At 72.7% G+C, this 42,497-nt stretch carries 44 protein-coding genes and 1 pseudogene (1 of these 45 only partly in view); 16 read left to right on the top strand and 29 right to left on the bottom strand.

Annotated features, from left to right (window positions below; all coding sequences use genetic code 11):
• A pseudogene (locus AB0Q96_RS27495) lies at positions 1-248 on the top strand (hypothetical protein); the annotation flags it as partial.
• Positions 249-327: 79 nt separating this feature from the next.
• Positions 328-1,272 carry an alpha/beta hydrolase gene (locus AB0Q96_RS27490; protein WP_365329997.1) on the top strand — a complete coding sequence of 315 codons (945 nt, stop codon included), beginning with the start codon at positions 328-330 and terminating at the stop codon, positions 1,270-1,272.
• Here the strand turns inward: AB0Q96_RS27490 and AB0Q96_RS27485 are convergent.
• Positions 1,190-2,116: an NYN domain-containing protein gene (locus AB0Q96_RS27485; RefSeq protein WP_365329995.1), complete on the bottom strand. Its 927-nt coding sequence runs from the start codon at positions 2,114-2,116 to the stop codon at positions 1,190-1,192. The two genes, AB0Q96_RS27490 and AB0Q96_RS27485, sit on opposite strands and share 83 nt — an antisense overlap.
• A gap of 108 nt (positions 2,117-2,224) precedes the next feature.
• On the opposite strand from AB0Q96_RS27485, the gene AB0Q96_RS27480 reads away from it, so the two are divergent.
• The gene (locus tag AB0Q96_RS27480) at positions 2,225-2,377 is read left to right on the top strand and encodes a hypothetical protein (RefSeq protein WP_086823662.1); all 153 of its coding nucleotides are present in this window, start codon (positions 2,225-2,227) and stop codon (positions 2,375-2,377) included.
• Between the two features lie 102 nt (positions 2,378-2,479).
• On the opposite strand, the gene AB0Q96_RS27475 is transcribed toward AB0Q96_RS27480, so the two are convergent.
• The 4 genes from AB0Q96_RS27475 to AB0Q96_RS27460 form a co-directional block, all read right to left on the bottom strand.
• On the bottom strand, positions 2,480-3,085 hold the full coding sequence (locus AB0Q96_RS27475; RefSeq protein ID WP_365329993.1) for a MarC family protein: 606 nt from the start codon (positions 3,083-3,085) through the stop codon (positions 2,480-2,482).
• A gap of 194 nt (positions 3,086-3,279) precedes the next feature.
• A complete protein-coding gene (locus AB0Q96_RS27470) occupies positions 3,280-4,140 on the bottom strand; it encodes a PHP domain-containing protein (RefSeq protein WP_365329991.1) in 861 nt (286 codons plus the stop codon).
• Positions 4,141-4,239: 99 nt separating this feature from the next.
• Complete coding sequence (locus AB0Q96_RS27465; protein WP_351668850.1) at positions 4,240-4,878, bottom strand: DUF6758 family protein; 639 nt, start codon at positions 4,876-4,878, stop codon at positions 4,240-4,242.
• Between the two features lie 241 nt (positions 4,879-5,119).
• Entirely contained in the window at positions 5,120-5,710 is a 591-nt protein-coding gene (locus tag AB0Q96_RS27460; RefSeq protein ID WP_365329989.1) for a suppressor of fused domain protein, read from the bottom strand.
• Between the two features lie 415 nt (positions 5,711-6,125).
• Here AB0Q96_RS27460 and AB0Q96_RS27455 point away from each other — a divergent pair, with 415 nt between their 5' ends.
• Complete coding sequence (locus AB0Q96_RS27455; protein WP_365329987.1) at positions 6,126-7,259, top strand: magnesium and cobalt transport protein CorA; 1,134 nt, start codon at positions 6,126-6,128, stop codon at positions 7,257-7,259.
• 36 nt (positions 7,260-7,295) lie between these two features.
• Positions 7,296-7,808 (top strand): hypothetical protein, encoded by a 513-nt coding sequence (locus AB0Q96_RS27450; protein ID WP_365329985.1) that lies wholly within the window; start codon positions 7,296-7,298, stop codon positions 7,806-7,808.
• Positions 7,809-7,836: 28 nt separating this feature from the next.
• Here the strand turns inward: AB0Q96_RS27450 and AB0Q96_RS27445 are convergent, their stop codons facing one another.
• Entirely contained in the window at positions 7,837-8,595 is a 759-nt protein-coding gene (locus tag AB0Q96_RS27445; protein WP_365329983.1) for a hypothetical protein, read from the bottom strand.
• A gap of 210 nt (positions 8,596-8,805) precedes the next feature.
• Here AB0Q96_RS27445 and AB0Q96_RS27440 point away from each other — a divergent pair, with 210 nt between their 5' ends.
• The 3 genes from AB0Q96_RS27440 to AB0Q96_RS27430 are packed head-to-tail and all read left to right on the top strand — an operon-like array spanning position 8,806 to position 11,841.
• A complete protein-coding gene (locus AB0Q96_RS27440) occupies positions 8,806-10,086 on the top strand; it encodes a CBS domain-containing protein (RefSeq protein ID WP_365329981.1) in 1,281 nt (426 codons plus the stop codon).
• Entirely contained in the window at positions 10,079-10,663 is a 585-nt protein-coding gene (locus AB0Q96_RS27435) for a DUF1003 domain-containing protein (RefSeq protein WP_365329979.1), read from the top strand. Before AB0Q96_RS27440 ends, AB0Q96_RS27435 begins: the two co-directional genes overlap by 8 nt.
• A 44-nt stretch (positions 10,664-10,707) precedes the next feature.
• Positions 10,708-11,841, top strand: coding sequence for an Mrp/NBP35 family ATP-binding protein (locus tag AB0Q96_RS27430; RefSeq protein WP_365329977.1), 1,134 nt, complete (start codon positions 10,708-10,710; stop codon positions 11,839-11,841).
• 264 nt (positions 11,842-12,105) lie between these two features.
• On the opposite strand, the gene AB0Q96_RS27425 is transcribed toward AB0Q96_RS27430, so the two are convergent.
• The 5 genes from AB0Q96_RS27425 to sigE all read right to left on the bottom strand — a co-directional run bounded on the left by AB0Q96_RS27425 (position 12,106) and on the right by sigE (position 16,827).
• Entirely contained in the window at positions 12,106-12,708 is a 603-nt protein-coding gene (locus AB0Q96_RS27425) for a hypothetical protein (RefSeq protein ID WP_365329975.1), read from the bottom strand.
• 98 nt (positions 12,709-12,806) lie between these two features.
• The gene (locus tag AB0Q96_RS27420) at positions 12,807-13,271 is read right to left on the bottom strand and encodes a sec-independent translocase (protein ID WP_365329973.1); all 465 of its coding nucleotides are present in this window, start codon (positions 13,269-13,271) and stop codon (positions 12,807-12,809) included.
• Positions 13,272-13,362: 91 nt separating this feature from the next.
• Positions 13,363-15,270 carry a trypsin-like peptidase domain-containing protein gene (locus AB0Q96_RS27415; RefSeq protein WP_365329971.1) on the bottom strand — a complete coding sequence of 636 codons (1,908 nt, stop codon included), beginning with the start codon at positions 15,268-15,270 and terminating at the stop codon, positions 13,363-13,365.
• Positions 15,271-15,352: 82 nt separating this feature from the next.
• A complete protein-coding gene (locus tag AB0Q96_RS27410; protein WP_365329969.1) occupies positions 15,353-16,072 on the bottom strand; it encodes a zf-HC2 domain-containing protein in 720 nt (239 codons plus the stop codon).
• Positions 16,069-16,827 (bottom strand): RNA polymerase sigma factor SigE, encoded by a 759-nt coding sequence (gene sigE / locus AB0Q96_RS27405; protein WP_365329967.1) that lies wholly within the window; start codon positions 16,825-16,827, stop codon positions 16,069-16,071. Before sigE ends, AB0Q96_RS27410 begins: the two co-directional genes overlap by 4 nt.
• A gap of 142 nt (positions 16,828-16,969) precedes the next feature.
• Between sigE and AB0Q96_RS27400 the strand changes: the two genes are divergently transcribed.
• Positions 16,970-17,650 carry a class I SAM-dependent methyltransferase gene (locus AB0Q96_RS27400; protein ID WP_365330221.1) on the top strand — a complete coding sequence of 227 codons (681 nt, stop codon included), beginning with the start codon at positions 16,970-16,972 and terminating at the stop codon, positions 17,648-17,650.
• Positions 17,651-17,756: 106 nt separating this feature from the next.
• On the opposite strand, the gene AB0Q96_RS27395 is transcribed toward AB0Q96_RS27400, so the two are convergent.
• Complete coding sequence (locus AB0Q96_RS27395; RefSeq protein ID WP_205628308.1) at positions 17,757-17,924, bottom strand: DUF3117 domain-containing protein; 168 nt, start codon at positions 17,922-17,924, stop codon at positions 17,757-17,759.
• Positions 17,925-18,232: 308 nt separating this feature from the next.
• Here AB0Q96_RS27395 and AB0Q96_RS27390 point away from each other — a divergent pair, with 308 nt between their 5' ends.
• Positions 18,233-19,036, top strand: coding sequence for an enoyl-CoA hydratase-related protein (locus tag AB0Q96_RS27390; RefSeq protein WP_365329965.1), 804 nt, complete (start codon positions 18,233-18,235; stop codon positions 19,034-19,036).
• A 21-nt stretch (positions 19,037-19,057) separates the two neighbouring features.
• On the opposite strand, the gene AB0Q96_RS27385 is transcribed toward AB0Q96_RS27390, so the two are convergent.
• Both AB0Q96_RS27385 and AB0Q96_RS27380 read right to left on the bottom strand, forming a co-directional pair.
• The gene (locus tag AB0Q96_RS27385; protein WP_365329963.1) at positions 19,058-19,648 is read right to left on the bottom strand and encodes a DNA-3-methyladenine glycosylase I; all 591 of its coding nucleotides are present in this window, start codon (positions 19,646-19,648) and stop codon (positions 19,058-19,060) included.
• Positions 19,645-19,992 carry a DivIVA domain-containing protein gene (locus tag AB0Q96_RS27380; RefSeq protein ID WP_365329961.1) on the bottom strand — a complete coding sequence of 116 codons (348 nt, stop codon included), beginning with the start codon at positions 19,990-19,992 and terminating at the stop codon, positions 19,645-19,647. The genes AB0Q96_RS27385 and AB0Q96_RS27380 overlap by 4 nt, the downstream gene beginning before the upstream one ends.
• 114 nt (positions 19,993-20,106) lie before the next feature.
• On the opposite strand from AB0Q96_RS27380, the gene folP reads away from it, so the two are divergent.
• Positions 20,107-20,967: a dihydropteroate synthase gene (folP, locus tag AB0Q96_RS27375; RefSeq protein WP_365329959.1), complete on the top strand. Its 861-nt coding sequence runs from the start codon at positions 20,107-20,109 to the stop codon at positions 20,965-20,967.
• A gap of 69 nt (positions 20,968-21,036) precedes the next feature.
• Here the strand turns inward: folP and AB0Q96_RS27370 are convergent, their stop codons facing one another.
• Together AB0Q96_RS27370 and dapE are read right to left on the bottom strand one after the other, a co-directional pair.
• Positions 21,037-21,786, bottom strand: coding sequence for a TIGR00730 family Rossman fold protein (locus AB0Q96_RS27370; protein ID WP_365329957.1), 750 nt, complete (start codon positions 21,784-21,786; stop codon positions 21,037-21,039).
• Positions 21,787-21,870: 84 nt separating this feature from the next.
• Entirely contained in the window at positions 21,871-22,965 is a 1,095-nt protein-coding gene (dapE, locus tag AB0Q96_RS27365; RefSeq protein WP_365329955.1) for a succinyl-diaminopimelate desuccinylase, read from the bottom strand.
• Between the two features lie 38 nt (positions 22,966-23,003).
• Here dapE and AB0Q96_RS27360 point away from each other — a divergent pair, with 38 nt between their 5' ends.
• Both AB0Q96_RS27360 and AB0Q96_RS27355 read left to right on the top strand, forming a co-directional pair.
• Complete coding sequence (locus AB0Q96_RS27360) at positions 23,004-23,981, top strand: hypothetical protein (protein WP_365329953.1); 978 nt, start codon at positions 23,004-23,006, stop codon at positions 23,979-23,981.
• Between the two features lie 374 nt (positions 23,982-24,355).
• Positions 24,356-24,826 carry an ATP-binding protein gene (locus tag AB0Q96_RS27355; protein WP_365329951.1) on the top strand — a complete coding sequence of 157 codons (471 nt, stop codon included), beginning with the start codon at positions 24,356-24,358 and terminating at the stop codon, positions 24,824-24,826.
• A 69-nt stretch (positions 24,827-24,895) separates the two neighbouring features.
• Here AB0Q96_RS27355 and AB0Q96_RS27350 read toward each other — a convergent pair whose 3' ends face one another.
• The gene (locus tag AB0Q96_RS27350) at positions 24,896-25,990 is read right to left on the bottom strand and encodes a bifunctional succinyldiaminopimelate transaminase/glutamate-prephenate aminotransferase (protein ID WP_365329949.1); all 1,095 of its coding nucleotides are present in this window, start codon (positions 25,988-25,990) and stop codon (positions 24,896-24,898) included.
• Positions 25,991-26,099: 109 nt separating this feature from the next.
• Positions 26,100-26,420: a ferredoxin gene (gene fdxA, locus AB0Q96_RS27345; protein ID WP_046911647.1), complete on the bottom strand. Its 321-nt coding sequence runs from the start codon at positions 26,418-26,420 to the stop codon at positions 26,100-26,102.
• A gap of 112 nt (positions 26,421-26,532) precedes the next feature.
• Between fdxA and AB0Q96_RS27340 the strand changes: the two genes are divergently transcribed.
• Positions 26,533-27,534, top strand: a complete 1,002-nt coding sequence (locus tag AB0Q96_RS27340; RefSeq protein ID WP_365329947.1) for a GNAT family N-acetyltransferase — start codon at positions 26,533-26,535, stop codon at positions 27,532-27,534.
• The gene (locus AB0Q96_RS27335) at positions 27,531-28,349 is read left to right on the top strand and encodes a transglutaminase-like domain-containing protein (protein WP_365329945.1); all 819 of its coding nucleotides are present in this window, start codon (positions 27,531-27,533) and stop codon (positions 28,347-28,349) included. The genes AB0Q96_RS27340 and AB0Q96_RS27335 overlap by 4 nt, the downstream gene beginning before the upstream one ends.
• A 78-nt stretch (positions 28,350-28,427) precedes the next feature.
• Here the strand turns inward: AB0Q96_RS27335 and AB0Q96_RS27330 are convergent, their stop codons facing one another.
• The 4 genes from AB0Q96_RS27330 to AB0Q96_RS27315 all read right to left on the bottom strand — a co-directional run bounded on the left by AB0Q96_RS27330 (position 28,428) and on the right by AB0Q96_RS27315 (position 32,166).
• Positions 28,428-30,374: a hypothetical protein gene (locus AB0Q96_RS27330; RefSeq protein WP_365329943.1), complete on the bottom strand. Its 1,947-nt coding sequence runs from the start codon at positions 30,372-30,374 to the stop codon at positions 28,428-28,430.
• A 324-nt stretch (positions 30,375-30,698) separates the two neighbouring features.
• Positions 30,699-31,043 (bottom strand): DUF6113 family protein, encoded by a 345-nt coding sequence (locus tag AB0Q96_RS27325; RefSeq protein WP_365329941.1) that lies wholly within the window; start codon positions 31,041-31,043, stop codon positions 30,699-30,701.
• Positions 31,040-31,930 carry an N-acetyl-1-D-myo-inositol-2-amino-2-deoxy-alpha-D-glucopyranoside deacetylase gene (gene mshB, locus AB0Q96_RS27320; protein WP_365329939.1) on the bottom strand — a complete coding sequence of 297 codons (891 nt, stop codon included), beginning with the start codon at positions 31,928-31,930 and terminating at the stop codon, positions 31,040-31,042. Before mshB ends, AB0Q96_RS27325 begins: the two co-directional genes overlap by 4 nt.
• Before the next feature lie 41 nt (positions 31,931-31,971).
• A complete protein-coding gene (locus AB0Q96_RS27315; RefSeq protein ID WP_046911704.1) occupies positions 31,972-32,166 on the bottom strand; it encodes a hypothetical protein in 195 nt (64 codons plus the stop codon).
• A 156-nt stretch (positions 32,167-32,322) separates the two neighbouring features.
• Here AB0Q96_RS27315 and AB0Q96_RS27310 point away from each other — a divergent pair, with 156 nt between their 5' ends.
• Positions 32,323-34,503: an alpha/beta fold hydrolase gene (locus AB0Q96_RS27310; protein ID WP_365329936.1), complete on the top strand. Its 2,181-nt coding sequence runs from the start codon at positions 32,323-32,325 to the stop codon at positions 34,501-34,503.
• On the opposite strand, the gene AB0Q96_RS27305 is transcribed toward AB0Q96_RS27310, so the two are convergent.
• The 7 genes from AB0Q96_RS27305 to AB0Q96_RS27275 all read right to left on the bottom strand — a co-directional run.
• The gene (locus AB0Q96_RS27305) at positions 34,504-35,436 is read right to left on the bottom strand and encodes a hypothetical protein (protein ID WP_365329934.1); all 933 of its coding nucleotides are present in this window, start codon (positions 35,434-35,436) and stop codon (positions 34,504-34,506) included.
• A gap of 201 nt (positions 35,437-35,637) precedes the next feature.
• Positions 35,638-36,777: a dipeptide ABC transporter ATP-binding protein gene (locus tag AB0Q96_RS27300; protein ID WP_365329932.1), complete on the bottom strand. Its 1,140-nt coding sequence runs from the start codon at positions 36,775-36,777 to the stop codon at positions 35,638-35,640.
• Positions 36,770-37,753 (bottom strand): ABC transporter ATP-binding protein, encoded by a 984-nt coding sequence (locus tag AB0Q96_RS27295; protein WP_365329930.1) that lies wholly within the window; start codon positions 37,751-37,753, stop codon positions 36,770-36,772. Before AB0Q96_RS27295 ends, AB0Q96_RS27300 begins: the two co-directional genes overlap by 8 nt.
• A gap of 7 nt (positions 37,754-37,760) precedes the next feature.
• Positions 37,761-38,780, bottom strand: a complete 1,020-nt coding sequence (locus AB0Q96_RS27290; RefSeq protein ID WP_365329928.1) for an ABC transporter permease — start codon at positions 38,778-38,780, stop codon at positions 37,761-37,763.
• Positions 38,773-39,696 carry an ABC transporter permease gene (locus AB0Q96_RS27285; RefSeq protein ID WP_365329926.1) on the bottom strand — a complete coding sequence of 308 codons (924 nt, stop codon included), beginning with the start codon at positions 39,694-39,696 and terminating at the stop codon, positions 38,773-38,775. The genes AB0Q96_RS27290 and AB0Q96_RS27285 overlap by 8 nt, the downstream gene beginning before the upstream one ends.
• A gap of 110 nt (positions 39,697-39,806) precedes the next feature.
• A complete protein-coding gene (locus AB0Q96_RS27280; protein WP_365329924.1) occupies positions 39,807-41,432 on the bottom strand; it encodes an ABC transporter substrate-binding protein in 1,626 nt (541 codons plus the stop codon).
• Positions 41,433-41,620: 188 nt separating this feature from the next.
• Positions 41,621-42,497: the 3' portion of a dipeptide ABC transporter ATP-binding protein gene (locus AB0Q96_RS27275; protein WP_365329922.1), read on the bottom strand. Its footprint extends 209 nt past the window's final position; 877 of the gene's 1,086 nt are visible here — the last part of the coding sequence; the start codon falls outside the window, past its right edge; it ends in the stop codon at positions 41,621-41,623.

The raw sequence follows: 42,497 nt of genomic DNA, 5'->3' as shown, positions 1-42,497 counted from the left end.
CCGAGCCGGTGGCCGTCGTCGAGACCCCGGCCGTCGAGACCCCCGCGGTCGAGGCCCCGAAGGCCCCGCGCAAGCGGGCCGCCAAGAAGGCCGTCGCCGCCGTGGCGCCGGACGCCTCGGAGCCGAAGGCGCCCACCCGTCGGCGTACGACGAAGAAGGCGGCCGAGGCTCCGGCCGAGACCGCCGAGGCCCCGAAGGCGCCGCGCAAGCGCGCCGCCAAGAAGGCCGTCGCCGAGCCGGAGGCGTAAGCGCGCAGCCGTCACCGCGGCCCGGTCCCTCGTCGAGGGGCCGGGCCGCGGTGCGTTCGGCTCCGGTTACAGTCCCTGTATGAGCAAGCCCCGGTCCCTGGCGCTGCCGCCCCGCACCCGTGCCTACCGCCTGCTGACCGCGCGCGGCTCCTTCGCCGTCCTCGACACGGCCCCCGAGGGCGCGCCGCGCGGCACCGCGCTGCTGCTGCCGGGCTACACCGGCAGCAAGGAGGACTTCCTGGCCCTGCTCGGCCCGCTGAGCGAGGCCGGTTACCGCGCGGTGGCCGTCGACGGGCGCGGGCAGCACGAGACGCCGGGTCCGCGCGGCCGGGCCGCGTACCGGCGGAAGGCGCTGGCGCTGGACGCGGTGGCGCAGGCGGCGGCGCTGGGCGACGGGCCGGTGCATCTGCTCGGCCACTCGTTCGGCGGCCTGGTGGCCCGCGCGGCCGCGCAGCTCGCCCCGGACGCGTTCCGCTCGCTGACCCTGCTGTCCTCGGGTCCTGGCCGGGTCGCCCGCTCCCAGCGGGTGCGGGTCCGGGCGCTGCGCACGGCGCTCGCGCTGCTGTCGAAGGAGCGGGTGTGGCGGGCGACGCGCTGGCTGGACAGCCGGGGCGAGGAGCCGGGCGCCTCGGATCCGCCGGAGATCGTGGGCTTCCTGCGCCGGCGCTGGATGCGTACCCGGATCGCCCAGCTGGCGGGCGCCGGGCGGCTGCTGCTCGGCGATCCGGACGGTACGGCGGCGCTCGCGGCCCTGCCGTTGCCGCTGCACCTCGCGTACGGCGACGAGGAGACGGTCTGGCCGGTGCCGGAGCTGGCCGCCGCGGCGGCCCGCACGGGCGCGCACCACACGGTGGTGGCGGGCGCGGGCCACTCCCCCAACGTGTCGCACCCGCGGGAGCTCGCGGACCGGCTCACGGCGTTCTGGGACCGGGCCGCGCAGCTCAGTACTGGGTCTGCAGGTGCTGCCAGAAGCCGTCGCGCAGCGCGCGGCGCAGCGCCGCGTGGCCCCGCAGCGAACGGCTGAGCAACCGTTCCGCCTCGACCAGGAGCTCCTGGTCGACGGAGCCCGGCAGGTAGGGGCGCCCGGGGAGCAGTTCGGCGAGCTGGTCGCGGCCGCGTTCGGCGAGCCAGGTGGCGGCGATCTGGGCCCCGATGAAGCGCACCTCGTCGCGCGAGGGCGGCGGCTCGCCCTCGTTCTCGTACAGGGTGACGGGTTTGCGGGTGACGTAGGGGCGGCAGAAGTCGAGCTCGAAGGTGCGCTGGCTGTCGACCTCCCAGAGCAGGGCCTCGGCCTGGTTGCGGCCCTCGGCGGCCTCGATGCCCCACAGGTGGACGCGGGCGCCGTAGCCCTGGGCCGCCTCGACGGCGGAGACCAGGTCCTCGTCGCCGCCGACGAGGGCGGCGTCGCTGATGGCGCGGTGGCGGGCGAGGGACTCCAGGTCGGAGCGGATGAGGGAGTCGACGCCCTTCTGCTGGTTGTTGGCGTTGAGGTTGCCGAGGCGGACCTTGACGTCGGGGAGCTCGGCGATGGACTGCTGCTCGGGGGTGTGGATGCGGCGCCGGGCACCGTCGTACCAGTAGACGCGCAGCAGCCTGCTGTCCGCGAAGATCGTGCGGGCGGTGTCGATGAACGCCTCGATCAGGCCCTCGGCGTCGAGGTCGAAGGAGCGCCGGTCCTCGGTGCCCGCGACCAGCAATCCGGCCGACGCATAGACGTAACCCGCGTCGACGAAGATGGCATGGGTCGAGGGGGTCTTCGCCACCTCGACCAGCATCCGCCGCAGGAGTTCGTTGGTGCGCTCCAGACGGGCTTCGAGCGCGTCCGTCCGGTCCGTCCCGGCCTTCCCCACCGGCACGTAGTTAGTCATCCGAAAAATTTCCTTAGCGTAGGGAATGTTTGCAGGATGCACGTCGTTGTACAGGTACGTAAGACAGTTCTCCTCCAGGAGGAACACCTCAGACGAAGGGAGAAGCCCATGCGCTTCGAAATCCTGCGACTCGACGACATCGACGGTACGCCCGTCGACCGGACCGTCGTGGACGCCGCCTCCGTCAACCGGATCGTGCAGCAGGCCGCCGCAATCGGTCAGCGCATCTGGATCCGCCCGGCCGAGACCTCGGCCTCGTAACCCGTAGAGCGCACCGCGCCCCCGCATGGACTCCGCAGAGCGGAATCCGTACGGGGGCGCAGTGGTGTCCGGGGGCCGTCGGGCGCCCCGCCGGTCCGGGCGTCAGGCGCCCTGGACGACCTGGGTGACGCCGTTGATGATCTGCTGCACGGCGATGGCCGACAGCATCATGCCGGCGAGCCGGGTCACCAGGACCACGCCGCCGTCCTTGATGACCCGGATGATCAGCAGCGAGTAGCGCATGGTCAGCCAGAGCACGACGTGCATCGCGGCGATGGCGGTCCAGACGGAGACCTGGGAGGCCACGCTGTCGGCGTGCTGCACCGCGAGGATCACCGACACGATGGCGCCGGGCCCGGCGAGCAGCGGCATGCCCAGCGGTACGAGGGCGACGTTGACGTCCTTGGTCTGCTTGGGCTCGTCGGTCTTGCCGGTGAGCAGGTCGAGCGCGATCAGCAGCAGGAGCAGTCCGCCCGCGATCATCAGCGCGGGGACGGAGACGTGCAGGTAGGCCAGGATCTGCTGGCCGAGGATGCCGAAGACGGTGATGACGCCGAAGGCGACGGCCACGGCCTGCCAGGCCATGCGGCGCTGGACCTTGGCGGGGCGGCCGGAGGTGAGGGCGAGGAAGATCGGGGTGATCCCGGGGGGATCCATGATCACGAAAAGGGTGAGGAAGAGCGAGCCGAAGACGGCGACGTCGAACACGGTGATGGGCCTTGCGGGAAAGGGGCGTACAGAACATCCGGAACCGGCGGTTCCGGAGAGAGGGCAGGAGGATGCCCCGCGGGGGCCGGGGCCCCGAGGAGGGAGGACCGGACCCTGGGCGGGCCGGGCCGAGGACGGCCGGACCCGGAAGGGTCGGAAGGAGCCGGGCCCGGGGAGTCCGGGGCCGGGAGGTACTAGGCGGGTCCGCCCGCGCCCGGGACCGGGAACGCGCCGGTGGCCCGGCGAGTGATCTCGCCGTAGATCTCGGGGTCCGTCGTGGAGTCCCCGAGGCCGCAGGTCTTGCGGCTGCCGTGGTAGTCGCTGGAACCGGTGGCCAGCAGACCGAGCTCGCCCGCCAGACCGCGCAGCCGGGCCCGGGTGGGCAGGTCGTGGTCCATGTGGTCGACCTCGATGCCGTCGAGACCGGCCTCGGCGAGCCGGGCGATCGCGGACTCGGGCACGCACTCGCCGCGCTTGACCGCGAGCGGGTGGGCGAAGACCGTGACGCCGCCGGCCGCCTTGACCAGGCGGATCGCGTCGACCGGGTCCAGCTCGTGCTTCTCGACGTGGGCCCGGCCGCCGTCGGCCAGCCAGTCGAGCGTGAAGGCGCAGGAGACGTCCGGCACGACCCCGAGCTCGACCAGCGCCTCGGCGACGTGCGGGCGGCCCACGGAGCCGTCGCCGGCGATCCGGGCGACCTGCTCCCAGGTGACCGGGACGCCGAGCTCGCGCAGCTTGCCGACCATCGCCCGGGCGCGCGGCACCCGGTCGTCGCGCACCAGCTCGCGCTCGGCGGCGAAGGCGGGCTCCTCGGGGTCGAAGAGATAGGCCAGCATGTGCAGGCTCACGCCGTCGAGCCGGCAGGACAGCTCGGCTCCGGTGACCAGGGTCAGCCCCTCGGGCAGCGCGGCGATGGCCTCCGCGTAGCCGCGGGTGGTGTCGTGGTCGGTCAGCGCGACCACGTCGAGCCCCGCGGCGGCAGCGTTGCGCACCAGCTCGGCCGGGGTGTCCGTACCGTCCGAAGCCGTGGAGTGGGTGTGCAGATCGATGCGCACGACGCGTGACTCCAGGGGCTCGGGGCGGACTGAGGCAACCGCCCAAGGATAACGGGCGAATCGAACCCTTCCGTACGGAGTCGGAAAAGCGCCCGCCCCTTACGTGAGCAGCCTCGGCGTCAGCGCCCCGCAGGGCAGCAGCTCGACCTCCGAGCCGGCGTCCCGCAGGTCGGTCAGGACCAGCTCGTCGTACATCAGCAGCCCCGACTGCTCGGGCCACACGATGGCCCACAGCCACAGTCCGCGCGCCTCGCCCGCGAAGACCGCGCGGTCCTGCGGGGCGCCGGTGACGTGCCAGAGCGGGGTCGGCCGGCCGGCGGCGAGCACCTTGACCTGAGGCGGCTTGTCGATCGCCATCCCGGGTCCCGGATCGGGTCCGTCGATGCCCGCGTACCGCGCGCCGAGTCCGACCCCCAGCTCCTCGGCGACGAGGAGCAGCTCCCCGATGCCGCCGAGCGGACCGGGGCCGGAGCAGGCGACGGCGGTCGCGCGTCCGCCGCTGCGGTCGTCACCGGCGTACGCGACGCCGGTGAAGAGCCATCCGACGGGCAGGGGCCACGGCATCCAGACCGGCACGTGGGCCCGGTGCACCACGACACCGAGAGCCTCGACGCTGGGCGGGATCACGGGCTGCAGCGGGTGCACCGAGCCGTGCACGTCGCACTGCCAGGAGTCGGCAAAGAGACCGGGCGCCCTGACCCGGCCACCGCACTTCGGGCAACTGGGTTCGCCCCTCATAGGGCTCAACGGTCCTACCACCGGAGCCCCGCGTCAAGGACGATCACCGATGATCACCCGTCCGGCCCGGGACGCTCACCCTCGGTCGGACCCGAGCGCGGACCGAGCAGATCCGGCCACCGCACGTCACGGCGCCGCACCGCGCGCGGAGTCCGCGCCCGGGCGGTCCCGCCGTACCCGGGCGGTCCCGTTCCCGGGCGGTCCCGTACCGCGCCCCGGCCCGGTTCCCCCGCGCCCCGGCTCAGTCCAGCGTCACCGACCTGCGCAGCGGATCGCGCAGGTCCGTGCCGTTCGCCAGCCAGCGCTCCTCCAGGGCCTGCGCCCCGTGCACCCGCTTCCACGCCGCCTCGTTGGAGGTCATCGGCAGCAGCGGCAGGAAGCGCACCGGGTCCAGGGGCTCGTCGAGCTCCAGGTCCTCGACGAGCCCGCCCGACTCGGCGACCAGCACCGAGCCGAACGGGGCGCCCGGCCACAGCGGCTCCCCCACGTCGAGCGAGGCGCCGGGGGCCACGACCACGCCCTCGACCTGCGGGGTGGCGGCCAGCACCGCGAGCGGGCGCAGCACCTTGTCGGTGTCGGCGAGCCCGTTGCGCACCGTGAGGACCAGCTCGGCGCGCGGGCCCTTCACCGGGTCGGCGAGCACGGCCGTCGGGTCGGCCATCGGCTGGGCGGACATGCCGAGGGTGGCGTAGCGCACCAGGCCCGCGTCGGCGTCGACGAAGCGCAGGACCTCGATGCGGTCGGTGCCGAGAAAGGTGACCGCGGCCCGCGCGTCCGGGTCGCCGAGAGCCGTGCGGAGCCGGGCCTCGACCAGCGCAAGAATTTCTCCCATGCGGCGAGCATAAAGCGCGTATGGAACGGGCAAAGTAAGGGATTGACCCTCTGTCGGCTGATAGTCTTGGCCACTGGTCGGGATTCCCGACTGCTCGTCACACGTCATCCCTCACGAGGGACCGGCCGGAGGAGGTGGGACTGCGGTGGATCGAAGTCGATCGGGCAGTACCAAGCGCTCTTCCGCCCCGCACCCCAGCCCGGTGCGTTCCTCCCTCCGGTGACGCGGGCCCCGTCAGGGCCCCTCCTCTCCGGCATCTCGCACGACGGAAGAGCACGTCTCTCTTTGCCTGTCTGTAGCGAACGCCGTCATCGCGATCCTTCGGTGCCGCCCGCTTTGTGGACGACGTAGCATCACGTCCCCATTCCGGGCTGCGCCACGCTCGCCGACGGCCTCTCCGTGAAGGAGCATGCCCATGTCGATGATCCGTGACCTGCGCGCCGCCGTCCGCCCCTCCCTTCGGCACCCGCTGCGCAAGACCGACACCGCCTCCCCGTACGCCAACTACGACGCCACCCGCGACCCCACGGCCGCCACCGCCGTCGTGGACTGCGCCGTCTACCGCGACGGGCGCCGGGTCGACGACCGGGACTGCCTCACGCCGCGCGGCGCGATGCGCCAGGTACGGGACGCCGGCGGCTTCGCCTGGATCGGCCTGCACGAGCCGACCGAGGCCGAATTCGCCGGTATCGCCGCCGAGTTCGGGCTGCACCCGCTCGCCGTCGAGGACGCCGTCCACGCCCACCAGCGACCCAAGCTGGAGCGGTACGACGACACCCTCTTCACCGTCTTCAAGACGATCCACTACGTCGAGCACGCCGAGCTCACCGCGACCAGCGAGGTCGTCGAGACCGGCGAGGTCATGTGCTTCACCGGCCCCGACTTCGTCATCACCGTCCGGCACGGCGGCCAGGGCTCGCTGCGCAACCTCCGGCACCGCCTCCAGGGCGAGCCGGAGCTGCTCGCCAAGGGCCCCTCGGCCGTGCTGCACGCCATCGCGGACCACGTCGTCGACGGCTACATCGCGGTCGCCGACGCCGTCGAACTCGACATCGACCAGATCGAGATCGACGTCTTCTCGCCGCCCGCCAAGGGCTCCACCCGCGGCACCGACACCGGCCGGATCTACCAGCTCAAGCGTGAGGTCCTGGAGTTCAAGCGGGCCGTCAGCCCGCTGCTGCGCCCGATGCAGCTGCTGAGCGAGCGCCCGATGCGCCTGGTCGACCCCGACATCCAGAAGTACTTCCGGGACGTCGCCGACCACCTCGCGCGCGTCCAGGAGCAGGTCGTCGGCTTCGACGAGCTGCTGAACTCGATCCTCCAGGCCAACCTGGCGCAGGCGACCGTCGCGCAGAACGAGGACATGCGCAAGATCACCTCGTGGGCGGCGATCGTCGCCGTACCCACGGCGGTCTGCGGCGTGTACGGCATGAACTTCAAGCACATGCCGGAGCTGGAATGGCGGTACGGCTACCCCATGGTGCTGGCCGGCATCGCCGCCATCTGTTTCACCATCCACCGCACCCTCAAGCGCAACGGCTGGCTGTAGCGCGGGCGGCGCGCACCGCTCGATAGGCTGCGGGGCATGACAGACGCGCTGCTCGGGTCCGCCCTCGTCGAGGAGGCCACCAAGAAGTCCGGCCTCATCTGGGTACGGGGCGAGGCCCCCGCCGCCCGGGCGCTCTGGCACGTCTGGGCCGACGGCGCCGCGCTGCTCGTCGGCGACGGCCCCGGCGAGCAGCCGCTGCCCGGCCTGGTCGACGGCGGCACCGCCGAGGTCACCGTCCGCAGCAAGGACAAGGGCGGCCGGATCGTCTCCTGGACCGCCGCGGTGAGCGAACTCGCCCCGCGCGGCGAGGCATGGGAGGCGGCGGTCGCCGAACTGAAGGGCAAGCGGCTCAACGCGCACGACGGCGAGGCGATGCCGGAGCGCTGGGCGCGCGAGTGCCGGGTGGTGCGCCTGGAACCCCGCTCCTCGACCACCGACCTGCCGGACGGCTCGATGGCCGCCGTACCGCTGCCGTCGCCGGTCCTCACCCGCCGGCCGATCCCGGCGGGCCTGCCGAAGCTGCTCCTCAAGAAGCGCCGGAAGAGCTGACCGCCCGGGCGCGGGAGGGGCGGAGCCCTCAGGCGCGCGGCAGCTGCCTGCCGTAGTCCAGGGTCTGGCTCTTCGAGGGGGCGGCGAGCGGGAAGTCCTTGTTCCACTCGGACAGCATCACCACGCCCGCGCCGCCGCCGCGCGCGAAGCGCAGCGGGAACGGGGTGCCCTCCAGGGCCACGTCGAGCGAGCCGCCCTCGGCGTCCTCGCCGCCCTTGACGTTGACCGTGCGGATGCCGCCGATCTTCTCGCGGTCGCCCTTCACGACGTCCCCGTGCAGCCCGATGAGTCCGTCGAGCAGCAGGTCCATGTCGGTGAAGCCGCGCAGCTGCTTGTACGAGGGGTCGTCCTGCGGCACCTTCACGTACATGTCGTCCAGCTTGTCGGCCGCCTCGGAACCGGCGTCCGACGGCGCCTCGGTGGAGGCGTCCTCGTGCGCCCAGAAGCCCGCGTCGGCCTTCATGTAGAGCGCCTCGCCGACCCGCAGCAGCTCGAAGGTGCTGTTCTTCGTGATCACCGAGCCGCTCGCGCCGTCCTGCTTGAGCCGCATGTTCAGCTTGTACGTGCCGCCCTTGCTGACCAGCGTGCCCGCGAGGCGCACCGCCGTCGCGCCGTCCGCGGCCGACTGCGCCTTCTGCTCGATGGCGGTCGGCGAGAGTCTGCCGACGCCGTTGGTCCCCTCGTCCGGGTCGGCGGCGCAGGCGGTCAGGGAGGCCGCCAGGCCCGCGCAGAGTGCCAGGGGCAGGGTGGCCCTGCGGATACGCGAGGACGGAAGGCGAACGGTCACCAGGGCTGCCTCTCGGGTCGGTGGGGGGACGGGCCTGTGGGAGCCGGATGCCGGCGGGGACGGCAGACCGCAGCGTACCCGGGCCGGGTGACGTATCCGCAGGCAGCCGGACGGGCGCTCTGCCGGAGCGGCGTACGGCGGCACGGGCTAGCCTGAACCAGGCACAGCTGGGAACGACCCGAATCGTGCGGCACCGAGGAGGCGCGTGGCATGGCGGCAGGCGCCCCCCGGATCTTCGTCTCGCACCTCGCCGGCGTCCCCGTCTTCGACCCGGTGGGCGACCAGGTCGGCCGGGTCAGCGACCTGGTGGCCATGCTGCGGGTCGGCCGCCGCCCGCCGCGACTGCTCGGCATGGTCGTGGAGGTGCTCTCCCGCCGCAGGGTGTTCGTGCCCATGACCCGGATCACCGGCGTCGAGTCCGGCCAGGTCATCACCACCGGCGTCGTCAACATGCGCCGCTTCGAACAGCGCCCGACCGAGCGGCTCGTGCTCGGCGAGCTCCTCGACCGGCGGGTCCGGCTGGTCGGGCCGCAGGGCGAGGAGGGCGAGGAGGTCACCGTCCTCGACGTGGCCATCCAGCAGCTGCCGGCCCGCCGCGACTGGGAGATCGACAAGGTCTTCGTGCGACGCGGCAAGGGCGGGGCGCTGCGCCGCAAGGGCGAGACGCTGACCGTGGAGTGGTCCGCCGTCACCGGCTTCTCCCTGGAGGAGCACGGCCAGGGCGCCGAGAACCTGGTGGCCACCTTCGAGAAGCTGCGCCCGGCCGACCTCGCCAACGTGCTGCACCACCTCAGCCCCAAGCGCCGGGCCGAGGTCGCCGCGGCCCTCGACGACGACCGGCTCGCCGACGTCCTGGAGGAGCTGCCGGAGGACGACCAGATCGAGATCCTGGGCAAGCTGAAGGAGGAGCGGGCCGCGGACGTCCTGGAGGCGATGGACCCGGACGACGCGGCCGACCTGCTGTCCGAGCTGCCCGAGGAGGACAAGGAACGGCTGCTGACGCTCATGCAGCCGGACGACGCGGCGGACGTGCGGCGCCTCATGTCGTACGAGGAGCGGACCGCGGGCGGTCTGATGACCACCGAGCCGATCGTGCTGCGTCCGGACGCGACGGTCGCCGACGCGCTGGCCCGGGTGCGCCAGCAGGACCTGTCGCCCGCGCTGGCCGCGCAGGTGTACGTGTGCCGGCCGCCGGACGAGACGCCGACGGGCAAGTACCTGGGCACGGTGCACTTCCAGCGGCTGCTGCGGGACCCGCCGTTCACGCTGGTCAGCTCGCTCGTCGACAGCGACCTGCCGCCGCTCGGCCCGGCCACCCCGCTGCCGGCCGTCACCAGCTACTTCGCCGCGTACAACCTGGTGGCGGCGCCGGTGGTGGACGAGAGCGGTTCGCTGCTCGGGGCGGTGACCGTCGACGACGTGCTCGACCACCTGCTGCCGGACGACTGGCGGGAGACCGAGTTCCACGAGGACGGGGTGCACCGTGGCTGAGCGCACACAGGAGCGGGACCGCGAGCGGGAGCGGCAGCTGCCCCGGATCCGGCTGGACCAGCCGCGCGTGCGGCGGCCCCGGTTCCTGCCCGAGTACGACCCGGAGGCCTTCGGGCGGCTCTCGGAGCGGATCGCGCGCTTCCTGGGGACCGGGCGGTTCATCGTCTGGATGACGGTGATCATCATCGCCTGGGTGGTGTGGAACGTCTCGGTCCCGGAAGCGCTGCGCTTCGACACGTACCCGTTCATCTTCCTGACCCTGATGCTGTCGCTCCAGGCCTCGTACGCGGCGCCGCTGATCCTGCTCGCGCAGAACCGGCAGGACGACCGGGACCGGGTCAACCTCGAACAGGACCGCAAGCAGAACGAGCGCTCGATCGCGGACACCGAGTACCTGACCCGGGAGATCGCCGCGCTGCGGATGGGCCTGGGCGAGGTGGCCACCCGCGACTGGATGCGGTCGGAGCTCCAGGACCTGCTGAAGGAGCTGGAGGAGCGCCATCCCCGCGGCGATGGGGAGCGCCGGGATCTATTCCCGGGGGACGGCTCGCGCGGGAGTGACGTACCCGACCGTTGACAGGGCTTTCATGGGCCGGTGGTCGTCGCCGTACCATCTGTTCTATGGCTACGGAAGACGCGGTGCTTGAGGCACTGGCGACGGTGAACGACCCCGAGATCAACAAACCGATCACCGAGCTGGGCATGGTGAAGTCGGTGGAGATCGGATCCGACGGCAGGGTCGCCGTCACGGTCTATCTCACGGTCTCCGGCTGCCCGATGCGTGACACCATCACCCAGCGCGTGACGGACGCCGTCTCCCGCGTCGAGGGGGTCACGGGCGTCGACGTCACGCTGGACGTGATGAGCGACGAGCAGCGCAAGGAGCTCGCCTCCGCGCTGCGCGGCACCACCGCCGAGCGCGAGGTCCCGTTCGCCAAGCCCGGCTCGCTGACCCGCGTGTACGCGGTGGCCTCCGGCAAGGGCGGCGTCGGCAAGTCCTCGGTGACGGTCAACCTGGCGGCGGCGATGGCGGCCGACGGGCTGAAGGTCGGTGTCGTGGACGCCGACATCTACGGCCACAGCGTGCCGCGCATGCTGGGCGCGGACGGGCGGCCGACCCAGGTCGAGAACATGATCATGCCGCCGTCGGCGAACGGCGTGAAGGTCATCTCCATCGGCATGTTCACCCCGGGCAACGCGCCGGTGGTGTGGCGGGGCCCGATGCTCCACCGCGCGCTCCAGCAGTTCCTCGCCGACGTGTACTGGGGCGACCTGGACGTCCTGCTGCTCGACCTGCCGCCGGGCACCGGCGACATCGCGATCTCCGTGGCCCAGCTGGTGCCGAACGCGGAGATCCTGGTCGTCACCACCCCGCAGCAGGCGGCGGCGGAGGTGGCCGAGCGGGCCGGTTCGATCGCCGTGCAGACCCACCAGAAGATCGTCGGCGTCGTCGAGAACATGGCGGGCCTGCCGTGTCCGCACTGCGACGAGATGGTCGACGTGTTCGGCACGGGCGGTGGCCAGCGGGTCGCCGACGGGCTGACGCAGACCACCGGCGCGACCGTCCCGGTGCTCGGCTCGATCCCGATCGACGTGCGGCTGCGCGAGGGCGGCGACGAGGGCCGGCCGGTCGTCCTGTCCGACCCGGACTCCCCGGCCGGCGCGGCCCTGCGCGCCATCGCCGGCAAGCTGGGCGGCCGTCAGCGCGGCCTGTCGGGCATGAGCCTGGGCATCACGCCGCGCAACAAGTTCTGAGACGGGGAAAGGGCGCCCTTCGGGGCGCCCTTTCGCGTGTCCGAACGCGGCGGCCGGGGCGGCGGGTGCCGCCAGGCGTTTCCGGGGCTGCCCCCGGCGTGTCCGGGGCTGCCGTCGGCGTGTCCGCGGCTGCCGTCAGGCGTAGCCGGGGCTGCCGTCGGCGTGTCCGCGGGTGCCGTCAGGCGTAGCCGGGGCTGCCGTCGGCGTGTCCGCGGGTGCCGTCAGGCGTAGCCGGGGCTGCCGCCGACGCGTCCGCGGGTGCCGTCAGGCGTAGCCGCCCAGGTCCCTGACCGTCGCGAAGCCCAGGCCGTAGGCGCTCATCCCGCGCCCGTACGCCCCGATGTGCACGCCGGTCGCCGAACCGGCCAGCACCCAGCCGAACTCGGACTCGCGGTAGTGGAACGGCACCGGGACCCCGTCCACGGGCAGCGACAGCGTCGACCACTCCGGGCCGTCGAGGTCGTCGGCCAGCTCGAAGGCGGTCTCCGTCTGTTGGTCCAGCCAGTCGTTGCGCCGCGTGTGGTCGAGGTTGGCGGGCCAGGTGTGGGCGAGCAGCCCCGAGCCGGCCAGCCAGGCGGCGGAGGAGACCGTGGTGGCCTCCAGGACGCCCGTGCCGTCGCCGGTGCGGCGCACGGGGTTCGCGGCGACGGTCACGACGACGGTGAAGCGCTCCTTCTCGGCGCCGGCGGCCTCGGACTTTATCGACGGTTCGTCACCGTGGCCCATCGATCCGTACTGGACGGTGCCGTCCGCGGCCGTGCCGACCTGCATCAGCCGGCGCGGGCCGGTGAACGCCTCGTCGAGCCCGTACCAGGCGAAGGGCGCGCGCAGAAACCCCTCGGTCTCCACCCGACTCGTCGTCTTCATCTCGGCCGCCTCCTCGTCACTCCCCCGGGCTTCGTCCCGGGGTGCCCCCGAGAGGGAGGATAGCCACCGAGCCGCACCGGTTCGGTGACAGGCCGTCGTCAGGTGGCGTCGGAGTCGTACGGCGGACGCTCGACGGTGTCCGGCTTGTCCTGCTTCTTCAGGAGGTCCGGCTTGCCGGATCCGTTCACCGCGGCCGGTGCCGTGGGCGCGACGGCCGGTGCCGCGGGCTCGCTCTCGCGGCCGTGGACGGCGTCGGCGACCTCGTTCATCTCCTTCTTCAGGTCGAAGCTGGAGCGGAGCTCGTTGAGCTCCTTGAGGTCCTGGTTCTCCGCGAGCTGCTTGCGGATGAAGTTCTTCGGGTTGAGGTCCTCGAACTCGAAGTCCTTGAACTCCGGGCCGAGCTCGCTGCGGATGTCCGCCTTGGCGCTGTCCGAGAACTCCCGGATCTTGCGGACGAAGCGGGAGACGTCCTGGATCATCTTCGGCAGCTTCTCGGGGCCGAAGATGAGCACGGCGAGCACCACGAGCGTCACCAGCTCGAGTGCGCCTATGTCGCTGAACACCCTGTAGCTCCTTCACGCCGGTCCCGGGCCCGGTCCACGGTACCCGCCGAAGCTGCCCGGCGGGTACCTCGTGGTGTCCTCCACATGGCGTCTAGGCGCCCGAGGAGGAGCCGAGCGTCAAGGTCTTTGTCTGCTCTTTGCCGTCGCGGGTCAGCGTCAGCTTCAGGCGGTCGCCGGGACGGTGGGCGCGGATCTTCACGATCAGCTCCTCGCCGCTGTGCACCCGCTGCCCGTCGACCTTGGTGATGAAGTCGCCCGGCCGGATCCCGGCGCGGGCCGCGGGGCCGTCGGGAGTGACGGACGAGGTGCCGTCCTTGCCCTTCGCGCCGACCTTGGCGCCGTCGCCGGTGTACTGCATGTCGAGGCTCACGCCGATGACCGGGTGGGTGGCCTTGCCGGTGTTGATGAGCTCCTCGGCTACCCGCTTGCCCTGGTTGACCGGGATGGCGAAGCCGAGGCCGATGGAGCCGGACTGGCCGCCGCTCTCGGAGCTGTTGCTCGCGGCGCGGATCGCGCTGTTGATACCGATGACCCGGCCACGGGAGTCGAGCAGCGGGCCGCCGGAGTTGCCGGGGTTTATCGGGGCGTCGGTCTGGAGGGCGTCGACGTAGCTGATGTCGGTGCCGTCGCCCTTCTCGCCGCCGGCGGTGATCGGGCGCTCCTTGGCGCTGATGATGCCGGAGGTGACCGTGTTGGACAGGTCGAAGGGGGCGCCGATCGCGACGACCGGGTCGCCGACGCGGACGGTGTCGGAGTTGCCCAGGGGCAGCGGCTTGAGGCCCGAGACGCCGGAGACCCGGATCACGGCGAGGTCGTAGCCGGTGTCGCGGCCGATCAGCTTGGCGCGGGCCGACTCGCCGTTGCTGAAGGTGACCGAGATCTCGCCGGCGGCCGCCGCCGCGTCCACGACGTGGTTGTTGGTGAGGATGTTGCCTCGGGTGTCGAGCACGAAGCCGGTGCCGGTGCCGGAGGAACCGCTGCCGCTGACATGGATGGTGACGACGCCGGGCAGGGCCCCGGCGGCGATCCCGGCGACGCTGTCGGGCGCGCGGCCCTGGGCCTCGGGGCCGGCCTGGGGCAGTTCGACGCTGGTGATCCCGCCGTTGCGCTCGACGTACGCGCCGACGCCGCCGCCGATGACTCCGGTGACCAGCGCGAAGGCCAGGGCGCCGACGAGCGCGAGGCCGCGCCGCGACTTCCGGGGCTTCACGGTCACCGGCGGGACGACCGGCCCCGCGGCGAGCGGCGCGGAGGCCGCCCACGGGTCGTACGCCGGCGCCACGACCATGGGCCGCTGCACCGGCGGCGCGGGCGCCCACGGCCCCGGCTCGCCGTAGGGCGGGGTGCGGTAGGGGTCGGGGGCGTGCAGGGGCTGCGGTTCCGGCCGCGGCTGCGCCGGTACGGGCAGGGGCACGGGCGGCTGGTCCCCGGTGGGGGCCGCCGGGGCCGCCGGGAACGGCTCGGAGGAGACGGGTGCGGGCGCGGGCGGCAGCGGCTCGGCCGGGAGCTGCCCGGTGGCGGCCGGCTCGGCCTGGCGCGGGTCGGCGGACTCCGGGGCGGGCGGGGCGGGCGTCGGTATCGCGTCCGCCGGTGCCGGGGTCTGCGCCTGCGCGAGAGCTGCGGGCTCGGGCTCGGGAAGGGCGGTCCCGGGCGCCCCGGACTCGGCCGGGGCCGGGGCCGGGTCCGTGACAGGCGCCGGTGCCGGGGCGCGGCCGGGCTCCGTCCCCGGGGCCGGCTCGGGAGCGGGTGCCGGTGCCGGTGCCGTGGTCGGTACTGGCTCCGGAGCGGGTGCCTCGGCCTGGCCCGGGGCAGGGGCCGGAGCCGGGGCCTGGGCCGGAGCCTGGGCCTGGGCCTCGGCCGGCACCGGGGCCGCCAAGGTGAAGTCCGTGTCCGCGTCCTGGGCCCCCGCCGCGTCCGGGGACGGGGCGGGGGGCTGGTCAGGTGGCGGGATGGGTGTGGTCGACGGACGGCTCCACCAGGTCGGCTTCCCGTTCTTCATGCTCTCCCCGCAACAGATGACCTGTCCGCGCCCACCGGTTCGTCGGGCGCGCCCCTGCCCCTGGATTCAACCAGGTCACGGGTCAGCGGTGGGAGGGGCTGGGGGCGGGGGTCGCTGTCGGGGCGGTTCCGGGCGCGTAGGAGAGCCTCAGCGCGGGAGCCGCCGGGCGTATGAACGGGGACAGTTCCAGGCGGGCCGGCACCACGGTGGGGGCCGCCGCCTCGGGGGGCTGCTCGCGGCGGGAGCCCGAGGCGAAGGTCGCCGGGGCCCGCAGCGGGGTCACGTTGTTGCCGGTGCCCTGGCCGCGCGCGCCTTCGAGGGGCAGCGTGCCGCCCAGCGCGATCGCGGCGAAGGAGACCGCGCTGGCCGCCGCGAAGGCGAACCGGCGGCCCCGCCCCGAGGAGCGGTCGCCGACCTCGTGGATGCGGAAGCCGGAGTGCGGGGTGACCGGCGCGGCCGTGGCGAAGCCGTCGGACCGCAGCCCTCCACCGCGCAGGAGGTCGTCGAAAGACCCCCCCTGGTCATTCGGTCCCCCCGGCAGCCCCTGGAGCCGCGCCAACAGCCCCTCCGAGGGCGGAGGGGGCGCACTGGTGGCGAAGACGCTCTTCAGGCTGCGCTGGGCGTCGGCCTCGGCCTTGCACTTGGGGCAGGTGGCGAGGTGGGCGAGGACCCGTTCCCGGGCGTCGTGGCCGAGCTCGCCGTCGACGAGCGCGGCGAGCCGGTCTCCGAGGTGCTGATCCGCGAGGTTCTGCCCGGCGGGGTGCCGCTCTGCCGGGGTCGCTGACGGACGGGTGCCGCTCACGCCGATCCGCCCTCCCAGCCGACTGCGGCGAGCGCCCGCTCCGCGCGCGCCTCGGGCGAGCGGTGCTTGAGCGCCTTGCGCAGGTGGGAGCGGCCGCGGTGGATGCGGCTGCGGACGGTGCCCAGCTTCACGCCGAGGGTCGCGGCGATCTCCTCGTAGGAGAGGCCCTCGATGTCGCAGAGGACGACCGCGGCACGGAACTCGGGCGCGAGGGTGTCCAGGGCCTGCTGCACGTCGGCGTCGAAGTGGGTGTCGTTGAACGCCTGCTGCGGGGACGGCTCACGGCTGGGCAGCCGCTCGGCGGCGTCGTCGGCGAGCGCGTCGAAACGGATGCGCTGCTTGCGACGGACCATGTCCAGGAACAGGTTGGTGGTGATGCGGTGCAGCCAGCCCTCGAAGGTGCCGGGCGTGTAGGACGACAGCGAGCGGAAGACCCGGACGAAGACCTCCTGGGTCAGGTCCTCGGCGTCGTGCTGGTTGCCCGTCAGACGGTACGCGAGTCGGTAGACCCGGCCGCTGTGCGTGCTGACGATCTCCTCCCAGCTGGGCGGAGTCCACGCCTGCGATTCCGCATCCGATGCGAAGGTCGCGGTGGTGGGTGCGGAGTCGGCGGTGCGGGAACGGTCAGCGGTCTCGGTCACGGATTTCGGCTCACCCGCCGATCCGAGAAGGCGCCGAAGCCTCCCTCTCCGATCCACAGGCGCAGCCGCACCTCCCCTGTCGGCTCTGGTGGTGTCCAGTGGAGCCCCTACCATAGCCACCTCGCCCGTTAGCTCCGGATAAGAATCTTTACGCGAATTTGGGGCCGGCTCGTGCCGCCGTCCCGTCGCGCTTCCTGTCTCTAGGAACGCGCGGTCCCATCTGCGGGTTCCCGCGCGCAGCGGATACAGTCGACGCCTGCGTCAACTACGGGGACAGGCACGGGGACAGGAGAGGGCCATTACCGCCAACCGGCAGACGAGCATGGCGTTCGCCGACGCCTTTGTCGCCGAGGACGAAGCGCTGCGCTGGGCCCGTGACCGGGCCCGGGAGGCAGGGCTGCCCTCGGTGTCGCCGGGAACGGGCGCCGCCCTGCGCCTGCTGGCCGCCACGGCGGATGCCAAGGCGGTGGCGGAGATCGGTACCGGCACGGGCGTGTCGGGGATCTATCTGCTGCTCGGTATGCGCCCGGACGGGGTGCTGACCACCGTGGACACGGACCCGGAGCGGCAGGCGCACGCGAAGGCGGCGTTCCGCGCGGCGGGCTTCGCGGGCAACCGGGCGCGGTTCATCCCGGGCCGTGCGCTGGAGGTGCTGCCCCGGCTCGCGGACGGCGGGTACGACCTCGTGTTCTGCGACGGCGACCGCACGGAGTCCCTGGACTATCTCGCTGAATCGTTGCGCCTGCTGCGACCGGGCGGTCTGGTCTGCTTCGAGGGCGTCTTCGCGGACGGCCGCACGGTGGACTCGGCGGCCCAGCCGGCCGAGGTGCTGCGGATACGCGAGCTGCTGCGCACGGTGCGGGAGAGCCCGCGACTGCTGCCGACCCTGCTGCCGGTCGGCGACGGCCTGCTGTGCGCGGTCCGCCGGGGCCTCTAGCCCCCCGCCGGGCCGCTCCCACGGGCGGCCGGAGCCCGGTACACCTCTGCCCCGGCACGGTGGGTACCGTACCGGGGCAGAGGTGGAAATCCGTGGCAGGGGCGCGTCAGCCGACGACGTCCTTCAGTGCGTCGCCGAGCGCCTTCGCCTCGTCCGGGGTCAGCTCGACGACGAGTCGGCCGCCGCCTTCGAGCGGAACGCGCATGACGATGCCCCGCCCCTCCTTGGTCACCTCGAGCGGGCCGTCACCCGTCCGCGGCTTCATGGCCGCCATGCTCGTTCCCCTTCCTGAAACCAGCTCATCCAAAGCATCGAACACGATTGCTTCCCGGTCATTATCCCGCATCAGGGGACCCGATGACCAACATCAGGTGGCATCGCTTCCGCAACGCGCTTTCACAAAACCGCATATTTCGCCGATCCACCTGCGATACTGCGCCGCTGCCGCTCTGTGATCGGGCCCTGATTCTTTGACGCAGGTCACATGCTGCGGGCCGGTGATCTCCGCCATGCTGGGGACTCCGCCCGGCCGAAGTGCCGGGAGGACGTCGATCCATGCAATGAGGCGAAGGGACCCCCACGATGGCCGACACGGTGCTGTACGAGGTGAGCGACGGGCTCGCCACCATCACCATCAACCGCCCCGAGGCCATGAACGCCATGAACGTGGCGGCGAAGGTCGCCCTGCGCGAGGCGGTCGAGACGGCCGCCGCCGACCCGGAGGTGCGGGCGGTCCTGCTGACCGCCGCCGGCGACCGCGCGTTCTGTGTGGGCCAGGACCTGAAGGAGCACGTCGGGCTGCTGCTCCAGGACCAGGAGTCCGGCACCCGGGCCACCATGAACACGGTCCGCGACCACTACAACCCGATCGTGCGGGCGCTCACCGGCATGGCGAAGCCGGTCGTCGCGGCGGTCAACGGCGTCGCCGCCGGAGCCGGTTTCGGCTTCGCGCTGGCGGCCGACTACCGGGTGGTGGCGGACACGGCCGCCTTCAACACCTCGTTCGCCGGGGTCGCCCTCACCGCCGACTCGGGCATGTCCTGGACCCTGCCCCGGCTGATCGGCCACAGCCGGGCCGCCGACCTGCTGCTCTTCCCGCGTTCGATCGGCGCCCAGGAGGCGTACGAGCTGGGCATCGTGAACCGGCTCGTCCCGGCCGCGTCGCTCGCCGAGGAGGCCGCGAAGGTGGCGCGCAAGCTGGCCGGGGGCCCGACCGTCGCCTACGCGGCGCTGAAGGAGTCCCTCGCGTACGGGGCGGACCACTCGCTCGCCGAGGCGCTGGAGAAGGAGGACGAGCTCCAGACGAAGGCCGGCGCGTCCGAGGACCACACGATCGCCGTGCGGGCCTTCATCGCCAAGGAGAAGCCGACGTACCTGGGCCGCTGAGCGGCCCGCGGGGGCGCCGGCTCAGCGGCCGGCGCCGCGCGCCACGCAGCCGGCGACGTGGTCGTCGACCAGCCCGCACGCCTGCATCAGCGCGTACGCCGTCGTCGGGCCGATGAACCGCAGTCCGCGCTTCTTCAGCGCCTTGGACAGGGCCGTCGACTCGTCCGTCACGGCCGGCACCTCGCCCGTGCCGGCCGGGACCGGGCGGTCCGCCGCCTCCGGCGCGTACGACCAGATCAGCTCGTCCAGCTCGCCGGGGGCCCAGTCGACGAGCACCTGCGCGTTGGCGATGGTGGCGTCGATCTTGGCGCGGTTGCGGATGATCCCCTCGTCGCCCAGGAGCCGTTCCCGGTCGGCGTCGGTGAACCTGGCCACCTCGGCGATCCGGAAGCCGGAGAAGGCCGTCCTGAAGCCCTCACGACGGCGCAGGATCGTGATCCACGAGAGCCCGGACTGGAACGCCTCCAGGCACAGGCGCTCGAAGAGGGCGTCGTCGCCGTGGACCGGGCGGCCCCACTCCTCGTCGTGGTACGCCACGTAGTCCTCGGCCGACAGGCCCCACGGGCAGCGCAGCAGTCCGTCGGGCCCCGCGATCGCCCGGCCCTCGCTCACGCGCCGTCCTCCCCGTCCCGGGGAGCGTCGCCCGTGGCGGTGCCCCGGGGGCCGGGGCCCGACAGGGCCGTCTCCAGCTCCGCGATCCGGGCGTCGCGCTCGGCGAGCTCGGCACCGAGCCGGCCGAGGACGTCGTCCACGTCCGCCATCCGGTAGCCCCGGACGGCGACGGGCAGCCGCAGCGCCTCGACGTCGCCCTGGCCGACCGGGCGGGTCGCGGGGAGCGGATCGATCAGTTGCTCGGGCGCCACCTCGGGCAGCACCTCACTGTCACCGCCGCCGACCACCGCCAGGGTGACCGCCGCGACGACCACGACCATCGTGATCAGCAGAAACCAGAACACCAGCGCGCGCCTCTCCCCGTCCGTGGAAAACGTCCGGTGCCGATCGTGCCATGCGGCACCGACAGTTAGGGTCGCAGACGATGCGGCGACCGGTCGCAAGGGAGGACATAACGGATGCTGCGCTTGGGACCTCGTGAATTCGGGCCGCACGAGCCGGTGATCATGGCCATCGTGAACCGGACCCCGGACTCCTTCTACGACCAGGGGGCGACGTTCACGGACGAGCCGGCCCTCGCCCGGGTGGAGCGGGCCGTGGCCGAGGGGGCCGCGATCATCGACATCGGCGGCGTCAAGGCGGGCCCCGGCGAGGAGGTCACGGCCGAGGAGGAGGCGCGGCGCACGGTCGGCTTCGTGGCCGAGGTGCGGCGGCGCCACCCGTCCGTGGTGATCAGCGTGGACACCTGGCGGGCGGATGTCGGCGAGGCGGTGTGCGAGGCGGGCGCGGACGTCCTGAACGACGCGTGGGGCGGGGTGGACCCGCGGCTCGCGGAGGTCGCCGCGAAGTACGGAGCGGGGCTGGTGTGCACCCACGCGGGCGGCGCCGAACCGCGGACCCGGCCGCACCGTACGGAGTACGAGGACGTGATGGCCGACATCCTGCGGGTCACGGTCGGGCTCGCCGAGCGGGCGGTCGCGCTGGGGGTGCGCCGCGACGGGATCATGATCGACCCGGGTCACGACTTCGGGAAGAACACGCGGCACAGCCTGGAAGCGACGCGGCGGCTCGGCGAGATGGCGTCGACCGGGTGGCCGGTGCTGGTCTCGCTGTCCAACAAGGACTTCGTCGGGGAGACCCTGGACCGGCCGGTCAAGGAGCGGGTGCTCGGGACGCTGGCGACGACGGCGGTCTCGGCGTGGCTGGGGGCTCAGGTGTACCGGGTGCACGAGGTCGCCGAGACGCGGCAGGTGCTCGACATGGTGGCGTCCATCGCCGGACACCGGGCGCCCGCGGTCGCCCGGCGCGGGCTGGCCTAGCCGGGCGGGTGCGGGAAGGGGCGGCGCCCTCGGCGGGCTTCTCCCCCGCCCCTTCCCGATACCGGGGTCCTAGCGCCCGACCTCCTTCGTCACCAGCGCGACCGCCTCGTCCACGTCGTCCGTGAGGTGGAAGAGGAGGAGGTCGTGCTCGGATGCCTTGCCGCCGGCCACGACGGAGTCGCGGAGCCAGTCGACGAGGCCCTTCCAGTACGCGGTGCCGAAGAGGACGATCGGGAAGCGGGTGACCTTGCGGGTCTGGACCAGGGTCAGGGCCTCGAAGAGCTCGTCGAGGGTGCCGAGGCCGCCGGGCAGGACGACGAAGCCCTGCGCGTACTTCACGAACATCGTCTTGCGGACGAAGAAGTAGCGGAAGTTCACGCCGATGTCGACGTGCTGGTTGAGGCCCTGCTCGAAGGGGAGCTCGATGCCGAGGCCCACGGAGACGCCCTTGGCCTCCCGGGCGCCCTTGTTGGCCGCCTCCATGGCGCCCGGGCCGCCGCCGGTGATGACCGCGAAGCCCGCCTCGACGAGCGCGTGGCCGATGCGCACACCGGCCTCGTACTCGGGCGAGTCGGGCTTGGTGCGGGCCGAGCCGAAGACGCTGATCGCGCTCGGCAGTTCGGCCAGGGCGCCGAAGCCCTCGACGAACTCGGACTGGATGCGCATGACCCGCCAGGGGTCGGTGTGCACCCACTCCGAGTCGCCCTCGGTGTCGAGCAGACGCTGGTCCGTGGTGCCGGGCTGGACCTGGTCACGGCGCCTGAGCACCGGTCCCAGCCTCTGCTCCTCCGGCTTCTTCGGCTCCTCGGGTACACCCATGGCCTGCTCCTTTCACCGTTCCACTGATCTTCCGGTCCGGTCAGGGTAGGTCCACAGAGGTGACGAAAAGCGAAATTCCGGGAATCAGTCGGTCAGCCAGTCGCGGAGCCTTGCCTCGCAGTGGTGGATCCGCTCGACGTGCACGTGCTCGTCGCGCTTGTGCGCGTAGATCGGGTCGCCGGGCCCGTAGTTGACCGCGGGGACGCCCAGCGCGCTGAAGCGGGCGACGTCGGTCCAGCCGAACTTGGGGCGGGCGCTGCCGCCGACCGCCTTCATGAAGGCCGCGGCGGCGGGGTGCGAGAGGCCGGGCAGCGCGCCGCCGCTCTCGTCGTCGATCTCGAACTCGGCGACGCCGCAGTCCGCGAAGACCTCGCGCACGTGGGCCACGGCCTGCTCCGGGGAGAGGTCGGGGGCGTAGCGGTAGTTGACGGTGACCACGCAGGCGTCGGGGATGACGTTGGTGGCGACGCCGCCCTCGATGCCGACGGCGTTGAGGCCCTCGTGGAACTCCAGGCCGTCGATGACCGGCTTGCGCGGCTCGTAGGCGGCGAGGCGGGCGAGGATGGGGGCGGCGGCGTGGATGGCGTTGGATCCCATCCAGGAGCGCGCGGAGTGGGCCCGCTCGCCGGTGGTGTGCAGCTTGACGCGCAGGGTGCCCTGGCAGCCGCCCTCGACCTCGCCGAAGGAGGGCTCCAGGAGTACGGCGAAGTCGCCCGCGAGCCAGTCCGGGTGGGCGTCGGCGATCTTGCCGAGGCCGTTGAGGTGGGCGGCGACCTCCTCGTTGTCGTAGAAGACGAAGGTGAGGTCGCGGTTGGGCGCGGGGACGGTGGCGGCGATCCGCAGCTGCACGGCGACGCCCGACTTCATGTCGGAGGTGCCGCAGCCCCACAGGATGCCGTCCTCGTCGAGCCGGGAGGGCACGTTGTCGGCGATGGGGACGGTGTCGATGTGTCCGGCGAGGACGACCCGCTCGCCGTGGCCGAGCTGCGTGCGCGCGACGACGTTGTTGCCGTACCGGTCGACGGTGAGGTGCGGCAGTCCGCGCAGGGCCTGCTCGATCGCGTCGGCGAGCGGCTTCTCGGTGCCGCTGACGGACGGGAAGTCGACCAGGGCGGCGGTCAGCGCGGCGCCGTCGAGCGTGAGGTCCAGCGGAGTCTCTCCAGGAGCGGTGTCAGCCATGTGCCGACCCTAACGCGGCCTCCAGTACGGTGGGGCGCGTGTCCGAGCCCACCCGTCCCCCCAGCCCCGCACGTCGCGGGCGTCTCACCCGGTTCACGGCCGCGTTCGCCGTGCTCCTCGGGCTGGTCGCGTATGTCGCCGTGCACTACGTCACGGGGAGCAAGGGCGCGCCGCGGTGCAGTATCGGAAGCGGGACGAACCGGTACGAGTTCACCCCGGAGCAGGCGTCCAACGCGGCGACGATCGCGGCCGTGGGCACCACCCGGGGGATGCCGGAGCGGGCGGTGACGATCGCGCTGGCGACGGCGCTGCAGGAGTCGGCGCTGTACAACATCGAGCACGGCGACCGTGACTCGCTCGGCCTGTTCCAGCAACGCCCCTCGCAGGGCTGGGGGACGCCGGAGCAGATCCTCGACCCGGTGTACGCCTCGGGGAAGTTCTACGAAGGTCTGGAGAAGGTCCCGGGGTATTCGCGGCTGCCGCTGACGGTGGCGGCGCAGAAGGTGCAGCGCAGCGGTTTCCCGCAGGCGTACGCGAAGCACGAGCCGGACGCTGCGCTGCTGTCGGCGGCGCTGACCGGCCGGTCGCCGGCCTCGCTGGCGTGCACGGCGGACCTGGCGGAGGGCCGGCCGGGCGATCCGGCGCGGGTGCGGGACGAGGTGGTCCGCGCCTTCGGCGAGCGGGCGAAGCCCCGTGCGACGCCCCGGGACGCCTCGGGTGCGCCTTCGGGCGCGCCGGGCGCGGGGGCGGCGGCCGTCGAGCTCTCCCTGCCGGTGCGGGCGGCCACGGGCTCGCGGGAGCAGCGCGGCTGGGAGCTGGCGCAGTGGGCGGTGGCGCGGGCGGACGAGCTGCGCGTCGCCGAGGTGGCGTACGCGGACCGGGTCTGGCGCGCGGACGACTCGTCGGGCGAGTGGGAGCCGGTGCGGAAGGCTCGCGGCGCCAAGGGGGCCGCGGGGGCGAACGGCTCCGAGGGCACGGACGGTTCCTGGGTCCGGCTGAGGCTCACCGCCAGATAGCGGCACTCTCCAAACCGGATAGCGCCACTCCCCGAAACGGCGCCGCAAGGCCCCAGGTTCAAGCCCGCGAAGCCCGCGAGGCCGCACGGGCAGTCGTACGGACTGTCCCCCGGACGTGTCATCCGGCGGGTGCGCCGAAGAGCTCTCCGGGCAGCTTTCCCGTCGCATGTCATGTCACGGCAACCCCCTTGCCGCACAAGGGAAGTGACGGTTCGGCAGACGACGGCACCTGGGCGTGTTCGTCCGCTTTCCTCCCCGCCCGACGATATGACGCATTACCCAGTCTTTACCTTCAGCCTCCGCAACCTCCCCCGCCCCACGGCCGGTTGTCACTGCGTCCCACCGCAAACGCCCCCCTCCGCTGAAGGAGCACCATGTCCCTCCCCCTGACCCGTCGGATCGCCCGCGCCGCCCTGCTCGTCGCGGCCGGAGCAGTGCCGGTGGTCGGTGCGGCCGGCGCCGCGAGCGCCGCGGACCAGTCCCTCGCCCCGACCGGCGCCCTGTCGGGTCTGACCCAGCTCGACGGCGCCGCCACCGGCTCCGCGCTCGACACCGCCTCGCAGACCGCGACCGGCGTCGTCGGCGAGACCGGCAGCAAGGCCGTCGGCACCGCCGTTCCGGCGGCCGGCAAGACCCTGGGCACGGCGGGCAAGACCGCCACGCCGGCCGCCCAGCAGGTCGCGGGCGAAGCGGCCGGCAGCGCGGGCGAGGTCGTCGGCCAGACCGCGGGCGCCGCCGCCGAGAGCGCCGAGGGCCCGACCGGCGGCACCCTGGGCGGCCTGCCCACCAAGGGCGTGCCCGCCCCGACCCTGCCGCTCGGTGGCGGTCTGCCGCTCGGCGGCTGACCTCCGCCGCACATGCGTGAGGGCCCGGGGCGCACCGCCCCCCGGGCCCTCACTCGCGTCCGCCGCCGGTCAGCCCAGGCGCTTGACCGCGGCCTCGACCCGCTCGTCGGTCGCCGTGAACGCGACCCGCACGAAGCGCTCGCCGGCCTCGCCGTAGAAGTCGCCGGGCGCCACCAGGACGCCCTTCTCGGCGAGGTAGGCCACCGTGTCCCAGCAGGGCTCGTCCCGGGTCGCCCACAGGTAGAGGCTGGCCTCGCTGTGCTCGATGCGGAAGCCGTGCGCCTCCAGGGCCGCGCGCAGGGCGGCGCGCCGGGCCGCGTACCGCTCGCGCTGCTCGGCCACGTGCGCGTCGTCGCCGAGCGCGGCGACCGTGGCCGCCTGGACCGGGGCCGCGGTCATCATGCCGCCGTGCTTGCGGATCTGGAGCAGCTCGCCCAGGACGGCCGCGTCGCCCGCGACGAACGCGGCGCGGTAGCCGGCCAGGTTGGAGCGCTTGGACAGCGAGTGGACGGCCACGATGCCCTCGTACGAGCCGCCGGAGACGTCCGGGTGCAGCACCGAGACCGGGTCGGCCTCCCAGCCCAGCTCCAGGTAGCACTCGTCGGAGAAGACGAGGACGCCGTGCTCGCGCGCCCAGGCGACGATCCGGGTCAGCTCGTCCTTGCCGAGGACCCTGCCCGTCGGGTTGGACGGGGAGTTGAGCCAGAGCAGCTTCAGGCCGGCCGGGTCGAGCTCGGTCGGGTCGTCGTAGACGACGGCTTCCGCGCCGCACAGCCGCGCGCCCACCTCGTACGTCGGGTAGGCGAGCCGCGGGTAGGCGACCCGGTCGCCGGCGCCGAGGCCCAGCTGGGTCGGCAGCCAGGCCACCAGCTCCTTGGAGCCGACCACCGGCAGCACGTTCTCGTGGGCGAAGCCGGTGGCGCCCAGGCGCCGCTCGCACCAGCCGGTGAGCGCGTCCCGCAGTTCCTTCGTGCCCCACACCGTGGGATAGCCCGGCGAGTCCGCCGCGGCGACCAGGGCGTCCTGGATCAGCGCGGGCACCGGGTCGACCGGGGTGCCCACGGACAGGTCCACGATCCCGTCCGGGTGGGCCGTCGCCGTCTTCTTGTACGGCTCCAGCTTGTCCCAGGGGAAGACGGGCAGGCGCGAAGAGACTGCGCTCACGGGTTGGCTCACTTCCTCGTTCGTACGCGGGAGATGCGTCGGCGTCTGCGTCGGCAAACGCGTCGGCCCCGTACAGCGGACGATGCCGTACGGGACCGAGGGCGGGTGATCAGCCGTTCTGCGGCGGCAGGGCGGCGATGAAGGGGTGGTCCCGCTCGATCAGGCCCAGCTTGGAAGCACCACCGGGCGAGCCGAGCTCGTCGAAGAACTCGACGTTCGCCTTGTAGTAGTCCTTCCACTCGTCCGGGGTGTCGTCCTCGTAGAAGATCGCCTCGACCGGGCAGACCGGCTCACAGGCCCCGCAGTCGACGCATTCGTCCGGGTGGATGTACAAGGACCGCTGGCCCTCGTAGATGCAGTCGACGGGGCACTCCTCGATGCACGCCTTGTCCTTGACGTCGACACAAGGCTGCGCGATGACGTAGGTCACGCTGTCGTTCCTCCTCGATAGGGCTGGTCTGCGCGGGAGCGCGGCGTCGTCGATGCCCGCCCCTAGTATCTCCGTTCTCGGGGGCGATCCGAACAGGAGGGGCTAAGAAGCTGTGGAATTCGCCGGTGGAGGACGTCTCGAAGTCCGTATAAGCAGCTCTGACGTGGGAAAACGCGTCTCTGTTCGGTACGTGACGGACTCGGGTGCGCCGGGTGAGAGGTTCACGGACGCGGTCGGTGTTCTCACATCGTGGGAAGACGGTGTGCTGCTGATCACACGCAGGACCGGGGAGGCCGTCCGGATCGCGGAATCCGCCCTCGTCGCGGGCAAGACCGTCCCCGCCGCCCCGGCCCGCCGCCGCGGCCCCGCCGCGACCTTCCCCGAACTCGCCCGCGCCACCGCCCGCGCCTGGCAGCCGCCGGAGAGCGAGCGGCTCGGCGAGTGGACGCTGCGGGCGGCCGGCGGATTCACCCGGCGGGCCAACTCGGCGCTGCCGCTGGGCGACCCCGGGCTGCCGCTGGACGCCGCCCTGGACCGCGTACGGGACTGGTACGCGGCCCGGGAGCTGCCCGCGTACGTCCAGGCCGCCACCGGCGCCGCGGACACCCAGGAGCTGCTCTGCGCCGAGCTGGAGCGGCGGGACTGGCGGCGGGAGGTCTCGGCCGAGGTGCGGATCGCGGCGCTCGCCCCGATCGGCGACCTCGACGCCGACGTCGACGCCGTCCGGCTCGACCGCTCCTTCGACGAGGACTGGCTGCGCCGCTACCAGCGCTCCGGCGAGCCCGGCCCGCAGGTCCTGAAGGTGCTCGGCAGCGGCCCGAGTGTGTGGTTCGCCTCCGTACCGGGCACGGGAGACATACCGGCGGCGATCGGACGCTGTGTGGTGGACGGGCGCTGGGCCGGGTTCATGGCGGTGGAGGTCGACCCCGCCCACCGGCGCCGCGGCCTGGCCACGTCCGTCATGACGGCGCTCGCCCGCCGGGCGCTCGACGAGGGCGCGTCGGCCGCCTGGCTCCAGGTGGAGGCGGACAACGGCGGCGCGCGGGCGCTGTACGACGGGATGGGCTTCGCGGTCCACCACCACTACCACCACTACCGATGGACGGGCGCATGACCGACTGGCGGCGGGAGTTCGCGGAGGAGGCCCGGGCGGAACAGCCCGACCTCGCCCGCCTCTGCCTGCTGGTCGGCGCGGTGGCCGACCCGTCGGTGACCCAGGCCGACCTGGACGCGGCGGAGATCGAGCTGGACCGGCTCGCCGGGCTCGTGCCGTACGGGACGCGCGGCGCCGACGCGTGGGTAGCGGCGCTCTCCGACCTGCTCGGCCGCCGCGAGGGCTTCCAGGGCGTCCCCGCCGACTACCAGCGGCTGGAGTCCTCCCTGCTGCACGAGGTGCTGCGGCGCCGCCGCGGGCTGCCGATCCTGCTGTCGGTGGTGTGGATGGAGGTGGCCCGCCGGGCCGGGGCGCACGTCTACGGCCTCGGCCTGCCCGGCCACTTCGTCGTCGGCTTCGGCGACCCGGGCGACCTCCGGCTGGCCGACCCGTTCGCCGGCGGCCGGGCGATGACCGGCGCCGACGCCGAGCTCCTCGTCGCGGGCGCCACCGGCGAGGCGCTCGACCCCTCGATGCTGCGCCCCGCCTCGCCCACCGCGATCGTGCTGCGGGTCCTGAACAACATCCGCGCCTGGGCCACCGCGCGCCCCGAGTGCTCCGACGTCGCCCTGTGGGCGGTCGACCTCTCCCTGATGCTGCCCTCCCACCCGGCCCGGCTGCGCTACGAGCGCGCGGAGCTGCTCGTCCAGCGCGGCGACTTCCTCACCGGGGCGGTCGAGATGGAGGCGTACGCGACGGTCATGGACGCGGTCGAGCCGAGCGCCGCCGAGGCGATCCGGCAGCGCGCGAAGGCGGCCCGCGCGCTGCTCAACTGAGGCACGGGCCGCGAAGACGCGGTACGGGGCGGGGGGCGGGCCCCCGTCCCCGTACCGCGGTCTCCGGGTGCGGGAGGGTCAGCCCTCGCCGCTCAGGTCGATCGTCCTGGTGCGCTCGGTGAGGCCCTTGCCGCGCAGGGCGTCGCGCATCACGAAGGCCACGTCGTCGGCGGAGACCTCGTGCTTGCTGCCGTCGCCCTTGGTGATCATGACTCCGGTGAAGACGCCGTCGAGGAGGTCGGTGATGGCCTCCTTGTCGTAGACCTCGACCAGCTTCCCGTCGACGGCCCGCATGGAGAGGATCTTCGGGAGCGACCGGGCCGGGCCGAAGTCGATGTGCTTCGGGCCGGCCTTGATCCGGATCAGGCCGGACATCGCGGGCTCCGCGAATTCCTTCATCGCCCGGTCCAGCTCGGCCTTGGTGACGGTGGGCTGCCGGGTGACGACGGGCAGCGCGACGGACTTCGCCGTGCCCGTCTCGACCTGGGCGCGGTAGGCGTCCTTGACGGCGATCATCGAGCGCTGGACGTCCAGGCCCTTGCCCGGCTTGCCCTCGACGGCGGTGACCTTGCCGGGGGAGAAGACGATCGTGCCCTCGGTGGCCGAGCCGGAGCTGCCGGCCAGGTCGGTGAGGGCCACGCCCAGCTTCTCCTCGTCGACCGGGAAGACCGGCTGGGCGACGCGCGCGCCGCCGAAGAGGGAGCCGATGACGGACATCGGGTTGTAGTCGCTGCCGGCGGCGGCGCGCACGGTCTCCTGCGCGTCCAGGGCGAGGCCCGCCTTGTCGGGGGCCAGCTCGGTCTTCCTGCCGCCGACGTCGAGCCGGAGCGGGGCGTGGGCGCGCTTGCCCAGGGCCGCCTCCAGCTTGCCGACCGCCTCCTCCTTGGTGCCGCCGCCGATGTCCACGCCGAGCACGGTGGTGCCCTTGGGGACGTCGGAGTGGTTGAGGAGGAGTCCGGCGCCGTAGGCGAGACCGGTGAGGACGACCACGCCGACACCGGCGAGGACCAGCTTGGAGCGGCCCTTCTTGGCGGGCGCCGGGGCGGGCTTGCGGGCCGGGGCGGGCGCGGGCTCGTCGTAGGCGTCGGGCTCGTCGTAGGAGCCGTGGCCGCCGTCGAAGGCCGGGTCCTGCCGCTCGGGGATCCGCGGGGCCGCGCCCGGCGTGACGGCCTGCATGCCGCTGGTGAGCGTGGCCCCCGAGGCGTGGGCGCCGTCGTGCGGCGCGGGGCTCTGCGGGGTCAGGATCGCGGTGTCGTCCGACATGCGCAGCGCGTCCGTCATGCCGGGCATGCCGGGCATCCCGTTCGCCGGGGCGCCGCCCCGCGGGTGGCCGGGTCCGACGACCGGGCTGCCGCCGGTGACGGGGCCGGTGGTCGGGCCGGCGGGCGGGGTGACGACGGGCGTGCCGGCGGCGGGCGTGTGGCCCGGGCCGCTGTCGTAGAGCGGGTTGCCGGCGCCGGGGTCGAACACCGGCGTGCCGCCCGCGGGCGTGTGGCCGGGGCCGCCGGTCAGCGGCGTGACGATCGGCATGCTCTGGGTGGTGCTGGCGGTCGACGGGACGCCGTCGGAGGCGGAGCCGCCGGCGAAGCCGGGCGCGGCGGCGGCCGGCGCGGGCGTCGCGGGCGTGACCGGGCCCGGCGGGAGGGCCGGCGCGGCGGCGGGCTTCGGGGCGGGAGCGGCACCGGCCGGCTTGCGCGGGGCGAACCAGTCGCTGGTGGGCTTCTCCTCGGCCCGGGGCGGCTCGGCCGGGGCGACCGGCTCGGGCTCGGGCACCGGCTCCGGGCGCGGCGGCTCGGGCTCGGCCACCGGGGCCTGGACCCGGGCCTGCGCCTGCGCCTGGGCCTTCGCCTGGGCCTGTGCCTGGGCCTTCGCCTGGACGTCGGGGGCGGCGTCGGCGACGGGCTTGCGGACGACCACGGGCGGGATCGGACGCGAACCCGGGATGTTGATCCGGATACGGGTCGTCAGCGTGGTCTCGGTCTTGGGCTCCTCCGGCGGTGCGGAGGCCGCGGGGGCCTCCTCCATCGCCTCCTGGCCCGGGCGGATCCCGTACGGAGGGGTGCCCGAGGGGTAAGCGGCCCCGCCGCGCGCCTGGGCGCCGGAGGACGAACTGTCAGTCTCTCGACCAGTTTCACGACTCAAAGCAGGATCTCCCGGTTGGCTCCGCCGCCCGCTTTTGCTGACGCTCATGGTGATCGGGGCGGTCGACGGCGCGCACCACCATACTGGCCGCCGCCGCTCTGTACCCGACCCGGCGTGGATCGGCCATGGGCAATCCGGCCGAAGTCAGGCCGGACCGGGGGATGTCCGGCCCGGGCGTCAGGTCACGGCCGGGTCAAGTGGGCCTGTTCACGGGGCCGGTCGGGACAGGCGGCCCATCGTGGCGCACATCACAGCGACGGCCATGCCGCCGAGCAGGAAGACCATCTCCCCGAGACCACCGCCGAACAGGCCGTCACCCTCGGGGCGCCCGAAGCTGAGCACCACGATGGCGATCAGCCAGCCGCCGCCGGAGGCCGCGACGCCCAGCTGGGTGCCGGTGGCGATCCGGCCACCGTAGAACACGGCGGCGGAGGCGAGCAGGGCGAGCAGCAACCCGGCCGGGAACCAGGCGGCTTGGACCAGGGAGCCGGCCGCCCCGACGAGGGCGCCGAGGACGACGAGGACCGCGTACCAGACGTAACGCCCCTTCACGAGGCGACTCCGGCGAACAGATCGGTCTCGCGTTCGCCCGCGTGCGCGCCGGACGTGCCGTGGACCAGCTCGTAGTACTCGGTGGTGAAGATCGGCTGGCCCAGGTTGTTCGAGAGGGCGAAGAAGGGCCCGTCGACGGCGATCTGGGTGACGTGGGCGCGCATGGCGGCGGTCTTGCGGGCCGCGTGGGCGCTGCCGCCGTCGATCTCGGTGGTGATCCGGTCGGTGTCGACGACGCCGGGCAGGTCGCCGATCTCCGCGTCGGCCGGGAAGACCGAGCCCTCGGTGCGCAGCCGGGCGAAGCCGGCCTCGACGACCGGGCGCGGCAGCCGGTTCCAGTAGATCTTGGCGATGGCGTGGGCGGGGCCGAGCTCGGGCCGGTAGGCGGGGTCGGCGGCCAGTTCGGCGGCGCGGGTGGCGACCCGGTGGGCCTGGATGTGGTCGGGGTGGCCGTAGCCGCCGTCGGGATCGTAGGTGACGAGGACCTGCGGGCGGGTCTCGCGGATCACCTCGACGAGGTACGGCGCCGCGGTGTCGACGGGCGTGTTCCAGAAGGCGTTCGGGCGCCGGTTCTGCTCGGCGCCCATCATTCCGGAGTCCCGGAAGCGCCCCGGGCCGCCGAGGAAGCGGTGGTCGGTGACGCCCAGCTCCTTCATCGCGGCGTCGAGCTCACCGACCCGGCGCTCGCCGAGCCGGTCCTCCCGGTCGGGTGCCAGGTGGGCGAGTTCGGGCGGGATGACCTCGCCCTCCTCGCCCAGGGTGCAGGTCACCAGGGTGACCTGGGCGCCCTCGGCCGCGTACCTGGCCATGGTGGCGCCGTTGTTGATCGACTCGTCGTCCGGGTGGGCATGCACCAGGAGCAGACGACGGGCAGGGAGAACCGTCATGGTCCCACCCTACGAGGCGGGACCACCGGCACAGCGGCAGGTCAGAACTTCAGTCCGCCGATCATGCTCGCCACGTTCGTGGTGAGCGTGCTGATGGACGGGGCGATGGACGAGCTCGCGAGGTAGAAACCGAGGAGCGCGCAGATCGCCGCGTGTCCGGCCTTGAGCCCGGATTTCCGGATGAGCAGGAAGACGACGATCGCCAGCAGCACAACCACCGAAATCGAGAGTGCCACGGCGGTTCACCTCCATACTTCTTCGGGTCGGACCTTCAGTTGGCATGTGCCAGGAGATGCATACCCACCTAGCGCTACGGATCATAACTATCCGTGCGATCGCATCGATCGGTGTACGGGGGCATGAGGGGGCGCACGGACGCTAGTTTCGGTCACATGACTACGTCACGAGACTCCCTGTCGTTCCCCCGCCGGTACGCGCGGACGCAGCGGTTCACGCTCGGCGCCCCGCGCGCGTTCAGCGTCTCCCCGGACGGCGGGCGGGTGGTGTTCGTGCGGTCCTCCTCGGGGACGGACCGCTCGCACGGGCTGTGGGTGCTGGACCTCGCGGGCGGCCTCGACGGCGCCCCCGTCGAGCGGCCGGCGGCCGACCCGCGGGCGCTGCTCGCGGGCGCGGAGGAGGAGTTGTCCGCGGAGGAGCGGGCCCGCCGGGAGCGCAGCCGGGAGGGCTCGGGCGGGATCGTGGGCTACGCCGTGGACGGGGCCGTGGAGTTGGCGGCGTTCACCCTGTCCGGACGTCTGTTCGTGGCGGAGCTGCGGGCGGGCACGGCGCGCGAACTGCCGGTGCCGGGGCCGGTGGTCGACCCTCGGCCCTCGCCGGACGGGCGGTACGTCGCGTACGCGGCGGGCGGGGCGCTGCGGGTGACCGGCGCCGATCCCGGCCGGGCGGCGGGCGGGGACCGGGCGCTGGCCGAGCCGGAGGCGGAGGGGGTCACGTACGGCCTCGCGGAGTTCGCGGCCTCGGAGGAGATGGGCCGCAGCCGGGGCTTCTGGTGGGCGCCGACCTCGGACCGGCTGCTGGTGGCGCGGGTGGACGAACGTCCGGTGCGGCGCTGGTGGATCGCCGATCCGGCGCACCCGGAGCGGGAGCCGCACGCGGTGGCCTACCCGGCGGCGGGCACGCCCAACGCGGAGGTGGGGCTGTTCCTGGTGGACCTCGACGGGGCCCGCACGGAGGTGGTGTGGGACCGGGCGGCGTTCCCGTACCTGGCCCGGGCGCACTGGTCGGGCGACGGGGCGCCGCTGCTGCTCGTCCAGGCCCGGGACCAGCGCACGCAGGCGTATCTGGAGGTCGACGCGGGGTCCGGGGCGACGCGCGAGGTGCGCCGGGACGAGGATCCGGTGTGGCTGGAGCTGTTCACGGGGGTCCCGGCCAGGACGCCGGACGGGCGGCTGGTGCGGATCGCCGACGAGGGCGGGGCGCGGGTGCTCGCGGTCGGGGAACGGGCGCTGACGGACGGCACGCTGCACGTGCGGGCGGTGCTGGACGTGGGCGCTGAAGATGTCCTGATCTCGGCGTCGGCGGGTGAGGCCGCGGAGGCTCCCGGGATCGGTGAGATCCATGTGTACCGGGTCGGAACCGGGGAAACCGGGGGAATCGCGGGCAGCGGGGGCATCCAGCGGGTCTCGGAAGGGGTCGGCGTGCACGGAGCGGTGCGCTCCGGCGCGGTGACGGTGCTGTCCTCGGCGCGGCCGGACGTCCCGGGGAGCGCGGTGCGGGTGCTGCGGGACGGGAAGACGGTCGCCGAGGTCGCCTCGTACGCCCAGATTCCCCCGCTCGCCGCCGGGGTGCGGCTCGTCGAGGCCGGCCCGCGCCGCATCCCGTGCGCCGTGCTGCTGCCTTCGGGCTGGTCGGAGGGTGACGGGCCGCTGCCGGTGCTCCTCGACCCGTACGGGGGACCGCACGGGCAGCGGGTGGTCGCCGCGCACCACCCGTATCTGACCTCCCGGTGGTTCGCCGAGCAGGGCTTCGCCGTGATCGTCGCCGACGGGCGCGGCATGCCGGGCCGCTCGCCCGCCTGGGAGAAGTCGGTCAGCCGGGACTTCGCCGGCACCCTGGACGACCAGATCGAGGCCCTCCACGCGCTCGCCGGCCGCTTCCCGCTCGACCTGGAGCGGGTGGCCATCCGGGGCTGGTCGTACGGCGGCTACCTGGCCGCCCTGGCGGCGCTGCGCCGTCCGGACGTCTTCCACGCGGCCGTGGTGGGCGCCCCGGTCACGGACTGGCGGCTCTACGACACCCACTACACCGAGCGCTACCTGGGTCACCCGGACGAGGAGCCGGCCGTCTACGCGGCGAACTCGCTGGTGACCGACGAGGGCCTGAGCGGGGCGGTGGAGCCGGCCCGGCCGATGATGATCGTCCACGGGCTCGCCGACGACAACGTGGTGATGGCGCACACCCTGCGGCTCTCCTCCGCGCTGCTCGCGGCCGGCCGCCCGCACGAGGTGCTGCCGCTGTCGGGCGTCACGCACATGACCCCGCAGGAGCAGGTGGCGGAGAACCTGCTCCTGCTCCAGGTGGACTTCCTGCGGCGGGCGCTGGGCCTGGGCTGATCACCAGCCGGGCGGCGGCTGCGCGGGCGGCGCCGGGGGCAGGGCCGCGACGGGCCGGTACGGGGCGCCGCGCCGCGCCCCCGGCCGCGCGAGCAGCGCCATGACGGCGGTCCCGGCGAGCACGGCGAAGACGGAGGTGAGGACGGAGAGCAGGGTGTCGGTCTCCAGGCGCGGGAGGTCGCCGAACCAGCCGGCCCGCAGCGCGGTGGCCACGCCCCCGGCGCCCCAGCCGGTGAGCAGCAGTCCGGCGAGGAGGCCGACCGGCCGGGCGTGCCGGGCCCGGGTGAGGGCGCTGCCCGCGGCGGCGAGCAGCAGCAGGGTCAGCACGACGTCGAGCCAGCCGGGCGGGACGGCGAGCGAGGGCAGCAGCAGGGAGCGTCCGCCGGTGAACCGGTCGACGGTGAACTCGACCGGCAGCGCGCTCGCCCAGTGCACCTCCCAGGCCGTCCAGACCAGCGCGGCGAGCCCGCAGAGCGTCCCGGCGGCGACGGCGGGTCCGGTGCGCGGGCGGTCCGGACCGTCGGGCTCCCCCTCGTGCGCGTCGCGGCGGCCGGCGGCGGCGATGACGACGAGCCCGGCGGCGAGGGCGAGCGCGAGCAGGCTGGTGACCAGGGCGTCGACGCCGGCGGCCCACAGGCCGGGGAGCCGCAGCGCGAGGGTGGTGAGCCCGGTCGCGGCGAACGCGGGCCCGGCGAGCGGGGAGCGCAGGGCGGCGTACGCGGTGGCGACGTAGGCGATGAGCAGCACCGGGTCGACGAGCGAGGTGGCGGCCCTGCGGCGGAGCAGGAAGGCCCGGTCCCCCGCCCAGTACCAGAGGAGTTCGGCGGGCGACCGGAAGGCGGCCAGGTCGCTCAGCAGCCAGACGACGATGACGAGGGCGAGCGCGCCGCACAGGGCGGCGCCGGAGAGACGTGCCGTTCGTGTCACAGTCACGGGGCCGATACTCACGGTCGCCATCGGCTGAAACAAGCGGTTCCGCGGATGCGGAGGGAGGGTGCGTCAAGTCGGTTCGCGGAGCGACCGGTCGGGACGACATGGCGCGTCCCGACCGGTCCCACGGCACCCGCACGGCCGTACGCTGTCGAGCGTCCCGCGTCCGTATATCGGATCCGATTCCGTGAGGTTGCCCGGACGTTAAGCCCGCGGAGGCGGGTCGGGGGTGCCGGGCGTATCGGGGGCGGCGGGGGGCTCCGGAGCGGCCGGGCCGGCAGGGGGCTCCGGGGCGGCCGGGGTGGCCGCGGTGCCGTTCTCCGGTGGCACGACCTGCTTCTCCTCCGCGAAGTGGCAGGCGGAGTCGTGCTTGGCCGGGGTGTCGGTCAGCCGGAAGACCGCCGGGACGGCGAGCAGCGGGACCTCCAGGGCGCAGCGCTCCTGCGCCTTCCAGCAGCGGGTGCGGAAGCGGCAGCCGGAGGGGATGTTCGCCGGTGAGGGCACGTCGCCGGTGAGGATGATCCGCTCGCGGTGCGTGCGGGCCTCGGGGTCGGGCACCGGCACCGCGGAGAGCAGCGCCTGGGTGTACGGGTGGGTGGGGTGGTCGTAGATCTGCGCGTCGGATCCGATCTCCACGATCCGGCCGAGGTACATGACGCCGACCCGGTCGGAGATGTGCCGGACGATCGACAGGTCGTGCGCGATGAAGACGTACGACAGGCTGAACTCGTTCTGGAGCCGCTCCAGGAGGTTGACCACCTGGGCCTGGACGGAGACGTCGAGGGCCGAGACGGGCTCGTCGGCCACGATGATCTCGGGCTGGAGGGCGAGGCCGCGGGCGATGCCGATGCGCTGGCGCTGGCCGCCGGAGAACTGGTGCGGATAGCGGTTGATGTACTCCGGGTTGAGGCCGACGACGTCGAGCAGGTCCTGCACCTTGCGGCGCCGGTCGCCCTTGGGCGCGACCTCCGGGTGGATCTCGTACGGCTCGCCGATGATGTCGCCGACCGTCATGCGCGGGTTCAGCGAGGTGTACGGGTCCTGGAACACCATCTGGATGTTGCGGCGCACCGCCTTGAGGGCGCGCGGGGACATCCGGGTGAGGTCCTCGCCCTTGTACGCGATGGAGCCCGCGGTCGGCCGCTCCAGGTTGACCAGCATCTTCGCCACGGTCGACTTGCCGCAGCCGGACTCGCCGACGATGCCGAGGGTCTCGCCCGCGGCGAGGTCGAAGTCGACGCCGTCCACCGCCTTGACCGCGCCGACCTGCTTTTTGAAGAGCACGCCCCGGGTCAGCGGATAGTGCTTGACCAGGTCGCGGACCTGGAGAATCGCCTCAGCCATGGAGGCACTCCTTCCAGAAGTGGCAGGCGCTCGACCGCGGTACGGGCGATTCGGTGACGTCGTACAGCGGCGGCACGTCGGTGCGGCACACGTCCTGGGCGAGCGGGCAGCGCGGGTTGAAGGCGCAGCCCGAGGGGATGGCGAGCAGGTTGGGCGGCAGGCCCTTGATCGCGTAGAGCTCCTGGCCCTTCTGGTCCAGGCGCGGGATCGAGTCGAGCAGGCCGCGCGTGTAGGGGTGGGCGGGGGCCTTGTAGATCTCGTGGACCGGCGCCTGTTCGACGATCCGTCCCGCGTACATGACGGCGATCTTGTCGGCGACGTCGGCGACCACGCCGAGGTCGTGGGTGATCAGGATGAGCCCCATGTTGAGCTCGCGCTGGAGCTCGGCGAGCAGGTCCATGACCTGGGCCTGGACGGTGACGTCGAGGGCGGTGGTCGGCTCGTCGGCGATGATCAGCTCGGGTTCGAGGGCGAGCGCCATCGCGATCATGATGCGCTGCCGCATGCCGCCGGAGAACTGGTGCGGGTACTGGCCGACGCGTTCCTTGGCGGCGGGGATGCGGACCCGGTCCATCAGCTCGACGGCCTTGGCCCGGGAGTCCTTCTTCGACATCCCGCGGTGCACCTGGAACATCTCGCCGAGCTGTTCGCCCACGCTGACCACCGGGTTGAGGGAGGAGAGCGCGTCCTGGAAGACCATCGCCATCTTGGCGCCGCGGATCTTCCTGCGTTCCTCCTCCTTCAGCTTGAGCAGGTCCTGCCCCTGGAAGAGGATCTCGCCGCCGGTGATCTTCCCCGGGGGCATGTCGAGAATGCCCATGACGGCCTGGGCGGTGACGGACTTGCCGGAGCCGGACTCGCCGAGCACGGCGAGGGTCTCCCCCGCGTCGACCGAGTAGTCGACGCCGTTGACCGCCTTGGCCACCCCGTCGCGGGTGTGGAACTCCACGTGCAGGTCGCGCACTTCGAGCAGCATGGTTGCCCTACCTCAGCTTGGGGTCGAGGGCGTCGCGCACCGCGTCGCCGAGCATGATGAAGGCGAGCACCGTGACGGCGAGCGCGCCGGCCGGCCAGAGCAGCATGTGCGGGGCGTTGCGGATGTACTGCGAGGCCGAGGAGATGTCGATGCCCCAGGACACCGTCGGCGGCTTCAGCCCGACGCCGAGGTACGACAGGGTCGCCTCCAGGGCGATGTAGGTGCCGAGCGCGATGGTCGCGACGACGATCACGGGGGCGACCGCGTTGGGCGCGATGTGGCGCAGCAGCATCCGGGAGTTGGACGCGCCGAGGGCGCGCGCGGCCTGGACGTAGTCGTTCTGTTTGGCGGTGATGACGGAGCCGCGGGCGATGCGGGAGAGCTGCGGCCAGCCGAGCAGCACCATGAAGCCGATGACGGGCCAGACGGTGGCGCTGGTCACCACGGACAGCAGCACCAGGCCGCCGAGGACGACGGGGATGGCGAAGAAGACGTCCGTGATGCGGGACAGCACGCCGTCCCAGGCTCCGCCGAAGAAGCCGGCGAGGCCGCCGAGGACGCTGCCGAGGATCGCCACGCCGAGGGTGGCGAGCACGCCGACGGTGACCGAGGTGCGGGCGCCGTAGACGGTCCGGGTGTAGACGTCGCAGCCCTGCCCGTTGAAGCCGAAGGGGTGGCCGGGCTGGGAGCCCTCCTGCGCCTTGGACAGGTCGCAGTCGAGGGGGTCGCCGGAGGCGATCAGCGAGGGCCAGATGGAGATGACCACCAGGAAGAGGATGACCAGCGCGGAGACGATGAAGACCGGGTTGCGGCGCAGGTCGTGCCAGGCGTCGGACCACAGGGAGCGCGCCTTGGTGTCGGGGCCGGTGCCCTCGGGGCCTCCGGGGGCGGCCGTCGGGCGCGGCTCCAGGGTCTCGGCCTCGGCCGTGGCGAGGTCGGAGGCGCCGCCGGCTCCGGTGGAGGCGATGGCCCGCCCCTCGGCGCCGTACGACTCAAGCGGCTCAAGCGGTTCAAGCGGCTCAGGCATAGCGAATCCTCGGGTCAAGGACGGCGTACAGGAGGTCGACCAGGAGGTTGGCCAGCAGGAACACCAGGACGAGGATGGTCACGAAGCCGACGACGGTCTGGGTGTTCTGGCGGACGATGCCCTGGTAGAGCTGGTAGCCGACGCCGTGGATGTTGAAGATCCGTTCGGTGACGATGGCGCCGCCCATCAGCGCGCCGACGTCGGCGCCGATGAAGGTCACCACGGGGATCAGGCTGTTGCGGAGCAGGTGGCGGGTGATGACCCGGCGGCGCGGGAGGCCCTTGGCGACGGCGGTGCGGACGTAGTCGGCGCGCTTGTTCTCGGCGATCGAGGTCCGGGTGAGCCGGGTGACGTACGCGAGCGAGACGGAGGCGAGGACCAGGCCGGGGACGATCAGCTCGTTGAAGGGCGCCTCGGGCGACACGGCCGGTTTGATCCAGCCCCACTTCACGCCGAGCAGCAGCTGGACCAGCAGACCGGTGACGAAGGTGGGGACGGAGAGCACGACCAGCGTCAGCAGCAGCACGGTGGTGTCGACGGGGCGGCCGCGCTTGAGGCCGGTGAGGACGCCCAGGCTGATGCCGATGACGATCTCGAAGAAGATCGCGACGATGGTCAGCCGGATGGTGACCGGGAAGGCGCTGGCCATCAGTTCGGTGACGGGCTGTCCGTTGAAGGCGGTGCCGAAGTCACCGGTGAAGACGTTGCCCATGTAGATCAGGTATTGCTGCCAGACCGGCTTGTCGAGGCCGAACTCCTTCTGCAGCTGGGCGGCGGTCGCGGGGTCGCACGCCCGGTCGCCGCACAGTCCGGCGATGGGGTCGCCCATCACGTTCACCATCAGGAAGATCAACAGCGTGGCGCCGAAGAAGACCGGGATCATCTGCAGCAGCCGCCGGATCACGTATCGACCCATGGAAGCCTCCGGGGAGGGGGGAGGAAGGCGGGAGGGCGGGCGGGAGGAGCGCGGACGGCCCGGCGCGGAGTTCCGCGGGCCGGGCCGTACGCCGCCGACCTGCTACGACGTCACTTGACCTTGATCTGGTCGTAGACCGGGACGCTGAACGGGTTGAGCATCACGTTCTCGACCCGGTCCGAGTAGCCGGCGCTGCCGTTCTGGTACCAGAGCGGGATGGCGCCCATGTCGTTCTTGAGGACGGTCTCGGCCTGCTGGAAGAGCCCGACGGCCTTGGCGGTGTCGGTCTCGGCGTTGGCCTGGTCGACCAGCTTGTCGAACTGGGGGTTGGTGTACTTGCCGTCGTTGGAGGACGCGCCGGTGTAGTACAGCGGCTGGAGGAAGTTCTGGATGAGCGGGTAGTCCATCTGCCAGCCGGCCCGGAACGGCCCGTTCAGCTTCGACTGGGTGACCTGGTTGCGGTAGTCGGCGAAGGTGCCGATCGGGTTGCCGACGCACGCCTTGTTGTTGCCGAGGGCCCGGTTGATGGAGTTGCAGACGGCGTCCACCCACTCCTTGTGGGAGCCGGTGTCGGCGTTGTACGAGATCTTCATCGTGCCGCCGGGGATGCCGCCGCCCTCGGCCACCAGCTTCTTCGCCTCGGTGGGGTTGTAGACGCAGGACGAGGCACAGATGTCCTTGAAGCCGCCCTTCTCGCCGAGCACCGGCGAGGTCCAGTCCTGGGCGGGCGTGCGGGTGTTCTGGAAGATGGTCTGGGTGATCTGCTTGCGGTCGATCGCCATCGACAGGCCGGTGCGCAGCTTCTCCTGGCCGGGCTTGTTCCACGCCGGGTCGTAGAAGGGGAAGGCGAGCGTCTGGATGATGCCGGCCGGGGTGTTGATGTACCGGTCGCCGAGGTCGGCGGAGACGTTCTTCAGCTGTGAGGCGGGCACGTCGTCGACGAGGTCGAGGTTGCCGGCCGTCAGGTCGGTGTAGGCGGTGTTGTTGTCCGTGTAGACCTTGAGGGTGATGCCGCCGTTCTGGGCCTTGTCCGCACCGGGGTAGGAGTCCCACTTCTTGAGCTGCATCTGGGAGCCCTTGGCGTAGGAGTCCACGGTGTACGGGCCGTTGCCGACCGGCTTGGAGAGCCAGCCGGCGTGGTCGTCGTAGAAGGCCTGGGGCAGCGGGGCGAAGGCCACGTAGCCGAGGGTGTCGGGGAAGGTCGAGAACTTCTGCGACAGCTTGACCGTGAAGGTGCTGTCGTCGACGACCTTCAGCCCGGACAGGGTGGCGGCGGTCGGCTCGCCCTTGTCGGGGTGGACCTGGCTGTAGCCCTCGATGTAGCCGAAGAAGTAGGCGTTCTTCTGGTTGTTCTTCAGGTGGGCGCCGTAGTTCCAGGCGTCGACGAAGGACTTGGCGGTGATCTTCTCGCCGTTGGAGAAGGTCCAGCCGTCCTTGAGCGTGATGGTGAAGTTGACCGAGTCCGTGGTCTCGATCTTGTCGGCGAGCATGTTGTTGGCCGCGCCGGTCTTCGGGTCGTACTGCTTCAGCCCCCGGAAGATCATGGAGAGGACCTTGCCGCCCTGCACCTCGTTGGTGTTCGCCGGCTCCAGTGGGTTCTGCGGGTCGCCCCAGGAAGAGCTCACGGTGCCGTTGGCCCCTCCGCCGCCGCTGTCGCCGCCCCCGCCGCAGGCGGTCGCCGCGAGGGCGACGGCGGTGGCCAGAGCGGCCCACTTGGCGTGCGTGGCTCCGCGCATGGAGTGCCTCCCGAATGTCCTCAGTCTGACTTAGGCCCCAATATCACCCGATATTGACGGAAGTGCACTTTTACGGCGTCCGGATGAACGGGCCCGTCCGGAGACACGCCCGGGACGCGCCGGCCCCGGTGACGCGAAAGGCCCCCGGCACCCTTGCGGGTGCCGGGGGCCTTTCGATGCCCGGTGGATCAGACGGGGAGAACCGCCTTCTCCTCGGCGAAGTGGCACGCGGACTCGTGCGCGGCCGGGGTGTCCAGGCCGGCGAAGCGCTCCGGAACCGCGAGGAGCGGGACCTCGGTGCTGCACTTCTCCTGCGCCTTCCAGCAGCGGGTGCGGAAGCTGCAGCCCGACGGCGGGTTGGCCGGCGAGGGCACGTCACCGGTGAGGATGATCCGCTCGCGGTGCGCGCGGGCCTCCGGGTCCGGCACCGGCACCGCGGAGAGCAGCGCCTGCGTGTACGGGTGCGTCGGGTGCTCGTAGATCTGCTCGTCCGTACCGATCTCGGCCATCTTGCCGAGGTACATGACGCCGACGCGGTCCGAGATGTGCCGGACGATCGACAGGTCGTGCGCGATGAAGATGTAGGACAGGTTGAACTCGTCCTGGAGCTTCCCCATCAGGTTGATGACCTGCGCCTGGACGGAGACGTCCAGGGCCGAGACCGGCTCGTCGCAGATGATGATCTCCGGGTTGAGCGCGAGGCCGCGGGCGATGCCGATGCGCTGGCGCTGACCGCCGGAGAACTGGTGCGGGTACCGGTTGATGTACTCCGGGTTCAGACCGACGACGTCCAGGAGCTCCTGGACCTTGCGGCGCCGGTCGCCCTTCGGGGCCACCTCGGGGTGGATGTCGAAGGGCTCCCCGATGATGTCGCCGACCGTCATGCGCGGGTTCAGCGAGGTGTACGGGTCCTGGAACACCATCTGGATGTTGCGGCGGACGGCCTTCAGACCGCGCCCGGACAGCTTGGTGATGTCCTGGCCCTTGTAGAAGACCTCGCCGGCGGTGGCCCGCTCCAGGTTCATCAGCAGCTTGGCGACCGTGGACTTGCCACAGCCGGACTCG

The organism is Streptomyces sp. NPDC093111 (genome assembly GCF_040683955.1).
Taxonomy (GTDB): Bacteria; Actinomycetota; Actinomycetes; order Streptomycetales; family Streptomycetaceae; genus Streptomyces.
The sequence above is the reverse complement of the archived record's forward strand: the minus strand, read 5'-3'. Positions and strand labels throughout refer to the sequence as shown.

Coding starts and splice junctions, on each gene's coding strand:
- AB0Q96_RS27390 (WP_365329965.1), top strand. CDS start 18,233: ATGGCCGACACGGTGCTGTACGAGGTGAGCGACGGGCTCGCCACCATC.
- AB0Q96_RS27480 (WP_086823662.1), top strand. CDS start 2,225: ATGCGCTTCGAAATCCTGCGACTCGACGACATCGACGGTACGCCCGTC.
- AB0Q96_RS27280 (WP_365329924.1), bottom strand. CDS start 41,432: ATGCGCGGAGCCACGCACGCCAAGTGGGCCGCTCTGGCCACCGCCGTC.
- AB0Q96_RS27490 (WP_365329997.1), top strand. CDS start 328: ATGAGCAAGCCCCGGTCCCTGGCGCTGCCGCCCCGCACCCGTGCCTAC.
- AB0Q96_RS27425 (WP_365329975.1), bottom strand. CDS start 12,708: ATGAAGACGACGAGTCGGGTGGAGACCGAGGGGTTTCTGCGCGCGCCC.
- AB0Q96_RS27355 (WP_365329951.1), top strand. CDS start 24,356: ATGTCCCTCCCCCTGACCCGTCGGATCGCCCGCGCCGCCCTGCTCGTC.
- sigE (WP_365329967.1), bottom strand. CDS start 16,827: ATGGTAGGGGCTCCACTGGACACCACCAGAGCCGACAGGGGAGGTGCG.
- AB0Q96_RS27290 (WP_365329928.1), bottom strand. CDS start 38,780: ATGCCTGAGCCGCTTGAACCGCTTGAGCCGCTTGAGTCGTACGGCGCC.
- AB0Q96_RS27330 (WP_365329943.1), bottom strand. CDS start 30,374: ATGGAGGAGGCCCCCGCGGCCTCCGCACCGCCGGAGGAGCCCAAGACC.
- AB0Q96_RS27460 (WP_365329989.1), bottom strand. CDS start 5,710: ATGGGAGAAATTCTTGCGCTGGTCGAGGCCCGGCTCCGCACGGCTCTC.
- mshB (WP_365329939.1), bottom strand. CDS start 31,930: ATGACGGTTCTCCCTGCCCGTCGTCTGCTCCTGGTGCATGCCCACCCG.
- AB0Q96_RS27395 (WP_205628308.1), bottom strand. CDS start 17,924: ATGGCGGCCATGAAGCCGCGGACGGGTGACGGCCCGCTCGAGGTGACC.
- AB0Q96_RS27430 (WP_365329977.1), top strand. CDS start 10,708: ATGGCTACGGAAGACGCGGTGCTTGAGGCACTGGCGACGGTGAACGAC.
- AB0Q96_RS27335 (WP_365329945.1), top strand. CDS start 27,531: ATGACCGACTGGCGGCGGGAGTTCGCGGAGGAGGCCCGGGCGGAACAG.
- AB0Q96_RS27450 (WP_365329985.1), top strand. CDS start 7,296: ATGACAGACGCGCTGCTCGGGTCCGCCCTCGTCGAGGAGGCCACCAAG.
- AB0Q96_RS27485 (WP_365329995.1), bottom strand. CDS start 2,116: ATGACTAACTACGTGCCGGTGGGGAAGGCCGGGACGGACCGGACGGAC.
- AB0Q96_RS27440 (WP_365329981.1), top strand. CDS start 8,806: ATGGCGGCAGGCGCCCCCCGGATCTTCGTCTCGCACCTCGCCGGCGTC.
- AB0Q96_RS27310 (WP_365329936.1), top strand. CDS start 32,323: ATGACTACGTCACGAGACTCCCTGTCGTTCCCCCGCCGGTACGCGCGG.
- AB0Q96_RS27370 (WP_365329957.1), bottom strand. CDS start 21,786: ATGGGTGTACCCGAGGAGCCGAAGAAGCCGGAGGAGCAGAGGCTGGGA.
- AB0Q96_RS27285 (WP_365329926.1), bottom strand. CDS start 39,696: ATGGGTCGATACGTGATCCGGCGGCTGCTGCAGATGATCCCGGTCTTC.
- AB0Q96_RS27415 (WP_365329971.1), bottom strand. CDS start 15,270: ATGAAGAACGGGAAGCCGACCTGGTGGAGCCGTCCGTCGACCACACCC.
- dapE (WP_365329955.1), bottom strand. CDS start 22,965: ATGGCTGACACCGCTCCTGGAGAGACTCCGCTGGACCTCACGCTCGAC.
- AB0Q96_RS27465 (WP_351668850.1), bottom strand. CDS start 4,878: ATGAGGGGCGAACCCAGTTGCCCGAAGTGCGGTGGCCGGGTCAGGGCG.
- folP (WP_365329959.1), top strand. CDS start 20,107: ATGCTGCGCTTGGGACCTCGTGAATTCGGGCCGCACGAGCCGGTGATC.
- AB0Q96_RS27455 (WP_365329987.1), top strand. CDS start 6,126: ATGTCGATGATCCGTGACCTGCGCGCCGCCGTCCGCCCCTCCCTTCGG.
- AB0Q96_RS27300 (WP_365329932.1), bottom strand. CDS start 36,777: ATGGCTGAGGCGATTCTCCAGGTCCGCGACCTGGTCAAGCACTATCCG.
- AB0Q96_RS27295 (WP_365329930.1), bottom strand. CDS start 37,753: ATGCTGCTCGAAGTGCGCGACCTGCACGTGGAGTTCCACACCCGCGAC.